The 57122-nt window shown below is 59.8% G+C and carries 56 protein-coding genes and 2 tRNA genes (1 of these 58 running past the window's edge); 43 read left to right on the top strand and 15 right to left on the bottom strand.

The window, feature by feature from the left end; genetic code table 11:
- The 17 genes from rpsH to prfA form a co-directional block, all read left to right on the top strand.
- On the top strand, nt 1-69 hold the 3' portion of the coding sequence (gene rpsH / locus FZX13_RS08510; RefSeq protein ID WP_006850769.1) for a 30S ribosomal protein S8. The gene continues 333 nt to the left of window position 1, outside the view; the window shows 69 of its 402 coding nt (coding positions 334-402); the start codon falls outside the window, past its left edge; its stop codon occupies nt 67-69.
- 14 nt (nt 70-83) lie between these two features.
- On the top strand, nt 84-623 hold the full coding sequence (rplF, locus tag FZX13_RS08505) for a 50S ribosomal protein L6 (protein ID WP_115022789.1): 540 nt from the start codon (nt 84-86) through the stop codon (nt 621-623).
- A gap of 33 nt (nt 624-656) precedes the next feature.
- Entirely contained in the window at nt 657-1025 is a 369-nt protein-coding gene (gene rplR / locus FZX13_RS08500; RefSeq protein WP_115022787.1) for a 50S ribosomal protein L18, read from the top strand.
- Between the two features lie 14 nt (nt 1026-1039).
- The gene (gene rpsE / locus FZX13_RS08495; protein WP_011363379.1) at nt 1040-1684 is read left to right on the top strand and encodes a 30S ribosomal protein S5; all 645 of its coding nucleotides are present in this window, start codon (nt 1040-1042) and stop codon (nt 1682-1684) included.
- 6 nt (nt 1685-1690) lie between these two features.
- Complete coding sequence (rplO, locus tag FZX13_RS08490) at nt 1691-2146, top strand: 50S ribosomal protein L15 (protein ID WP_226409197.1); 456 nt, start codon at nt 1691-1693, stop codon at nt 2144-2146.
- Nucleotides 2147-2250: 104 nt separating this feature from the next.
- A complete protein-coding gene (secY, locus tag FZX13_RS08485) occupies nt 2251-3570 on the top strand; it encodes a preprotein translocase subunit SecY (RefSeq protein WP_115022783.1) in 1320 nt (439 codons plus the stop codon).
- Nucleotides 3571-3622: 52 nt separating this feature from the next.
- On the top strand, nt 3623-4174 hold the full coding sequence (locus tag FZX13_RS08480) for an adenylate kinase (RefSeq protein WP_226409195.1): 552 nt from the start codon (nt 3623-3625) through the stop codon (nt 4172-4174).
- Nucleotides 4175-4220: 46 nt separating this feature from the next.
- Nucleotides 4221-4334: a 50S ribosomal protein L36 gene (gene rpmJ / locus FZX13_RS08475; RefSeq protein ID WP_006850859.1), complete on the top strand. Its 114-nt coding sequence runs from the start codon at nt 4221-4223 to the stop codon at nt 4332-4334.
- Between the two features lie 69 nt (nt 4335-4403).
- Complete coding sequence (gene rpsM, locus FZX13_RS08470; RefSeq protein ID WP_115022779.1) at nt 4404-4769, top strand: 30S ribosomal protein S13; 366 nt, start codon at nt 4404-4406, stop codon at nt 4767-4769.
- A 35-nt stretch (nt 4770-4804) separates the two neighbouring features.
- Entirely contained in the window at nt 4805-5197 is a 393-nt protein-coding gene (gene rpsK / locus FZX13_RS08465; RefSeq protein ID WP_006850182.1) for a 30S ribosomal protein S11, read from the top strand.
- Nucleotides 5198-5244: 47 nt separating this feature from the next.
- Nucleotides 5245-6183: a DNA-directed RNA polymerase subunit alpha gene (locus tag FZX13_RS08460; RefSeq protein WP_115022776.1), complete on the top strand. Its 939-nt coding sequence runs from the start codon at nt 5245-5247 to the stop codon at nt 6181-6183.
- Between the two features lie 49 nt (nt 6184-6232).
- Nucleotides 6233-6583, top strand: coding sequence for a 50S ribosomal protein L17 (rplQ, locus tag FZX13_RS08455; protein WP_006851925.1), 351 nt, complete (start codon nt 6233-6235; stop codon nt 6581-6583).
- 25 nt (nt 6584-6608) lie between these two features.
- Nucleotides 6609-7490: a tRNA pseudouridine(38-40) synthase TruA gene (gene truA, locus FZX13_RS08450; RefSeq protein WP_226409193.1), complete on the top strand. Its 882-nt coding sequence runs from the start codon at nt 6609-6611 to the stop codon at nt 7488-7490.
- 157 nt (nt 7491-7647) lie between these two features.
- On the top strand, nt 7648-8100 hold the full coding sequence (gene rplM / locus FZX13_RS08445) for a 50S ribosomal protein L13 (RefSeq protein WP_115022773.1): 453 nt from the start codon (nt 7648-7650) through the stop codon (nt 8098-8100).
- Nucleotides 8097-8498 carry a 30S ribosomal protein S9 gene (rpsI, locus tag FZX13_RS08440; protein ID WP_115022771.1) on the top strand — a complete coding sequence of 134 codons (402 nt, stop codon included), beginning with the start codon at nt 8097-8099 and terminating at the stop codon, nt 8496-8498. Before rplM ends, rpsI begins: the two co-directional genes overlap by 4 nt.
- 10 nt (nt 8499-8508) lie before the next feature.
- Entirely contained in the window at nt 8509-8760 is a 252-nt protein-coding gene (gene rpmE / locus FZX13_RS08435) for a 50S ribosomal protein L31 (RefSeq protein ID WP_115022769.1), read from the top strand.
- A 15-nt stretch (nt 8761-8775) separates the two neighbouring features.
- Nucleotides 8776-9873: a peptide chain release factor 1 gene (gene prfA, locus FZX13_RS08430; protein WP_115022767.1), complete on the top strand. Its 1098-nt coding sequence runs from the start codon at nt 8776-8778 to the stop codon at nt 9871-9873.
- 3 nt (nt 9874-9876) lie between these two features.
- On the opposite strand, the gene FZX13_RS08425 is transcribed toward prfA, so the two are convergent.
- Nucleotides 9877-10377 (bottom strand): HNH endonuclease, encoded by a 501-nt coding sequence (locus FZX13_RS08425; RefSeq protein WP_115093359.1) that lies wholly within the window; start codon nt 10375-10377, stop codon nt 9877-9879.
- A 69-nt stretch (nt 10378-10446) separates the two neighbouring features.
- Between FZX13_RS08425 and alr the strand changes: the two genes are divergently transcribed.
- Nucleotides 10447-11577 (top strand): alanine racemase, encoded by a 1131-nt coding sequence (gene alr, locus FZX13_RS08420; RefSeq protein WP_226409191.1) that lies wholly within the window; start codon nt 10447-10449, stop codon nt 11575-11577.
- A 37-nt stretch (nt 11578-11614) separates the two neighbouring features.
- Nucleotides 11615-11703 (top strand) — tRNA-Ser (locus FZX13_RS08415).
- Between the two features lie 16 nt (nt 11704-11719).
- Here FZX13_RS08415 and FZX13_RS08410 read toward each other — a convergent pair.
- Nucleotides 11720-12634: a serine hydrolase gene (locus FZX13_RS08410; protein ID WP_226409189.1), complete on the bottom strand. Its 915-nt coding sequence runs from the start codon at nt 12632-12634 to the stop codon at nt 11720-11722.
- A gap of 17 nt (nt 12635-12651) precedes the next feature.
- On the opposite strand from FZX13_RS08410, the gene FZX13_RS08405 reads away from it, so the two are divergent.
- Together FZX13_RS08405 and FZX13_RS08400 are read left to right on the top strand one after the other, a co-directional pair.
- Nucleotides 12652-13380, top strand: a complete 729-nt coding sequence (locus FZX13_RS08405) for a C40 family peptidase (protein WP_226409187.1) — start codon at nt 12652-12654, stop codon at nt 13378-13380.
- Nucleotides 13381-13440: 60 nt separating this feature from the next.
- Nucleotides 13441-14403, top strand: a complete 963-nt coding sequence (locus FZX13_RS08400; protein WP_226409185.1) for a glycosyltransferase family 2 protein — start codon at nt 13441-13443, stop codon at nt 14401-14403.
- Here FZX13_RS08400 and FZX13_RS08395 read toward each other — a convergent pair.
- A complete protein-coding gene (locus FZX13_RS08395; RefSeq protein ID WP_226409183.1) occupies nt 14361-14828 on the bottom strand; it encodes a HEAT repeat domain-containing protein in 468 nt (155 codons plus the stop codon). The two genes, FZX13_RS08400 and FZX13_RS08395, sit on opposite strands and share 43 nt — an antisense overlap.
- A 90-nt stretch (nt 14829-14918) precedes the next feature.
- On the opposite strand from FZX13_RS08395, the gene FZX13_RS08390 reads away from it, so the two are divergent.
- From FZX13_RS08390 to FZX13_RS08375, 4 genes are all read left to right on the top strand, one after another.
- On the top strand, nt 14919-15035 hold the full coding sequence (locus FZX13_RS08390; protein ID WP_006851672.1) for a photosystem I reaction center subunit VIII: 117 nt from the start codon (nt 14919-14921) through the stop codon (nt 15033-15035).
- Between the two features lie 43 nt (nt 15036-15078).
- The gene (locus FZX13_RS08385) at nt 15079-15570 is read left to right on the top strand and encodes a photosystem I reaction center protein subunit XI (protein WP_115022755.1); all 492 of its coding nucleotides are present in this window, start codon (nt 15079-15081) and stop codon (nt 15568-15570) included.
- A 110-nt stretch (nt 15571-15680) separates the two neighbouring features.
- Complete coding sequence (locus FZX13_RS08380) at nt 15681-18800, top strand: efflux RND transporter permease subunit (RefSeq protein ID WP_226409181.1); 3120 nt, start codon at nt 15681-15683, stop codon at nt 18798-18800.
- Nucleotides 18801-18857: 57 nt separating this feature from the next.
- Nucleotides 18858-19847 carry a cupin gene (locus FZX13_RS08375; RefSeq protein ID WP_226409179.1) on the top strand — a complete coding sequence of 330 codons (990 nt, stop codon included), beginning with the start codon at nt 18858-18860 and terminating at the stop codon, nt 19845-19847.
- 11 nt (nt 19848-19858) lie between these two features.
- On the opposite strand, the gene FZX13_RS08370 is transcribed toward FZX13_RS08375, so the two are convergent.
- From FZX13_RS08370 to psaA, 4 genes are all read right to left on the bottom strand, one after another.
- Complete coding sequence (locus FZX13_RS08370) at nt 19859-20623, bottom strand: DUF3598 family protein (protein ID WP_226409177.1); 765 nt, start codon at nt 20621-20623, stop codon at nt 19859-19861.
- A 38-nt stretch (nt 20624-20661) separates the two neighbouring features.
- Nucleotides 20662-21459 (bottom strand): helix-turn-helix transcriptional regulator, encoded by a 798-nt coding sequence (locus FZX13_RS08365; RefSeq protein WP_226409175.1) that lies wholly within the window; start codon nt 21457-21459, stop codon nt 20662-20664.
- A gap of 355 nt (nt 21460-21814) precedes the next feature.
- Nucleotides 21815-24028: a photosystem I core protein PsaB gene (gene psaB / locus FZX13_RS08360; protein ID WP_226409173.1), complete on the bottom strand. Its 2214-nt coding sequence runs from the start codon at nt 24026-24028 to the stop codon at nt 21815-21817.
- Nucleotides 24029-24050: 22 nt separating this feature from the next.
- The gene (psaA, locus tag FZX13_RS08355; protein WP_166017663.1) at nt 24051-26354 is read right to left on the bottom strand and encodes a photosystem I core protein PsaA; all 2304 of its coding nucleotides are present in this window, start codon (nt 26352-26354) and stop codon (nt 24051-24053) included.
- A gap of 402 nt (nt 26355-26756) precedes the next feature.
- Between psaA and FZX13_RS08350 the strand changes: the two genes are divergently transcribed.
- From FZX13_RS08350 to FZX13_RS08335, 4 genes are all read left to right on the top strand, one after another.
- Nucleotides 26757-28136, top strand: coding sequence for a hypothetical protein (locus FZX13_RS08350; protein WP_226409171.1), 1380 nt, complete (start codon nt 26757-26759; stop codon nt 28134-28136).
- Between the two features lie 69 nt (nt 28137-28205).
- On the top strand, nt 28206-29933 hold the full coding sequence (cobJ, locus tag FZX13_RS08345; RefSeq protein ID WP_226409169.1) for a precorrin-3B C(17)-methyltransferase: 1728 nt from the start codon (nt 28206-28208) through the stop codon (nt 29931-29933).
- A gap of 113 nt (nt 29934-30046) precedes the next feature.
- Nucleotides 30047-30802, top strand: coding sequence for a CsgG/HfaB family protein (locus FZX13_RS08340; RefSeq protein ID WP_226409167.1), 756 nt, complete (start codon nt 30047-30049; stop codon nt 30800-30802).
- A gap of 15 nt (nt 30803-30817) precedes the next feature.
- Complete coding sequence (locus FZX13_RS08335; protein ID WP_226409165.1) at nt 30818-31345, top strand: hypothetical protein; 528 nt, start codon at nt 30818-30820, stop codon at nt 31343-31345.
- Between the two features lie 65 nt (nt 31346-31410).
- Here the strand turns inward: FZX13_RS08335 and FZX13_RS08330 are convergent.
- Nucleotides 31411-31484 (bottom strand) — tRNA-Pro (locus FZX13_RS08330).
- Between the two features lie 89 nt (nt 31485-31573).
- On the opposite strand from FZX13_RS08330, the gene lipA reads away from it, so the two are divergent.
- Entirely contained in the window at nt 31574-32443 is an 870-nt protein-coding gene (gene lipA / locus FZX13_RS08325) for a lipoyl synthase (RefSeq protein ID WP_226409163.1), read from the top strand.
- Here lipA and FZX13_RS08320 read toward each other — a convergent pair.
- Nucleotides 32421-32729, bottom strand: a complete 309-nt coding sequence (locus FZX13_RS08320; RefSeq protein ID WP_226409161.1) for a YciI family protein — start codon at nt 32727-32729, stop codon at nt 32421-32423. The genes lipA and FZX13_RS08320 overlap by 23 nt on opposite strands.
- A 14-nt stretch (nt 32730-32743) precedes the next feature.
- Complete coding sequence (gene gltB / locus FZX13_RS08315) at nt 32744-37345, bottom strand: glutamate synthase large subunit (protein ID WP_226409159.1); 4602 nt, start codon at nt 37343-37345, stop codon at nt 32744-32746.
- 102 nt (nt 37346-37447) lie between these two features.
- On the opposite strand from gltB, the gene FZX13_RS08310 reads away from it, so the two are divergent.
- The 9 genes from FZX13_RS08310 (at nt 37448) to FZX13_RS08270 (ending at nt 45941) form a co-directional block, all read left to right on the top strand.
- A complete protein-coding gene (locus tag FZX13_RS08310; protein WP_226409157.1) occupies nt 37448-39145 on the top strand; it encodes a phosphodiester glycosidase family protein in 1698 nt (565 codons plus the stop codon).
- A 34-nt stretch (nt 39146-39179) separates the two neighbouring features.
- Nucleotides 39180-39506, top strand: coding sequence for an AIR synthase (locus FZX13_RS08305; protein ID WP_115022735.1), 327 nt, complete (start codon nt 39180-39182; stop codon nt 39504-39506).
- Between the two features lie 72 nt (nt 39507-39578).
- Nucleotides 39579-39953 carry a 30S ribosomal protein S12 gene (gene rpsL, locus FZX13_RS08300; RefSeq protein ID WP_006850614.1) on the top strand — a complete coding sequence of 125 codons (375 nt, stop codon included), beginning with the start codon at nt 39579-39581 and terminating at the stop codon, nt 39951-39953.
- 41 nt (nt 39954-39994) lie between these two features.
- Nucleotides 39995-40465, top strand: a complete 471-nt coding sequence (gene rpsG / locus FZX13_RS08295; protein ID WP_115022733.1) for a 30S ribosomal protein S7 — start codon at nt 39995-39997, stop codon at nt 40463-40465.
- Between the two features lie 90 nt (nt 40466-40555).
- Nucleotides 40556-42631 carry an elongation factor G gene (fusA, locus tag FZX13_RS08290; RefSeq protein ID WP_115022731.1) on the top strand — a complete coding sequence of 692 codons (2076 nt, stop codon included), beginning with the start codon at nt 40556-40558 and terminating at the stop codon, nt 42629-42631.
- 44 nt (nt 42632-42675) lie between these two features.
- On the top strand, nt 42676-43875 hold the full coding sequence (gene tuf, locus FZX13_RS08285) for an elongation factor Tu (RefSeq protein ID WP_115093336.1): 1200 nt from the start codon (nt 42676-42678) through the stop codon (nt 43873-43875).
- A 121-nt stretch (nt 43876-43996) separates the two neighbouring features.
- Entirely contained in the window at nt 43997-44317 is a 321-nt protein-coding gene (gene rpsJ / locus FZX13_RS08280) for a 30S ribosomal protein S10 (RefSeq protein ID WP_011363346.1), read from the top strand.
- A gap of 56 nt (nt 44318-44373) precedes the next feature.
- Entirely contained in the window at nt 44374-45009 is a 636-nt protein-coding gene (locus FZX13_RS08275; protein WP_226409156.1) for an LON peptidase substrate-binding domain-containing protein, read from the top strand.
- The gene (locus FZX13_RS08270) at nt 45009-45941 is read left to right on the top strand and encodes a methyltransferase domain-containing protein (protein ID WP_226409154.1); all 933 of its coding nucleotides are present in this window, start codon (nt 45009-45011) and stop codon (nt 45939-45941) included. Before FZX13_RS08275 ends, FZX13_RS08270 begins: the two co-directional genes overlap by 1 nt.
- 37 nt (nt 45942-45978) lie before the next feature.
- Here FZX13_RS08270 and pheA read toward each other — a convergent pair whose 3' ends face one another.
- Nucleotides 45979-46821, bottom strand: a complete 843-nt coding sequence (gene pheA / locus FZX13_RS08265; protein WP_226409152.1) for a prephenate dehydratase — start codon at nt 46819-46821, stop codon at nt 45979-45981.
- A gap of 52 nt (nt 46822-46873) precedes the next feature.
- Here pheA and FZX13_RS08260 point away from each other — a divergent pair, with 52 nt between their 5' ends.
- Nucleotides 46874-47449 (top strand): DUF1997 domain-containing protein, encoded by a 576-nt coding sequence (locus tag FZX13_RS08260; RefSeq protein WP_226409150.1) that lies wholly within the window; start codon nt 46874-46876, stop codon nt 47447-47449.
- Here FZX13_RS08260 and FZX13_RS08255 read toward each other — a convergent pair.
- From FZX13_RS08255 to FZX13_RS08245, 3 genes are all read right to left on the bottom strand, one after another.
- Complete coding sequence (locus tag FZX13_RS08255) at nt 47396-47995, bottom strand: ribonuclease HII (protein ID WP_226409149.1); 600 nt, start codon at nt 47993-47995, stop codon at nt 47396-47398. The two genes, FZX13_RS08260 and FZX13_RS08255, sit on opposite strands and share 54 nt — an antisense overlap.
- Before the next feature lie 5 nt (nt 47996-48000).
- Nucleotides 48001-49941, bottom strand: coding sequence for an Rne/Rng family ribonuclease (locus FZX13_RS08250; RefSeq protein ID WP_226409147.1), 1941 nt, complete (start codon nt 49939-49941; stop codon nt 48001-48003).
- 257 nt (nt 49942-50198) lie between these two features.
- On the bottom strand, nt 50199-52862 hold the full coding sequence (locus FZX13_RS08245; RefSeq protein ID WP_226409145.1) for a TIGR03960 family B12-binding radical SAM protein: 2664 nt from the start codon (nt 52860-52862) through the stop codon (nt 50199-50201).
- A 53-nt stretch (nt 52863-52915) separates the two neighbouring features.
- Here FZX13_RS08245 and FZX13_RS08240 point away from each other — a divergent pair, with 53 nt between their 5' ends.
- Genes FZX13_RS08240 through FZX13_RS08230 form a run of 3 tightly spaced genes read left to right on the top strand, consistent with a single transcriptional unit; the run spans nt 52916 to nt 55387 of the window.
- Nucleotides 52916-54142, top strand: coding sequence for an LL-diaminopimelate aminotransferase (locus FZX13_RS08240; protein ID WP_226409143.1), 1227 nt, complete (start codon nt 52916-52918; stop codon nt 54140-54142).
- Nucleotides 54143-54189: 47 nt separating this feature from the next.
- Nucleotides 54190-54510: an ATP-dependent Clp protease adapter ClpS gene (gene clpS / locus FZX13_RS08235; RefSeq protein WP_226409300.1), complete on the top strand. Its 321-nt coding sequence runs from the start codon at nt 54190-54192 to the stop codon at nt 54508-54510.
- Between the two features lie 4 nt (nt 54511-54514).
- Nucleotides 54515-55387, top strand: coding sequence for a CPBP family intramembrane glutamic endopeptidase (locus FZX13_RS08230; RefSeq protein WP_226409141.1), 873 nt, complete (start codon nt 54515-54517; stop codon nt 55385-55387).
- On the opposite strand, the gene FZX13_RS08225 is transcribed toward FZX13_RS08230, so the two are convergent.
- Nucleotides 55327-56916, bottom strand: coding sequence for a photosystem II high light acclimation radical SAM protein (locus FZX13_RS08225; protein ID WP_115022711.1), 1590 nt, complete (start codon nt 56914-56916; stop codon nt 55327-55329). The two genes, FZX13_RS08230 and FZX13_RS08225, sit on opposite strands and share 61 nt — an antisense overlap.
- Nucleotides 56917-57122 lie beyond the last annotated feature (206 nt).

Here is a 57122-nt window from a genome sequence, read left to right as displayed (position 1 = left end):
GGTGTGATGAGCGACCGCGACGCCCGCCGTGAGGGCGTCGGTGGCGAAGTGCTCTGTTACGTCTACTGATCCGGAGCTGAACCATGTCACGAATCGGCAAAAACCCCGTTCCCGTCCCTGAGAAGGTCACGGTTTCCCTCGACGGACTCACCGTCAAGGTGAAAGGACCCAAGGGTGAACTGGAACGCACCCTTCCTGAAGGCGTCAGCGTCAGTCAGGACAACGACTCCATCGTGGTCTCACCCACGAGCACCAAGCGCATCTCCCGAGAGCGCCACGGCCTGAGCCGAACCCTGGTCGCCAACATGATCGAAGGGGTCAGCAACGGCTACAGCAAAGCTTTGGAGATCGTCGGCGTGGGCTCCCGTGCCCAGGTCAAAGGCAAAACCCTCGTGGTAAGTGCTGGCTACAGCCACCCCGTGGAGCTGGAGGCCCCTGAAGGCATCACCTTCAAGGTGGAAAACAACACCAGGGTGATCGTCTCCGGCATCGACAAGGAGCTGGTGGGCAACGAAGCCGCAAAGGTACGCGCCGTCCGTCCCCCCGAGCCCTACAAGGGCAAGGGCATCAAGTACGAGGGCGAGCACATCCTGCGCAAGGCGGGCAAGTCCGGCAAGAAATAAGCCTTGTCCTGACGTTCCTTCCTTTCACCCACCATGTCCAAACTTTCCCGCAAACAACAGACGCAGAAACGCCACCGGCGTCTGCGCCGCCACATCACTGGCACCCCAGACCGTCCGCGGCTGGCAGTGTTCCGTTCCAACAATCACATCTACGCCCAAGTCATCGACGACGCGGCCCAGAGCACTCTCTGCTCTGCGTCCACCGTCGACAAAGAGCTGCGTACCGGTCTCAAGGCTCCTGCTGGTAGCTGCGACGCCTCCGTCGCCGTTGGCGAACTGGTGGCCAAGCGAGCCATCGCCAAAGGCATCCAGCAGGTGGTGTTCGACCGTGGCGGCAATCTGTACCACGGCCGGATTAAAGCCCTTGCCGACGCCGCCCGGGAAGCGGGCCTTCAGTTCTGATTCCTGCTTAACCCATGACAGATTCCTCCCCCCAATCCAATCCCAACGCCGTACCGGGTGCGGCCGACGTTCCAGCGGCAGCCGAAGGGCAGCAGCAACAGGAGCAACGCCGTGGTCGTGGCGACCGTGATGGTCGTCGTGGAGACCGTCGCGGCGGTCGCCGCGGCCAAGAGCGCGACTCCGAATGGCAGGAGCGTGTGGTGCAAATCCGCCGCGTCTCCAAGACCGTGAAAGGCGGCAAAAAGATGAGCTTCCGCGCCATCGTCGTCGTCGGCAACGAAAAAGGCCAAGTCGGCGTTGGTGTCGGCAAAGCTGGTGATGTGATCGGCGCCGTCCGCAAGGGTGTTGCCGACGGCAAAAAGCACCTCGTCAAAGTGCCATTGACCCGTCACAACTCCATCCCGACCCTCTCCAATGGTCGCGATGGTGCAGCAAGCGTGCTGATTCGCCCTGCAGCCCCTGGTACTGGTGTGATCGCCGGCGGATCCATCCGCACGGTGCTCGAACTCGCCGGCATCAAAAATGTCTTGGCCAAGCGCCTGGGCAGCAAGACACCCCTGAACAATGCCCGGGCTGCCATGGTGGCCCTGTCGCTTCTCCGCACCCACAAGGAGACGGCCAAGGAACGGGGAATCTCCCTCGAGCAGATCTACTCCTGATTCCCGATGACTCTCCGACTCGATTCCCTCAAATCCAATAAAGGCGCTCGTCGCCGCAAACTGCGCAAAGGTCGCGGCATTGCCGCAGGTCAGGGTGCCAGCTGCGGCTTCGGTATGCGCGGTCAAAAGTCCCGCTCTGGCCGCCCCACTCGCCCAGGCTTCGAAGGTGGCCAGATGCCTCTGTACCGCCGGGTACCGAAGCTGAAGCACTTCCCCCTGGTGAATCCAAAGAACTTCACTGTGCTCAATGTCTCGGCATTGAACAACGTGAAAGAGGGCAGCACCGTCAACCTAGATTCCCTGGTCAAGGACGGCATTGTGACCAGCCCCAAGCATCCGCTGAAGATGCTCGGTAATGGCGAACTGACAGCCAAAAAGCTGACAGTTCAGGCCTCAGCGTTCACCGCCTCCGCCCGCACCAAGATCGAAGCTGCAGGCGGCACCTGCGAAACCCTCGACTAAACGGGGGCTCGTCCCCCAGTCAGCCCTAGGGTCTGAGCCGTCCGCTGGATTTCGATCCACGGGCGGCTTCTTGGCTTTTCGCCCAACTTCACTTTCCTCCAGACATGCTCGTCAGTCGGGGTCGCAACCCCAACGCCTCCGAAGTGATCAGCCAGCTGATCACCAACCCTGGGCTACGCAGTCGCGTGCTCACCACGCTCGGGCTGCTGCTGTTGGTGCGTCTTGGGATCTACATCCCAATGCCAGGAATTGATCGAGAAGCGTTCAAGCAGTTCATCGATCAGGGCGGACAACTGATCGGCTTCCTGGACATCTTCACCGGTGGTGGCATTTCCACCTTGGGCATCTTTGCCCTGGGGATCCTGCCATTCATCAATGCTTCGATCATCCTCCAACTGCTAACCGCAGCTTTGCCTCAGTTGGAGGATCTGCAGAAGAATGAAGGTGAGGCAGGTCGGAGAAAGATCGCCCAGATCACCCGTTATGTCGCCTTGGGCTGGGGTCTCGTCCAGAGCGTGGTCTTCGCAATGATCCTGCGCCAGTACGCCGTGGAAGGCCTGAGCGAAGTGGTCTTTGTCGTGCAGACAGCGCTTGCCTTGGTCACCGGGTCAATGGTGGTGATGTGGCTTAGTGAAGTCATCACAGAGCGGGGCATTGGCCAAGGCGCTTCCCTTGTGATTTTCCTGAACATCGTCGCAACACTGCCTCGCACGCTTGGTGCGACGATCGAAGCCGCTCAGACCGGTGACCGCGACACCGTTCTTGGCATCGTTGTTCTGGTGCTGGTGTTCCTGGCCACGATCGTCGGAATCATCTTCGTGCAGGAGGGAGCGCGCCGGATCCCCATCGTGAGTGCAAAGCGCCAGGTGGGTGGAGCAGGCGTTCTCCCCACCCGTCAGAGCTACCTACCGCTCAAGCTGAACGCTGGTGGGGTTATGCCGATCATTTTCGCCTCGGCCCTGATTTTTCTTCCGGTCACCATCGCCAATCTGACCAAAAGCGAGTTGTTGATCCGCGCAGCCAGCGCCCTGAACCCTGGAGCCGCTAACCCCTGGCCCTATGCGCTTACATTTTTTGCGTTGATCCTGGGTTTCTCGTATTTCTACGCATCACTCACCGTTAATCCCGCTGACATTGCCACGAACCTGAAACGCGGGGGTGTTGCCATTCCAGGCGTTCGCCCCGGCAGCGCCACCGCCACATATCTCTCGGGCGTCCAAAACCGTCTCACCTTGCTTGGTGGTCTGTTCCTCGGCGCCGTCGCGATCATTCCAGCTGGCGTCGAACGCGCCACCAATGTGCAGACCTTCCAAGGCCTTGGAGCCACTTCGCTGTTGATCTTGGTTGGTGTGGCCATCGACACGGCCAAGCAAGTCCAGACCTATGTGATTTCGCAGCGCTACGAAGGGCTCGTTCGCCAGTGAGCGCTGCTGAGCAGTGCACCTTCTGTTCTCTCAACTTCACGATTACGTCACCATGAAAAATCGCTTGCTCTTTCTTGGTCCTCCCGGAGCCGGCAAAGGCACCCAGGCTGCTCGCCTGTGCGATGCCAACAGCATGAAGCACCTGTCGACGGGTGATCTGCTGCGCTCCGAAGTCGCAGCAGGCAGCGAACTGGGCAAAGAAGCTGAAGCGGTGATGAACCGTGGCGAACTGGTCAGTGACGCCCTGGTGCTGGCCATCGTGGAAAGCCAGATGAAGGCTTTAACCACAGACGGCTGGCTTCTCGATGGGTTTCCCCGCACGGTCCCCCAGGCTGAAGCGCTGGAACCACTTCTCGCCGAACTCAAGCAACCCATCCAAGCCGTGGTTCTGCTGGAGCTCGATGACGCTGTTTTGATTGAACGGCTGCTGTCGCGGGGTCGCGCCGACGACAACGAAGCTGTGATCCGCAACCGCTTGGAGGTGTACCGGGAGAAGACAGCACCTCTGATTCGCTACTACAGCGATAAGGAGCTACTGGTGTCCGTCCCCGCCCAGGGCTCTGTAGAGGAGATCACCAAGCGGATCGAATCAGTGCTTGGTTGACCCGCATGGTAACGTTGCCGTTTGGAAATTTGGAGAGCCACGCCTCATGAAGGTGCGCAGCTCAGTCAAGAAAATGTGTGACAAGTGCCGGGTGATCCGTCGCCACGGCAAGGTCATGGTCATTTGCGCCAACCCCAAGCACAAACAGCGTCAGGGCTGATCCCCCGCTGTTCTGAACATCCTCGCCTCCAGGACCTCGGAGGCATCTGTCCTTTTCAATTGAACAACCGTGGCACGGATCGCCGGCGTTGACATTCCCCGCGACAAGCGGGTTGAAGTGTCCCTCACCTATATCTACGGAGTTGGTCTCACCCGCTCGCAGGCCATTCTGGCCAAAGCCGGTGTGAGCCCTGACATCCGGGTCAAAGATCTCGAGGACGGAGATCTTCAGAAGCTCCGGAATGCCATGGAGGAATACACCATTGAAGGTGACCTGCGCCGGCAGGAAGGCATGGCCTTGAAGCGCCTGCAGGACATTGGTTGCCTTCGTGGCCGTCGCCATCGCATGAGCCTTCCCGTTCGCGGACAGCGCACCCGCACCAACGCTCGGACCCGCCGCGGCGCGCGGAAAACTGTGGCCGGCAAGAAGAAGTAAGCCCTCAACGTCCTTAACCCTGACTGCATTCGGCCATGGCAAAAACCGTCAAAAAATCCGGGCCCAAGAAGGCCAAGCGCAACGTCCCCAACGGTGTTGCTCATATCCAGAGCACCTTTAACAACACCATCGTTTCGATCACCGACACTGCCGGTGAAGTGATTTCCTGGTCGTCCGCAGGTGCGAGTGGCTTCAAAGGTGCCCGCAAAGGAACCCCTTTCGCTGCTCAAACGGCTGCCGAAGCAGCGGCCCGTCGTGCCCTTGATCAAGGGATGCGCCAAATCGAAGTTCTGGTGAGAGGTCCTGGATCAGGACGCGAGACCGCCATCCGCGCTCTCCAGGTTGCTGGTCTCGAAATCACGCTCATCCGTGACGTCACCCCCCTGCCTCATAACGGTTGCCGGCGGCCTAAGCGCCGCCGCGTCTGAACCGACCTGATTTCCGTCCGGTTTCTCCACTTACCCCGATTCAGACAGTGCTGCAGTACCAGATTGATCGCATTGAGCATCAGGTATCCGAGGATCGCGCCCAATCGGGTGTGTTCCTGATTGGTCCGCTTGAACGTGGCCAGGCCACGACCTTGGGCAACGCGCTGCGTCGCGTGCTGATGGGTGGGCTCGAAGGCAGTGCCGTAACCGCGATTCGTATTGCAGGAGTCAATCACGAATACGCCACGGTGCCTGGTGTTCGTGAGGACGTGCTCGACATCCTGTTGAACTGCAAGGAGCTCACTGTCAACAGCCGCTCTGGCGAGCTCGAGATCGGCCGCCTCGTTGTGGCTGGTCCTGCCGAAGTCAAGGCCGGCGACCTTCAGTTTTCCTCCCAGGTCCAGGTGGTCGACACCGATCGTCCGATCGCGACTGTGGCCGATGGACACAGCCTTGAGCTGGAAGTTCATGTGGAACGCGGCGTCGGCTATCGCCCGGTTGATCGTTACAACGAAGAAACCAGTGCGATTGATCTGCTCCAGATCGATGCTGTGTTCATGCCCGTAACCCGGGTCAACTTCACCATCGATGAAACCGCCGTTGCCGAAGGCGGTTCAGCACGGGAGCGCCTTCGGATTGAGATCGTCACCGACGGTTCCATTACCCCTGACGACGCCCTCGCTCAATCAGCCAATCAACTGATCGAGCTGTTCCAGCCGCTGGCCACGGTCACTCTTGTTGAGGAAGTCCCTGCTGAGCCGGAGCCTTCGGCAGAAGCACAGATTCCGCTGGAAGAGTTGAACCTTTCGGTTCGTGCCTACAACTGCCTCAAGCGCGCTCAGGTCAACTCCGTGTCTGATCTGATGGGCTTCAGCTATGAGGATCTGCTCGAGATCAAGAACTTCGGTTCTAAATCCGCTGATGAAGTGATCGAAGCCCTCGAGCGCATCGGCATCTCCATCCCCCAGAGCCGCACCTCTGCATAACTGCAGCACGGCCTGAACGTCCTTTTTCGTCTTCGTCACCGACAGAACCATGCGTCATCAATGCCGAGTTCCTCAGCTGGGACGCCCAGCTGACCAGCGCAAGGCAATGCTGCGCGCCCTGACCACCCAGCTGATTCGGGAAGGTCGGGTTACTACCACCAAGGCACGGGCCAAGGCGCTTCGCGACGAAGCCGAGCGCATGATCACCCTGGCAAAGGACGGCAGCCTCGCCTCCCGCCGCAGGGCCATGGGATACATCTACGACAAGCAGCTTGTCCACGCTTTGTTCGACAAGGCCCCCAACCGCTACAGCGATCGCAAAGGTGGTTACACCCGTATCACCCGGACTGTTCCCCGTCGTGGTGATAACGCCGAAATGGCCATCATTGAACTGGTCTGATCACACCTCACGTCAGTCCTGACGTTTGAACCTCGAACCCTCGTCTGCAGGTCCTGAGTCACCGTCCCTTCAGAGGATTGCGCTCAGTCTTCAGTACGAGGGCTCGTCGTTTTGTGGATGGCAGCGTCAACGCAACGGTCGCAGCGTTCAGGCCGTGCTGGAGGATGCCATTGCACAGCTTGATCCGCATCGGCCTGTGCAGAGCTTCGCTGCAGGTCGAACTGACGCCGGTGTTCATGCTGCAGGCCAGGTCGTGCATTTCGACTGCAGTGGTCCGATCCCAGCTCGCAAATGGGCCCCCGCCTTGAACGGACGCCTCCCGAGCACGATTCGTGTGCGCGAATCCGTCGCCCGTCCGCTCGATTGGCATGCCTGTTATTCGGCCACATACCGGCGATACAGGTACACGATTTACAACGGTCGACGTCCCAACTTGTTTCTCAGTCCGTGGAGCTGGCACCGCTATCAGCACAAACTGAATGCGTCCCGCATGCGGGACGCATTGAACACGATGCTTGGCATGCACGATTTCAGTGCCTTCATGAAGGCAGGCAGCCGTCGCGCCCATGCCCGAACAACGGTGCAGGAGGTTCTCGTGGAGCGTGATGGCGATCTTCTCCGGGTCGAAATTCAGGCCAGTGGTTTCCTGTACGGCATGGTGCGACTGTTGATGGCCCAGTTAGTGGCGGTCGGCGAACAGCGTCTCAGCGTTACCGCCTTTGAGGATCGTTGGCGAGAGCGAAGACGCCACGAGGTGAAGGAGTCAGCGCCCGCATCCGGCCTCTGCCTGCTTCGTGCTGGCTATGCCGAGCCCATCTTCACAAAAGCCGGCTGGTACGATTGTCAGCCGTGGTTTTTTCTGGCTGAGAGCGATCCACCTCCGGATCCACCCTCAACGCCGGGATAAACGGGCCTCTACTCGGAGTGCTGCCCAACTCGAAGGAGCTGGAGGGCTGAAGAGTAAGCTCGATCTTTGAGCCCCGTCAGGTCCAGCTCTGGACCGACCCCCTTTGCCCAGTTCCGCTGCAACAGGCGGGACATAACCGAACCGGCATGCCGGCGCGATGAACAAGACCTCTCTCCCCCCGATTGATTCGATCGACCGCCAGTGGTACGTGGTGGACGCTGAGAATCAGACCCTCGGCCGCCTGGCCACTGAGGTAGCCGCCGTGCTTCGCGGCAAGAACAACCCCAGCTTCACCCCCCATCTGGACACCGGTGATTTTGTCGTCGTTGTGAACGCCGAGAAAATCAAAGTCACCGGCAGAAAGCCTCAGCAGAAGCTGTACCGCCGTCACTCCGGACGTCCCGGGGGCATGAAGGTTGAAACCTTTGAGGCTCTGCAGGAACGGATTCCAGAGCGGATTGTGGAGAAGGCCATCAAAGGCATGCTTCCTCACAACGCTCTGGGCCGCCAGATGTTCCGCAAGCTCAAGGTCTACAAGGGCACCGAGCATCCCCATGCGGCTCAGAAGCCCCAGCCTCTCCAGCTCAACCCCTCCGCATCCGCCAAATGAGCAGCAACTCCGTCGTTTACTGGGGCACCGGTCGCCGTAAGACCTCAGTCGCCCGTGTACGCCTTGTTCCCGGCAATGGAACGATCACGATCAATGGTCGTCCCGGTGACAACTATCTGAACTACAACCCCTCGTACATCGCAGCGGTCAAAGCTCCCCTGGAGACCCTTGGCCTCACTAGCGAATACGACATTCTGGTGAATGTTCACGGCGGCGGACTTACAGGTCAGTCAGGCGCCATCAAGCAGGGTGCAGCCCGCGCCCTCTGTGAGCTTTCCGCTGACAACCGCAAGCCTCTCAAGACGGAAGGTCACCTGAGCCGCGACCCCCGTGCCAAGGAACGTCGCAAGTACGGTCTCAAGAAAGCCCGTAAGGCTCCTCAGTTCTCCAAGCGCTGATTTTTTACCAATGCCAAAGCCCGACATCCACCCCACCTGGTATCCCGACGCCAAGGTGATCTGCAACGGCGAAGTGGTCATGACCACTGGTGCCACCCAGCCAGAGATCCATGTCGACGTCTGGAGCGGCAACCACCCCTTCTTCACCGGCACCCAGAAGATCCTCGACACCGAGGGACGCGTGGACCGCTTCATGAAGAAGTACGGCATGGGCACCAAAAAGAAAGGTGCCGAACCAGCCCAGGCCGAGTCCAAGGCCTGAGGCTGAGCACGGGGCATGGACGCCTCGACGTTGTTTTCTCGGCTGGAAACGGCCACAGCCAGCTTCCGCAACCTCGAGCGGCAGCTGGCTGATCCTGATGTGGCCGCTGACCCAAAGCGGCTCGAATCGATCGCGCGGGAGCGATCAAGGCTTGAGCCGCTTGTGCTCGATTTTGAGGAACTGAAAAAGCTCGAGAACGAGCGGGATTCAGCACGTCAGCTGCTCAAAGACAGCCGCGGTGATGCCGCGATGGAGGAACTGGCCCAGGATGAACTGGTCAGCCTCCAGGAAAAGCACACAACGCTGACGGAGCGACTCACCCTGGCTCTACTACCGCGGGATCCCCGCGATGAGCGCAGTGTGATGCTCGAAATTCGAGCCGGTGCAGGAGGCGATGAGGCCTGTCTCTGGGCCGGTGATCTGGCTCGGATGTACGAGCGTTACAGCCAGAAGGTGGGCTGGGCGGTGCAGCCGATGAGCTGCACGGAGGCCGACCTGGGAGGGTTTCGAGAGCTGATCCTTTCGGTGCGCGGCGACAGCGTGTACAGCCAACTGAAATTTGAAGCGGGGGTCCATCGGGTTCAACGCGTCCCGGCTACGGAATCCCAGGGGCGGGTTCACACCTCCACCGCCACTGTGGCGGTGATGCCGGAAGCCGATGCGGTGGAAGTTCAGCTTGATCCAAAGGATCTGGAGATCAGCACCGCCCGGTCGGGTGGTGCAGGGGGACAGAACGTCAACAAGGTGGAAACCGCCGTGGACCTCCTCCACAAACCCACGGGCATCCGCGTGTTCTGCACCCAGGAACGCTCCCAGTTACAGAACCGGGAACGGGCCCTGGAAATCCTCCGGGCCAAATTGCTGGAGCGGGAACAAGCTGCTGCTGCGGAACGGGAAAGCAGCAACCGACGCGCTCAGGTCGGCAGTGGAGACCGCTCCGAAAAAATCCGCACGTACAACTACAAGGACAACCGAACCACCGATCACCGGCTGGGCCGGAACTTCACGCTGGAGCCTGTGCTGGAGGGCCAATTAGAGGACCTGATCGGTGCCTGCATCGCCGAAGAACAACGTCAGAAACTCGAAGCCCTGAGCGAACAGACCGACGCCTGACGTTCAAGAACCGATGACGTATTTCGCCCATTCCTGGTGATGGCCTGAATGGATCTGACGCCGGGCCTCGAAACTGAGGCTGCTGGCCGGACGGCGCGGCACATGGCTCAGAGGCATGGCAGCCTCCTTTGGCGTTCGGTTGCCCTTGCGCACATTGCAGCTGAGGCAGGCTGTTGTCACGTTTTCCCAGGTGTCGCCGCCTCCACGACTTCGTGGCATCACATGGTCGATCGACAACTGATCGTCACGACTGCCGCAGTACTGGCAGGTGTGGTTGTCCCGCTGAAACACATTGCGACGCGTCAGGGGCAGCTGGCGGAAGGGCACCCGTACGTATTGGCGCAATCGGATCACGGTCGGCAGGTGGGTGCCCTGACGAAGTTGCCGACAGGGGTCATGTTCCAGACCTTCGGCCTTTCCCTTCAGCATCATCACCACCGCCCGCCTCCAGGTGGTGATATTGAGCGGCTCATAGGACGCATTGAGAACGAGAACCTGGCCCATGCCAGCTCACTCAATAAGCGTCATGCTATCGGCCACATGAAGCCGTCTCGGTAGCGCCGAGCACCGCCTGTGATTCCGGAGCTGAATCCACGTCAGCGCGCCTGGGTGGAAGTCTCACCTGCAGCGATTCGGGCCAATGCCAGGGCTCTCTGCCATCACCTTGGCCCTCGCACCCAGTTGATGGCGGTTGTGAAGGCCGATGGCTATGGCCATGGCGCCGAGACCGTGGCACGAGCAGCACTCCAGGGGGGAGCCACCAGCCTTGGAGTAGCGACACTCCAGGAAGGCCTCGAGCTGCGCCGGGCTGGTCTGGAGGCACCGGTGCTGTTGCTGAGCAACCTCCACGAACCGGACGACCTACACACCTGCCTGCACTGGCGATTGATGCCCACCCTGAGCAGCCTCAGCGATGCCCAGCTGTGCAACGCGCTCGCAGCCGACAGTGGTCGACGTTTCGACGTGCAGCTGAAGATCGACACCGGTATGGCACGGCTGGGCTGCTCCCTCAGCGACAGTCATCAGACCGCAGCGGGGCTTCAAAGCCTGGAACATCTGAATCTGGTGGGTATCTACAGCCATCTGGCCTGTGCAGACGAACCCGACGATTCCCTGACAAGCATCCAGCAGGATCGCTTCGTCAGCATGCTGTCGGCCGTGCCACAAGAGGGCGACAGCATCACCCGCCATCTAGCCAACTCCGCTGGGACCTTGCTCAATCGTGAGCTGCACCACGACCTCGTCCGCGTCGGCCTGGCCTTGTACGGCCATGCCCCTGCTCCACACCTGAGCGACGTCATTCCCCTGCAACCCGCCCTGGCCGTACGTGCCCGGGTCAGCCTCATCCGTGCAGTCCCTGCCGGAACAGGCGTCAGCTACGGCCATCGCTTCGTCACGCAGCGCCCCTCCCGACTAGCGGTGGTGGGCCTGGGCTATGCGGATGGCGTTCTGCGGTCTCTCAGCGGGCTCATTCATGCCATACATCGGAATCACCTGCTCCCGCAGGTGGGGGCCATCACCATGGACCAGCTTCTGATTGATGCCACCGATGCACCCGAACTGAAAGAAGGCGACATCGTCACCTTGCTTGGTCGAGACGGCGAGCTTGAATTGAGCCCTCAACGTTGGAGCGATCACTGCGGTTCGATTCCCTGGGAAATCCTCTGCGGTTTCAAACGACGCTTGCCCCGCGTGGAAGTCTGACCAACTGCCCAGCACTTGGTATTCTGGGTGCGCCGCTGGAGAGGTGGCTGAGTGGTTGAAAGCGGCTCCCTGCTAAGGAGTTACAGGAGGCAACTTCTGTCGAGGGTTCGAATCCCTCCCTCTCCGTTCCAAGCTCATGTGCTTAATTCACCCGCTCCTCGGAGCTGGTGAACTGGCTGAGTTGCCGTGCCAACTCCGGCAAAAGGGATGCATCCCTGGCGCGATCAGGACCCGTTGTGAACACCACCAGCAAGGTCGGCGACTGCTGATCGGGAGCCTGAAACCAAGCCGCATCATGACGGGCCTGACTCATCCAACCGGCCTTGCTCCACAGTTGCGTTTCCTCGGGTAAGCCCTCGCCGAGAAACCCATCCACCTGGTTCTCAGGATCGGCACGCCGCTGCTGCTGATCCAGCGAGCGCTGCAACAGACCTTGCAGCCGACGACATGCCGGCGGCGACACCACCGCACCGGTCATAACGGCCTCCAACATCCGGGCTGTCGCGACGGTGGACAAGCCATTGCGGTTGCTGTTGTCGGCTCCATAGAAGATTTTCTCCCGGCCATAGGGACCATCTCCCCAGGTCTTCTGACAGCAATTCACCGCCTCCAGCTCTGGCCAGGCCAAGCTCTGCAGCCAGGTATTGATCAAGCGACGCTGCTGGGTCCAGAGCTCCCAGCGCTCGCCATGGAGTGCAGGGCCGCTGGTGGTGCCCGTAAGCAGATCAACCACGAGCCCAGTGGCATCGTTGCTGGAGTCGGCGATCATGTCGCGCACGGCGCGCTGCAGTTCATCACCGTCTGGGATCAGGTCGCGCTGCAACCACTGCTCAACGGCGACGGCATAAAACAGTTTGACCACGCTGGCCGGATAGAGGATCCGGTCTTGATTCCAGGAGGCGCCGCACCCCTGACCAGCCTCCGGTGCAGCATCGGTGTACCGCACCCAGGTGATCGCCAAACTGTTGCGCAGCCCCGGACGGCCGTCTGCATCGAGCGCATCGAGTGCCGTCTCAAGCCGAGCCGCCATGACGGGATCGGGACGGTAGAACGCCATAGCGATTCGATTGGGCCATGGCGACGTTAGGCACCCTGCTGGCCCCAGACCTGATTCAGACAGGTTCCAGCTGGCAGCTGTGTGAGGACGTCAATGGTTATGCGCGACCTAATGGCGAGAATCTGACCACGCAGGCCTGTCGTGGACGCCGCTTTCGCATCTTGGAGAAGCAGCGCAACAGGATCGCCGTGCAGCTGCTGGAGGATGGTTACCGCTGCTGGTTGGACCTTGAGGCTGTCCTGGGGCGAGCTGAGCAATGCTCACCCTGGAGACCGTCGCCGCTGAGCGAGTCGGAAGTTGAACGGAGGATGCCTGGCGTGCTCGCCTGGAGCGAAACCGCCCAGCAACAGCCCAATACCTATCTGTGGGGCGGAACCACCGAGCCGGACATGGATTGTTCCGGCCTGATGCAAATGGCCTTCGCCAGCCAAGGCATTTGGATTCCGCGAGACGCCTACCAACAAGAACGGTTCTGCCAACCGATTGCTGCTCTCCCCGACGATTACAGCCTGCTGAAACCGGGAGATCTGCTGTTTTTCGGCACACGCCGGCGTTGCACCCATGTGGGGCTTCATCTGGGCGATGGCCGCTATCGCCACAGCTCAGGCCAGGCCCATGGGCGCAATGGAATCGGCATCGACAGTCTCCACAGCCGCGACCGACACCCGGTCGCTTGCCATTACCGAGCTGAATTTCGCAGCGCAGGTCGTGTGGTTCGTTGCCATGACGGATCCCATCTCTCCTGACGCTGTCAGCAAGATCGGCAGGGACCCTGCTTAAGTTGAGCGACTCGCAGCGCGACCGGCATGAGTGCACCTCTGAATCTCTCGGTGGTGGTGCCGCTTTACAACGAAGAGGAAAGCCTTCCCCATCTGGTTAACCAGCTCATCTCGGCACTGCGTCCAGCCGGTGAGACATTTGAACTGGTCCTTGTCGACGATGGATCCAACGACCGCACCGCAGAGGTGCTGGCACAAGTCAGCAGCGACGTACCTGAAGTAGTGGCCGTGCTGCTGCGCAAAAACTATGGGCAGACCGCAGCCATGGCAGCAGGGTTTGACGTTGCTGGTGGAGAGGTCATCGTCAGCCTGGATGGCGATCTTCAGAACGATCCAGCCGACATCCCAATGCTGTTGGCCAAATTGCGAGAGGGATATGACCTCGTGAGTGGCTGGCGCCATCAGCGCCAGGACGCCGCGCTTCAACGCAAATTGCCCTCCCGGATGGCCAACCGTTTGATCGGACGGGTGACCGGCGTGCGACTTCATGACTACGGCTGCTCACTGAAGGCCTATCGACGGGAGGTGCTGGCAGATATGCGGCTGTATGGAGAGCTGCATCGCTTTCTTCCCGCCCTGGCCTTCATCGAGGGCGCACGGATCACCGAAGTCAAGGTGAACCACCGTGCCCGTCAGTTCGGCAGCAGCAAGTACGGGATCGACCGCACCTTCCGGGTGTTGATGGATCTACTCACCGTCTGGTTCATGAAGCGGTTCCTGACCCGACCGATGTACGTGTTCGGCTTCGGGGGCTTGCTCGCGATTGCCGCCAGCTTGATTGCCAGCACCTACTTACTGGCGATCAAAGTGATGGGTGGCGACATCGCCAACCGCCCTCTGCTCACGCTGGCCGTTGTCCTTGGAATCGCTGGAATTCAACTCTTCTGTTTCGGACTCCTTGGCGAACTGCTGATCCGCACGTATCACGAAAGCCAGGGCAGGCCGATCTACCGCATCCGTGAAACGTTGCGAGGTGGCCGAGCCGGCTGACGGATCGAAACAGCAGCTGGACCAGAGCGAAAAGGTGCGATCGCTGCTGCTGCCTCTTCCACCACACGTGAATCACTGTCCCGCAGCGCTTGGCGCAGCATGGGGAGCGCCGAACGATGCCCCCATCGAGCCGCCAAACGGACGGCACGCAACCGTTCCTCTGGCCCAGCCTCCATATCAGCTTTCAAGCGACGCTGCAAAGCAAGACGCTCCAGCTCGCTTGTTGGTGCCGTCCAAGACTCCAAAGAATCATCAGCGACATCCCCCACAGATGCAGGCTCAATCACCAGTTCCAGCTGGGCACGGTTGAGCTGCGCAACACCACTGGCATCGGTGCTGGAGAGCATCGGCTTCAGCGGTTTCCTGCGCAACCAGAGCACCACCGTGAGCAGGACGACGGCACCAGGGAGGAGAACGTTCTGCATGCGGATTGAACTTTTATGTCGCCGGTGCGACCTAAAGCAGGCCGTCAGATCGGACCTCCTTACAGTAGCTGCGAAGCTTTTGGCCTCGACATGACTGGAGATTTCGCTGCTGCCTGGCTGCCTGCGATTTTTGTGCCCATCACCGGAATCGTTTTTCCCGCAGTGTTCATCGTCCTTGTTGGTCGAGTGATCACCGCTGCCGAGTGACCGCGAACTGCGGATCGTTTCAACCCCTCAGCACTCGTAACTCATGACTGTCACTCCTGCTGCTGATCCCTGCGTCGGCAATCTTGCGACCCCCGTCAACAGCGGTTATTTCATCAAGGGACTGATCAACAACCTGCCCCTCTACCGCCCTGGGATTTCCCCGAACTTCCGTGGCCTGGAAACGGGCGCAGCGTTCGGTTATCTGCTCTTCGGCCCGTTCACCATCTGTGGCCCTTTGCGTGCCACCGAGTATCAGCAAACCGCCGGTCTGCTGGCCGCCATTGGTGCTGTTCACATCCTCAGCCTGCTGTTCCTGCTGTACAACCAGCCCGGCAAGCAACCCAACATCCCCCCGGCAGACGTCACGGTTGAGAATCCTCCCGCCGACCTCTTCACCCGCACAGGTTGGTCTGACTTCACCAGTGGGTTCTGGCTTGGTGGCTGCGGCGGCGCCGTTTTTGCCTGGTTCCTCTGCAACACCGTTCACGTTCAGGATCTGTTCAAGATCGCTGCTGGTGTCTGGAGCGTCGGCTGAATTCATTCACCCGAAGCCCCTCACCCAAACCATTCATCCCCCGGTTGCTTGCCCCGCAGGCAACCGGGGGATTTTTCCTGCCAAGATCCACACACTTTTGAGACGTCCAGGTGCGGTCGATCTCCCAGCCGTTTCTCCGACGGCCGGTCCTTACGGTCGTCTGCAGCCTGCTGATCCTTCTGGCGGGCTGCACAGCGCTGTTCGGCCTGGGGCTAGAGGATCTTCCGCCACTCGCGCCCACCCGCGTCAGCGTTAACGCCAGCTTCCCTGCGGCTTCGCCAGAGGTGGTGGAGCAGAGCGTGACACGGGTGTTGGAACAACAGCTGAATGGCCTTGAAGGGATCGAAAGCATCAGCTCAACCAGCAGGCAAGGCGGCGCCAGCATCTCGTTGCGATTCAACGCGGGAGATCCCGAGCTGAATGCCATCAAGGTGCAGAACGAAGTCAACCTCGCCAGCCGCCGGTTGCCTCAAGTGGTGACGCGCCAGGGACTCCAAGTACGTCGCTCCTCGGAAGACCTATTGATGATCTTGGGGTTCAGCCACCCACCCGATCAATACGTCCCGACTTTTCTCACAGGTTGGCTGGACCAGACCCTGCGCGACGCACTGCTCACCACACCAGGTATCGGCAATGTGCAGATCTTCGGCAGCAGTGAACTCTCCCTTCGCCTGTGGCTGGATCCGCAACGCCTCGAACAAACCAACCTGACCCTTGGCGATGTCAGCCGAGCCCTGGCTGAACAGAATGTTTTGGCTGCCGTTGGCAGCATTGGCGCGGCCCCTGTTCCATCGGGCCAGCTGCTGAGCCTTCCAGTGGAAGCGGAGGGGCGCCTCCGCAGCAGGTCGGATTTCGAGAATCTCGTGTTGCGCCGGCTGGACAACGGCGGGCTGCTGCGACTGAAAGATGTGGGACGGGTTGCCCTCGGACAGCGCAACTACGGACGAGAGGCCATGAATTTGGACGGGGAGCGCTCCGTCGCCGTGGGGATCTACCAGCGTGACGGGGCCAATGCCCTGGAGGTGAGCAGGGCGATCAAGCGCAAGTTGCAGCAGTTGGGACCGAGCTTCCCGCCGGGCATCGAGCTTTCGATGATCGTTGATGTGGCCGACACGGTTGAGGCCAACCTCGATCGCACCTTCATCACTTTGCGCGATGCCGTGCTGCTGGTGCTGGTCGTGCTGGTGCTGTTTTTGGGCCGATGGCGCCTCGCCCTGATCCCGGGCCTTGCCGTGCCGGTGGCGCTGGTGGGAAGCCTCAGCCTGGTGAAACTGAGCGGTTCCAACCTCAACAGCCTGATCCTGTTTGGGCTGGTGCTGGCCACCGGGATCGTTGTGGATGACGCCATCGTCGTAAGCGAAGACATCGCCGGACGCATCGAACAGGGCACCCCCCCCGAACAGGCGGCGGAAGACGCAATGGCTGAGCTGGCGAATGCTGTTGTGGCCACCTCATTGGTGTTGGCAGCCGTGTTCCTTCCCGTGCTGCTCATTCCTGGATCGATTGGACGCCTTTATCAACCCATCGCCCTGGCCATCAGCGGAGCGATTCTGTTCTCCACCTTGAATGCGCTCAGCTTCACCCCGATGGCCTGCGCCCGTGTGTTGGGTCCAGGTGGTGGCCGTCTTCCTGGGGCCATCGGCAAGCTCAGCCGCTGGCTTCGGGAGGGAATGCAAACACTGCAATGCCAATACGCGAAGCACCTCGAGCACTGGCTGCAGCGAAAGCGGCTCATCGCCTTTGTGCTGCTGAGCGGCCTTGTCATCACAGCCTCTGGGTTGGCGGTGATGCCGACAGCTTTCATTCCCGATGACGACCAAGGTCAGATCCGCGGCTACTTCACCCTTCCCGACGGCGCCAGCCTCGAGCGCAGCGTGGCCGTGATGGACGACATCCGGCGCGTCGTCAGCGAAGAACCGCTGGTGCGCACCGGCAACTTCTATGCCGGCAGTTCGTTCGGACAGAGCGGAGAAGACCGAGGGTCCTTTTACCTGCGACTGCAAGCCCTGAAGGATCGGCCCGGCGTTGAGCAGAGCAGTGGCGCCATCAAACGCCGACTCAACCGCGAGATTCAGCAACGGGTCGGCGATGCCAGGGTCGTGCTGATTACCCCTCCGGCAGTGCGGGGCTTTAGCAGTGAATCAGGACTCTCTCTTGAACTGCTGGACCGCAGCGGCGGCCAATTAAGCCTGGAGCAATTCGGCCGAGTCGCCCAAGAGTTCATCCAAACAGCTCAAGCGACAGACAGCTTTGAACGGGTGAGCACCCGCTTTGATGCCAGTTTCCCCCGCTGGCGCCTGGAGCTCGATCGCGACCAACTGGCCGCTCTCGACCTCGACTACGGCGCAACACTGCGGGAAATCGGCACAGCCTTCGGTGGCCGCTACATCGACGACACCTTCGACGGCGGTCGGATCCGCTCGATTGTTCTGCAGCTGGATGGCCGCGAGCGACGTCGCCCCGAAGATCTCACCGGCCTAATGGTGCGGAATCGCAGCGGTGAGCTGGTGTCTGTGGCAACAGTGGCCAGCTTGAGCCGGGAGGAGGGCGTCAACAACATTCGCCATTTCGGACTCAACAGAGCGATCCGCATCACCGCCATCCCCGCTCCAAGGGTCAGCAGCGGTGAAGCCATCGACGCTCTAACCCAGGCAGGAGACCGGATTGGAGGCAGCAACATAGGGTTGGCCTTCACAGGCCTGGCGTTGGAAGAACAAAGGGCTGCACAGGTGACCTGGGTGCTGTTCGCCCTTGGTGTGACTGTGGTGTATCTACTTCTGGCCGCGCTCTACGAGAGTTTCGTCGACCCGTTGATCATTCTGCTGACGGTGCCGATGGCTCTGCTCGGAGCTCTGATTGGCTTGAAATTGCGGGGCCTTCCGCTGGATGTCTACGGCCAGATGGGACTCCTGGTGCTGGTGAGCCTGGCGGCCAAGAACGGAATTCTGATCGTGGAATTCGCCAACCAACGGCTTGCAGCAGGCCTGGAACTGCGCCAAGCAGTGATCGACGCTGCCGTGAACCGGATGCGCCCAATCCTGCTGACAGCGGTCACATCCTTGGCGGGTTTCCTGCCTCTTCTGCTCGCCCAGGGCACGGGAGCCGCCAGCCGGATCAGCATCGGCACCGTGGTCTTCAGTGGACTGCTCGTGGCCACCTTGCTGTCACTGTTTGCAGTCCCTGCCGTCTACCTGCTGTTGAAGCGCGATCGGACACCAGCCCAGATCTAACGGTGCGCTCTGAACGGCTGCACCATCGCCCACCGCGTAGGGTGCTGCCTCGAACCAATGGTTCTGCTGCTGGAAGGAACGATGACCATCACCCCACGGGCGACGACGGCAACAAGTTCTCAGGCGCAGTTCTTTGACTACGCCTCAGCGGCCAACCCCCTGCAGAAGGGTCTGATCAGCACGATCCCCTACCGAAGCTTTTCGGCAAGTTTCTTCGATGAGCCTGGGACGGCCTTGCAATCTCTTGATTTGAGTGCCGAGTTGCACTGCGAGGGGCCGGCCACCGGTCCATCGCTCTGCGGCAATTTCATTCGCCTGGATCAAGGAGCACTGCGCACCAATGCGGATGCAACCAGTCAGCTGTTCTTTGTTGCCCGAGGCGATGGGCAAACCGAAGCCTGTGGTCAGGTTTTTCAGTGGAGCGAAGGAGATACTTTCGTCCTTCCGGCCGGCGGGGAAGCGATCCACAGCAGCCAGGGTCATGCCGGCCTCTACTGGGTGCACGATGCCCCCCTGCTTCGTTATCTGGGCGTCAGCACAGTGAAGCCTGTATTTGAGCCCTGCTTTTACAGCCATCAAGATGCTCGCGCTGAGCTGGATGCCATCGCCAGAAATCCTCGAGGAGCCAACGCCAATCGGGTGAGTGTGCTTTTAGGCAACGACGCATTTCCTCAGACACGCACCGTTACCCATACCCTGTGGGCCATGTTGGGAATTCTCCCCGCAGGTCAGATCCAACGCCCGCATCGACACCAGTCGATCGCTCTTGATTTTGCGGTGGCCTGCCAACCGGGGTGCTACACGATGATTGGCACCGAACTGGACGCGAACGGAATGATCCGCAATGGTCACCGGGAAGACTGGGTGACCGGTGCAGCCTTCGTGACACCCCCGGGTTACTGGCACTCACACCACAATGAGTCCGGCGCAGACGCCTATGTGCTGCCGATCCAGGATGCAGGACTGCACACCTATCTGCGCACGCTCGACATTGCTTTCAGCAATCAAGGACGGGGTGAACGAGAGTCATTGAGCAACACCCCATAAGGGGAAAGAGGTCAACGGGTAAGCAGCTGATGATCCACCGACGTCAGCGCACCGTTGATTGCATAACGACGCGCAATTCGCTCGAGACGCGTCGGACTCGACAACCAAAGCGCTTCGATGCTGAACGTCTGGTTGGGATCAATCTGCAGCGGCGCCAGAAACGCACCTCCGTCGGGCAAGAAGACCCACTGCTCAAGATCGTCCGCTTCAAGCCGCAAGCCATCCCCTGGGGAGTTGATATCGCAACGCCAGTCCCCCATAAGTTGATTGGCCTCCAAGGGTGGACACTCGACCGCTGAACTCCCGACAAGGAACTCCCGGATCAAAACGATCCGATCCAACTGCCCTGCACTGTCCCAAAGCAGAACCAGGCGATGGCGCCGTTCGTTGTGCAGAAAACCGAATTCGGCATAGAGCGTGCTCCAGTTGGAACGCTGCAGCGTGCCTCTGGAAAAGCTGCCCGTAGCGAAGACACCCATATCGGGATCCACGCGCATGAAGCTTTGAACAATCCGTTTTTCAGGCTCGCCGGCGGGAGTTTGCAGGAGAGATCCCGACCCCTCCGGCCAGAACAGCAACGTCAGATGAAGAGCGATTCCAGAAACCGCCGGTTGCAGCGTGAGCAGAGATGGCTGACGTTTGGTTCGTTGCAATGATCGGTCCATGGTGTCGAACCAGCCGCGCCACTCACCAACGTTCCGCAACAGAAGCTCCCATTCATCCACGATCAGCCTGGTCTTGATCCGGCTGCAAAGGCTAGGCAGAGCCAGGGCCAAGAGGACAGAAAAAGTTCAATGCAAGTTCCCTTGACCTTTCAGCGGGATGCCAACAAGGTTGTGCGCGGAGTCTCCGCGAAGAGATCTCGATAGGCACTTGCGAAGTGATTCCGACTGGCAAAGCCAAAATGCTCGGCCGTCTGCTGGACGGTGTAACAGCTCAGCCGTTGACGTAGCTCTGGATTACACAGCACTTCGTGCACTTGCTGCAACCGAATACGACGTATCAATGCCATCGGTCCATAGCCGAACATTTCACGACAACTCACGGTAAGGGTTGTCTTGGTGGTAAACAGCGCCTCACACACCGAACTGAGTGAGATGGGCGTCATGCTCGATCGAAAGGCAAAGCGAACCAACTCCTGCACAAGATCACTGTGATGATTTTTTTGCACAGGCTGCAGAAGAGCTGAAGTCTCTGGCGATAGAGACTCGATCAGCTGAGCTTCCAGGAAGTCAGCCTCGAAAGGCCGTGGCACGTCAGCACCCTGCCAGGCGGGAAGCACCATCAACTGACGCAACTTGCGATGAACCATTGGGGGAAGAATGGCTGTGTTGTTGTGCTCCATTCGATGAGCAATCTCGGATGCACCCATCAGTTCGACCCAGGTATCAACGCGACGTCGATCGACAAGAGCAGCACCAATCCGATTGCCACCTGGAGACGTTCTCATCAACGTCTCCTTCATCTTGGTGTTGAATCCGGCCAGGGCATTCGGAGCCAACGACTCACCAAAATGACGGTGATCGCTGTAGTTGTCTGTATGTTCAATCGTGAATGGCAACCAGCGCGGATGACGCGTGCCCTCCACTAACAACGCCTGATCTGCTTGCATCGAAACAAGCAAGATTCCATCCTGATGATCGACCCTTAGACGTCCACGAAGGGGGCCTGACGACACCTGCACGACGTTGTAATCACAGCCAAGCTGCTTCCACAACCGTGCACACTCCTCAGCACTGTTGAATAAACGGTCACAACAGGGCAACAGAACCGATGATGACTCGTTTTGACGGATCAGATGCGGATCAGGCCAAGCTCAAACAAGTTAGCTAACAACAACTGATCGATCATGATCAGTTGCCAAATTCCTATGGAATGAAATTCCCACAAAAAAATCCCCACCCGGAAGAGCGGATGGGGAGAAGTGAAACGAGGAACGACTCGTAGCAGGTTGAATCAGGAAAGAATCAACCGAACTTTCCTGAAGTCGAAGCTATCAGGAAGGCTGCGTACGTCAGTACATAGCCGACCGTGAAGTGGGCGAGACCAACAACACGGGCCTGAACGATGGAGAGTGCCACAGGCTTGTCGCGGTAACCCATCATGTTGGCGATGGGGCTGCGCTGATGTGCCCAGACAATGGTCTCGATCAGTTCCTGCCAGTAACCCCGCCAGGAGATCAGGAACATGAAACCGGTAGCCCATACCAGGTGACCGAAGAGGAACATCCAGGCCCAGACGGCCAGGTTGTTGCTTCCAAACGGGTTGTAACCGTTAATCAGCTGGGAGGAGTTGAGCCACAGGTAGTCACGGAACCAACCCATCAGGTAGGTGCTGGATTCGTTGAACTGAGCCACGTTGCCTGACCAGATCGCCAGGTGCTTCCAGTGCCAGTAGAAGGTCAGCCACCCCACGGTGTTCAGAGCCCAGAAGACTGCCAGATAGAAGGCGTCCCAGGCAGAGATGTCGCAGGTACCGCCACGGCCGGGGCCGTCGCAGGGGAAGGAGTAGCCGAAATCCTTCTTATCGGGCATCAGCTTGGAGCCGCGAGCATCCAGGGCACCCTTCACGAGGATGAGGGTGGTGGTGTGCAGACCCAAAGCGATGGCATGGTGAACAAGGAAGTCACCAGGGCCGATCGGCAGGAACACATCGGTATTGCCGTTGATGGCATCAAGCCAGTAGTGGTCGCCAGGAATGTTCTGGGACGCAAGGCTGGCGGAGCTGGAGGCATTGGAGAGCAGCACGTCCATTCCATACATGGCCTTGCCAGAGGCGGCCTGTACGAACTGGGCGAAAACGGGCTCAACCAGAATCTGCTTCTCGGGGGTACCGAAGGCAACGACCACATCGTTGTGGACGTAGAGACCCAGGGTGTGGAATCCGAGGAACAGGGAGACCCAGCTCAGGTGACTGATGATCGCTTCTTTGTGCTCGAGCATCCGAGCCAGGACGTTGCCCTTATTGGCTTCGGGGTCGTAGTCACGGATGAAGAAGATCGCACCGTGAGCAAAGGCACCACACATCAGCGCAATGGCGATGTACTGGTGATGGGTGTACAGGGCTGCCTGGGTTGTGTAGTCCTTCGCGATGAAGGCATACGACGGCATCGAGTACATGTGCTGCGCAACGAGGCTGGTGATCACGCCAAGGGAGGCGAGAGCCAAACCAAGCTGGAAGTGCAGGCTGTTGTTGATGGTGTCGTAGAGACCTTTGTGGCCCGCACCCAGATCACCAGGAGTGCCCTGGGGAGGGTTGTGGGTTTCAAGGATCTCCTTGATGGAGTGACCGATACCGAAGTTGGTCCGGTACATGTGGCCGGCGATCACGAAGATGCAACCGATGGCCAGGTGGTGGTGGGCGATGTCCGTCAGCCAGAGAGCTTCTGTCTGAGGGTGGAAGCCACCAAGGAAGGTGAGGATGGCGGTGCCGGCACCTTCGGAACTACCAAAGACCTGATTCAGAGAATCGGGATTTTCGGCATACACACCCCAGTTACCGGTGAAGAAGGGTCCAAGACCGGCGGGATGAGGCAGAACGTTGAGGAAGTTGTCCCATCCAACGTGCTGACCGCGGGCTTCGGGGATCGCAACGTGAACCAGGTGACCGGTCCAGGCGATGGAACTGAAGCCGAACAGAACAGCCAGATGGTGGTTCAGACGCGATTCAGCGTTTTTGAACCAGGCCAGGGAAGGACGGAACTTGGGCTGCAGATGCAGCCAACCGGCGAAGAGGGCCCAAGCCGACAGGATCATCATGAAGATGGAACCCTGATACAGCTCGGCATTCGTCGTCATGCCGATTGTGTAGAACCAGTGATACAGGCCTGAGTAGGCGATGTTCACCGGGGAGGAAGCACCCGCCTGGGTGAAGGCGTCAATGGCGCCTTGACCGAAGTGGGGATCCCAGATTGCGTGAGCGATGGGGCGCACGTGCAGGGGGTCGGCGACCCACTGCTCGAAGTTGCCCTGCCAGGCGATGTGGAACAGGTTTCCCGAAACCCACAGGCCGATGATCGCGAGGTGACCGAAATGGGTGGAGAAGAGCTTCTGATAGAGGCGCTCCTCCGTCATTCCGTCATGGCTCTCGAAGTCGTGAGCCGTGGCGATCCCGTACCAAATACGGCGGGTTGTCGGGTCCTGGGCCAGACCCTGGCTGAACGAAGGAAATTTCGTTGCCATTAGAGGGAGAGGTCAGGTGAGGTCAGCCGACCACAAGAATGTGGGCGTGGAAGAAGGCCCACGTGGTCGCAATTCCGCCCAAGAGGTAATGGGCAACACCCACGGCACGGCCTTGGATGATGGAAAGAGCACGGGGCTGGATGGCGGGAGCCACCTTCAGCTTGTTGTGAGCCCAAACGATGGACTCGATCAGCTCCTGCCAGTAGCCGCGGCCACTGAACAAGAACATCAGGCTGAAGGCGAACACGAAGTGAGCGCCGAGGAACATGATTCCGTAGGCAGCCGTGTTCGAGCCATAGCTGTTGATCACCTGAACGGCCTGAGCCCACAGATAGTCACGCAGCCAGCCATTGATGGTGATGGCACTTTGAGCAAAGTTGCCATTGGTGATGTGCGCGACGGAGCCGTCGGCATTCACCGTTCCCCAGATATCGCTCTGCATCTTCCAGGAGAAGTGGAAGATCACGATTGACAGGGAGTTGTACATCCAGAACAGGCCCAGGAACACGTGGTCCCAAGCGGAGACCTGGCAAGTACCACCACGACCAGGACCATCGCAGGAGAAGCGGAAGCCCAGGTTGGCCTTATCAGGGATGAGACGGGAGCTGCGGGCGTACAAGACACCCTTCAGCAGGATCAGCACCGTCACGTGAATCGTGAAGGCGTGAATGTGGTGGACCATGAAGTCGGCAGTGCCGAGCGGCATGGGAGCCGCGGCGACTTTGCCGCCGACGGCGACCACCGAGCCGTTGAACACTTCACTCACACCCGCAAGGGCATTAGGAGCGGTGCTACCAGCAGCTGCGGCGTGCACGTTCTGAATCCACTGAGCAAAGATCGGCTGAATCGAGATGGCCGAATCGCTGAACATGTCCTGGGGACGACCCAAGGCACGCATGGTGTCGTTGTGGACATACAGGCCGAAGCTGTGGGCTCCGAGCCAGATGCAGACCCAGTTGAGGTGACTAATGATCGCGTCGCGAGCCTTGAGAACCCGATCGAGCACGTTGTCGATGTGCTTCGCGGGGTCGTAGTCGCGCACCATGGCAATGGCAGCGTGAGCGCCGGCGCCAACGATCAGGAAACCGCCGATCCAAATGTGGTGCGTGAAGAGACCAATCTGGGTCGGATAGTCGATCGCTTGGTACGGATACGGAGGCATCGCGTACATGTGCTGAGCAACGATGATGCTCACTGAGCCGCCGATGGCCAGGTTGACCGCCAGCTGGGCATGCCAGGAAGTGGTCATGAACTCATAAAGTCCATCGTGACCATTGGTGGCAGGGAAGAGCAGGGGATCGCCCTTCTGGCCTTCGTGGATCTCCTTGATGGAGTGACCGATGCCCCAGTTGGTCCGGTACATGTGACCGGCAACGATGAACATCACGGCGATCGCCACATGGTGATGGGCGATATCCGTCATCCAAAGGCTTCCCGTCACAGGATTTAGACCACCTTTGAAGGTGAGGAAATCGCTGTAGGCAGCCCAGTTACCGGAGAAGAAGGCACCGACACCGGCGCTGAAGCCGGGGTACAGCTGAGCCAGCAGATCCTGGTTGAAGAATTCGTGCGGCAGCGGAATGTCTGCAGCCGAAGCGATGGTCTTGCCATTGAGAACCAGCGGCTGGCCGGCATCAATCGCATCCATCAACTTGGTGACAGGAGCCGAGACGTGGATCAGGTGGCCTGCCCATGACAGTGAACCGAGACCCAGCAGACCTGCCAGGTGGTGGTTCAGCATCGACTCAACGTTCTGGAACCACTCCAGCTTGGGCGCTGCCTTGTGGTAGTGGAAAACACCAGCGTTGAGCATCAGGCCGGCCATCACCAGAGCACCGATGGCCAAAGCCATGAGCTGGGTTTCACTGGTGATGCCCCAGGCCCGCCACATCTGGAAGAGGCCTGAGGTGATTTGGATGCCTTGGAACCCGGCACCCATGTCTCCATTGAGGATGTCTTGGCCAAAGACGGCCCAGACTTGCTGGGCACTTGGCTTCACATGGGTGGGGTCGGCAAGCCAACCGGAATAGTTGGAGAAGCGTGCGCCGTGGAAGAAGGCACCGCTGAGCCAGATGAAGATGACGGCCAGGTGGCCGAAATGCGCGGAGAAAATCCGCCGAGAGACCTCTTGTAGGTCGCTCGTGTGAGCGTCGAAGTCGTGAGCGTTGGCGTGAAGGTTCCAAACCCAGGTGGTGGTTTTGGGACCTTTCGCGAGGGCGCGGTCGAAATGTCCGGGCTTACCGAACAATTCAAAGGTTGCAGGATTGTCAACCTTCTCGACCTGGCTCTTCGCGTCACTCCCACGCTCTGGTGGGCTGATGGTCATCGAGTCGTTCCTCGAGGGACGGGATTCGAGGTGGTGGGCCACCCCTCCGGCGAATGGGAATCCACCGGGGCCCCGGACACCAATCCACAAGGAATCAGCGTCAGGGCGTCAGTGAGACAGGAAGCCGAAACCCCTTGACTGCACTGAAGCTGGGGCCCCACAGAGGGGACCGCTGGCGGAAGCATAGGTGCGGAGGTGGGGTTAAAGGGCACTGAGTTACAAAGGTTCAATCCCATGGCGGGCCAGTCAGCGACAGGCGTCTGCAGAAGGCCGAGAATCAGTCAAACAATGAAGATCTCAACCAGTAAGCAATACAATTTCCCGCAAATATTCTCCCTAAGTAACTAAAACTGTGACATTGAAGGGCTGATTGTTCAGAATGATCAGATCTGTTCATGCCCAATGCTTCGCCCTGGCCTGAAGTCGATATGGGCTGTTCTGCTGACAGCTGTGGTGCTGCTGAGCGCCGGATTGCCAGTTCATGCACGACCTGGATTCTTCAACCGAGATGTCGGCACCGGCGCGAAGCCCCTACCGAGCTCCACCCCCAGCGGCAAGCTCCAGGAAGTGGCCCCACCAGGGGCGGTGCAACAGCTGCGGCAGGAGCTGCAACGGCACCGTCCATCCCTGCGGTTGGTGGATCCAAGCAACGACACCATCGTGGCGACGCAAGAGCTTGAGCTGAGTTTCGAGATCAATGACTGGCCCCTGAACAACGACCCCGAACTGGGTCTGGGCCCCCACGTCGCCATCCAGATCGATGACCGTTCTCCCCTACGGCTGAGCGATAGCGATGGCAACCGCCTGACGGTCCGCATTGACGATCTGGAAGCGGGCAGTCATCGGTTCAGCGCATGGGCTGCTTATCCCTGGGGGGAGGCCGTTCAGTCACCAGGGGCCTCCATCCAGGGCCGCGTCCACCTCTGGCAAAAACTTCAGGGCACGCAACCCGACCGGGATGCACCCTGGCTGGTTCCTGTTCCACCCGCTGGAGAACAAGGCCTGCAACCACTTCTGGTGGACTGGCTCCTTTGGAATGCTCCGCTCCAAAACCTGCGTGAGGGGGATGGACGCTGGCGTCTACGCATCAGCATTGATGGGGACAGCTTTCTGGTTGATCACCAGGAGGCCCTGTGGCTCAAAGGATCGAATGGCGCAAGCAGTCACGACATTCAGATGGAACTTCTGAATGGGCTGGGCGAGCCGATCACACCCGTGTTCAACAATCAGCTGGTGCACCTGAAGGCTCCATCAGGTTCCAAGCCGGGCTGGATGCGATCGCGCCTCAATGAGAGCCAGCTCGCCCGCTTGAGCGGATCACCTGAGCCAGAGATGCCGGAAACGGTCGAACAACCGAAAGAGGCTCTACAGAAAGCAGAACAGCCGCCACAACAGGCACCAGTCGAGATCGAGGCCGAGACAGAGACAGAGACAGAGACAGAGACAGAGACAGAGACAGAGACAGAGACAGAGACAGAGGCAGAGGCAGAGGCAAAGACCGATCCCATCGCCCCCGAGAACAGCGATCACGAGACGCCACAGTCGCCCCAGGCTCAGGACCAAGCCACGACAGAGGCCAGCCAACCAACACCAGCCCAGGAGGAGCCCACTGACAACGATCTGCCAATGAACACCAGCGAAAACAATCCACCGATGACGGACAAGCCAACTGAATCGTTCGAACCGCAGGCCCAGGCAGAAGCCAAGCTGATGCCGAGCAGCAGCCTGGGAGGATCAGCGCGTGAGCTGCTCAACAGTGATGGGCGCTTGCGCAAGCCCTGACCCGGATTCCCTGCCCTGAACCCAACACCCGACGTACCCGCTCTGGGCCTAGGACTCTCCCCCAGTGCCATGCCGCTCTTGGAGCGTCTGCTGCTGCGCGGCCAGATTGACCGGATCAAGGCGTCCGATCAAGACATCAATACTGCTCTTGATGAGCACTGGACGGCGCAGAAGGTCGTGCTGATTGTGGGTGCCGTGGGAGCGGTGACACGCCTTATCGCACCGCGGATCCAAAGCAAGGAGCAGGATCCGGCCGTTCTGGTTCTCGACCCAAAAGGGGATTTCATCATCCCGCTACTGGGAGGCCATTCCGCAGGTGCTGAACAACGCGCGCGGGAGATCGCCATGGATCTGGGAGGGCAGGCCGTGATCACTGGCGCCTGCGCCCATGAAGGACGTCTCCCCCTGGATGCCTTTGGTGAAGGCTGGGGCTGGAGACGCAGGGGGTCGGTGGCGGGTTGGCGCACTCTGATGGTGCGGCAAGCCCAGGGATTCAGAATCAACATTCACCAGAGCAGTGGATGTTCCGCCTGGCTCGGCCCTGAAAGCGAGCACTTGCTCGAAACCGTGGCCTCAGAGGCCGCTGACCTTGTGATCGGAGCGCGCCTTCAGGGTGATTGCCAATGGCATCCAGCAACGCTCTGGATCGGCATCGGCTGCGAGCGCAACACAAGTTTGTCCCTGGTCGACAAGGCCATTACCGAGGCTTTAGCAACAGCCGGGCTGGCAAAGGAGGCTGTCGCTGGCATCGCCAGCGCAGAGCGGAAATCCGATGAACCAGCCCTGCAAAAGCTGAGCCAGACCAGGGCATGGCCGTTCCGAACCTTTGCAGAGCAGACGCTGGCCTCCATTGACGTACCGAACCCCTCCGAGGTCGTGCGCAGGGAAATGGGAACAGCTTCAGTTTCAGAAGCAGCGGCGTTGCTGGCTGCAGGCGACAAAGGTGTTCTGATCCAGCCAAAGCAAATCAGCCATCCCGCTCCGGGGGAACAGGGCGCGGTCACGGTGGCTATTGCCGAAGCTCCCCTGCCCCACGCACCGGGTCGGGGCGAACTGCACCTGGTCGGCAGTGGCCCCGGAGATCTATCCCTGCTCAGCGGAGACGCCAAATCGGCCCTGTCGCGATGCTGCGCCTGGGTCGGCTACAGCCTCTACCTCGATCTGCTGGAGCCCATGAGACGTCCAGATCAAATGCGGTTCGATGGTCAGCTCACCCGGGAATGGGACCGCTGTGCCGAAGCACTGCGCTTGGCACAACAGGGCGCCAAGGTTGCTCTCATCTCCTCTGGAGATAGCGGGATCTATGGAATGGCGGGGTTAGCTCTGGAGCTGCTGCTTCAGCAACCCGAGCAGGACCGACCCAGCTTCACGGTGCATCCCGGAATTTCAGCATTCCAGCTGGCCGCCGCCAGAGCGGGAGCGCCACTGATGCATGACTTCTGCAGCGTGAGCCTCAGCGATCGCCTTACGCCCTGGAACGTGATCGAGAAGCGACTAGAGGCCGCTGCATCAGGAGATTTTGTTGTTGCGCTCTACAACCCACGCTCTAAAGGACGGGATTGGCAACTCGGGAAAGCCAGAGAGATCCTGCTGAGACACCGCCCCCCAACAACCCCGGTGATGCTGGCTCGGCAGCTGGGCCGCGCAGAAGAATCTCGTCAGCTGACGTGCCTTGAACGCTTAGAGCCCGAATTAGTGGACATGCTCACCTTGGTTCTGATCGGGAACAGCAGCAGCCGAGCAGAGGATGGCTGGATGGTGACGCCGAGGGGGTACCCCGGGGCGAGCATCCAATAGAAATAGAAGAGGTGCAGGTCCAGTACCCATTGGCTTGAACCTATGAATATTTTTGCCTGCAGGTTGTGAGGTTGTGACTACGTTTCTCGTAAGAAAGTCACTCCCTGAGGTTTATGAAACTCTCCTGGATCGCCGCCACAGCCTTGATGGTTTCAGGAGCCACAGTGCAGCCCGGCTTGGCTCAGATTTCAGGAATGTCGTCAGGTCCTGTCACCGTTGCGGTGAAGGAGATCACCAACACGGCCACAGGAACCTGGTGGTGGAGCCCTGCGGTCTCCAGCAAACTCACAGGGATGCTCGCCAATGAGCTGAAAAGCACCGGGCATTTCACTGTTGTCGAACGCCAAGGGCTGAAAAAAGTGCTCGGCGAGCAGGAACTAGCTGAGCTGGGCATAACCCGACAAGCCACCGCTCCCAAGAAGGGAATCATGACCGGTGCGAAGTACTACATCCTGGGCAGTGTCAGCGATTACCGCGAGAACACCGAAACCAAACGTGGTGGCGGTGGGTTCAACGTCATGGGCTTCGGCCAGCGCAAGTCGTCATCCTCCAGCTCGGCCTATGTCGCTGTGGATGTGCGCGTCGTGGACACCACCACCGGTGAAATCGCTTACGTCCGAACCATTGAAGGCAAAGCGACCTCCACATCGGAATCAAAGTCAACTTCTGGGGGCTTGTATGGGGTCGGCTTCAGTGACAGCCAGTCCTCGAGCAAGAAAGTACCCGCCTCCAAAGCGGTGCGGGCGGCGATGATCGAAATCAGCGAATATCTGAACTGTGTTCTGTATCTGAAGAACAGCTGCATCGCTGAATACGACGCGAAGGAGCAGCGGCGTCGGGAAGCGACAAAAGATGTGCTGGATTTCTGAACAGGGCAACTCACCATGCGTCTTCCCGTACTGATTGCAGGGTTGCTTCTTTGCTCAGCTAACCCTGCTATCGCGGTTGAGCAATCCAGCTCAGCGCTGGTTGCCCAGCTCACTCCCAAGGATTCTGCCAGCCAGATGGAGTTCTTCAGCAGGGAACTGGACCGGGCCGAACAGCTCTACGACAACCTGATGTTCGAAGAAGCGGATCGGATTGCTGACCTGACGATCGCGAGGATCAATGCCTTCCTCAGCAAAAACCGCGGCATTGAAGGCGTGGATGAAATCGAGGCTGTCTACAGCGCAAGAGTGAATCAGCTCAGACAGCTCAAAGCCTTCAAAGCTGTTGCCAGAGAACAAATGGAGCGTGAAGGAGCCGCCAACTACGACCAAAAAAGAGACACCCGGGAACGAAAACTGCGGGAGCAACGGAAACATCAGTACCGAATGGCCGTGGAGGCACGTCGGATCGCTGAGGCCCATGCGACCCGTTGGTGGTCACTCTGGGCCGGTCGGTCTTATTCGCCGATCCTGATCTTCAACTAAGCAGGCGCCAGAGACATTGCCTCACCCACCGGACAGGATCCTTTTGGGCAAAGGGAATGCATCAATCGGGATGACAGGATTCGAACCTGCGGCCCCTTCGTCCCGAACGAAGTGCGCTACCAAACTGCGCCACATCCCGGCATGTCAATCTTAGGAGATTGGTGTTTAGGAGAGGCCAGCAGCGCCATCGGCGCAAGGTCTAAGGTCATGGATTGAAGAGACTTCGCCGTGCTTAAGCCGGAGTGGTTGCGCGTTAAGGCTCCGCAGCGCGAACGGATCGGCGCCGTAGCCGACCTGCTGCTGGACTTGAACCTGAACACGGTCTGCCAGGAAGCCAGCTGCCCCAACATCGGGGAATGCTTCGCAGGCGGCACAGCCACGTTTCTGATCATGGGGCCTGGTTGCACCCGCGCATGCCCTTACTGCGACATCGACTTCGACAAGAGCGTGCGCGAGCTGGATCCGACGGAACCGCAACGGCTCGGCGAAGCGGTAGCCCGTCTGGGTTTGAAACACGTGGTGATCACCTCCGTGAACCGTGATGACCTCGCTGATGGCGGCGCCTCCCAGTTCGTGGCCTGCATTGAACAGGTCAAAAAGCGCTCACCGCTCACAACAATCGAGCTGCTGATTCCTGACTTCTGCGGTAACTGGGACGCTCTGGCAAGCGTGATGGGAGCTGCACCCCATGTGCTGAACCACAACATCGAGACGGTTCCGCGGATGTACCGCCGGGCTCGGCCCCAGGGCATCTACCAACGCTCCCTGGAGCTACTGCAGCGGGTGCGTGACCAATGGCCCAAGGCCTACAGCAAGTCAGGCCTGATGGTCGGGCTCGGTGAAACCGATGAGGAAGTGATCCAAACGCTCCGGGATCTGCGCCAGCACAAGGTCGATATCGTCACCATCGGCCAATACCTCTCTCCAGGTCCGAAACATTTGGCCGTCGACCGCTTTGTGACTCCTGCTCAATTCGACACCTACAGAACAGTCGGCGAAGAGGAACTGGGCTTCCTCCAGGTCGTCAGCACACCACTCACCCGCAGCAGCTACCACGCCGGTGAGGTGCAGCGGCTTATGACCAGCCATCCCCGCTGACGGGGATCCATTCGTGCAACTGCCAGTCCACCAGACCGGCTCGAATCATCGGGTCGTTCTGCACCCACGCCCGAGCTTCGGCGTAGGACGAAGCTTCAAACATCAGCAATCCCCCGCCACCAGGCCGCCGGTTGTCATCAACCAGATAACCGCTATGAAGACGTCGTCCTGCAGCGGCTTCCTGCACAACCCAGTGGCGGTGAGCCTCCAAGGTGGGCCGCCGCTGCTCGACGGGCAGAGCGGCGGCGGCGGCCGTGAAGGTTTCGGTCTTGACGAACCAGGCCACGAGAGATGACGGCGCTAGGCGGCCACAGCCTGCTTAACGGCCAATCCCATCGGTTCCCGCTCGCTTGGTGGGACCAACACCTTGAAGCGATGCTTCGCCGCAGACCAGTTGGCCAAGAGATCGGCCGCCTTTTCGCTGCCCGTTAGATCCACATGCTGTTGCAGCAGGCCCTTCAGCAGCGTCTCCTGCTCATGGGTGGTGATGGTGCAGACCTCAACAATCTCCGGGTTCACCCGAGGCGCGACACGGCCCTCCTCATCCAGCAAGAAGGCCACACCACCGGTCATGCCAGCACCGATATTGCGGCCGGTGCTTCCGAGGACAACCACCACACCACCGGTCATGTACTCACAGCAGTGGTCACCAGCGCCTTCCACCACGGTGCGGGCTCCACTGTTGCGAACGCCGAAGCGCTCGCCAGCCCGGCCATGAGCAAACAACTCACCACCGGTGGCCCCATAGAGACAGGTGTTGCCGAGGATCACCTGATCCCCTGGAGAGGCAGAACCGTCAGAAGGCACCAGGGTGATTCGACCACTGTTCATGCCCTTGCCCACGTAGTCGTTGGCCTCACCCTCAAGACGAACCTGCATGCCCTGCACCAGGAAAGCCCCAAAGCTCTGGCCCGCGGCACCACGGAACGTCAGATCGAGCTGTCCATTGAATCCGCGGTTGCCATGACGCTGGGCAATTTCACCAGCCAGACGTGCACAGACACTGCGATCGGTATTGATGATCTCGATGGTGCGGCTGACGGCACCGTGGTGCTCCAGCGCTGCCATGAGGTCAACATCGGCGAGCAGCTGATCCTCAAGAATCAGACCATTGCCGTGAGCCTGATCACTGTGACGAAGCCAGGAGCGATCCGCAGCGCCACTGATCGGAGCGATCAGGCCAGATAGATCCACACACTTTGTCTTGGCCAGATCGACAGAACGAGCCTTGAGCAGATCCGTACGGCCAATCAGCTCTTCCAGGCGGGTAACGCCGAGCAGACTCATCAGCTGCCGCACTTCCTCGGCGACATACCAGAAGAAGTTGACGACGTGCTCAGGTACACCGGTGAAACGCTTGCGCAGGTTCTCCTTCTGCGTGGCGACCCCGACAGGGCAATTGTTGGTGTGGCAGACACGAGCCATGACGCAGCCCTCAGCGATCATGGCGATCGACCCGAACCCATACTCTTCCGCGCCGAGCAGGGCAGCGATCATGACGTCCCAGCCGGTTTTCAGACCTCCATCAGCACGCAGCAGGACCCGATCGCGCAGACCGTTTTCCACCAGAGAGCGATGCACCTCGGTCAGGCCCAGTTCCCATGGACTGCCGGCGTGCTTAATCGAACTGAGGGGAGATGCGCCCGTGCCCCCGTCGTGACCCGAGATCTGGATCACATCCGCGTTGGCCTTCGCCACGCCCGCAGCGATGGTGCCAATGCCAATCTCGGCCACCAGCTTCACGCTCACAGGAGCAGCAGGATGCACCTGGTGCAGGTCATGAATCAACTGCGCCAGGTCCTCAATGGAATAGATGTCGTGGTGAGGCGGCGGCGAAATCAAGGCCACTCCTGGCTTGCTGTTACGCAGCCAGGCGATGTACTTGTCGACCTTCGGCCCAGGCAGTTGGCCCCCTTCACCGGGCTTGGCCCCCTGGGCCACCTTGATCTCCAGTTGTTTGCCACTGCGCAGGTATTCAGCCGTCACACCGAAACGCCCTGAAGCAACCTGCTTGATCGCCGAACAAGCGGTATCGCCATTGCGAAGCCCGCCGATGCTGGGGAATGCGGCGGACCGTCCTTCCCCATCCACATCCTTGAGGATCTGGAAACGTGCAGGGTCTTCACCACCTTCACCGCTGTTGCTCTTGCCACCGATGCGATTCATCGCCACGGCCAGCACTTCATGGGCTTCCCGGGACAGCGCACCGAGGCTCATCCCCCCCGTACAGAAGCGGGTGCAGATGCTCTCCACACTCTCCACCTGGTCGAGGGGCACCGGGGTGGGCGCCAGCTTGAACTCCAAAAGGTCCCGCAGGGCCATCACCGGGCGGTTCTCCAAGAGCGCCTGGTAAGTGGAGAAGTGGTCATAACCAGGGCCCTGGGCCACTGCCTTGTGCAGCGCCTTGGAAAGCTCGGGGTTATTGCGGTGGTATTCAGCACCACTGCGGTACTGAACAAAGCCCATGAACTCGAGCTTGCTGCGGTTGAGCTCGGGGAAGGCCTTGGCATGCATCGAGAGCGTTTCATTCGCCAACTCGGAGAGCGTCATGCCTGCAACACGGCTCGTTGTCCCGGTGAAGGCGGTCTCCACCACATCCGCACCGAGTCCAATCGCTTCAAAGATCTGGGCGCCGTGATAGCTGGCCAGCAAGGAGATTCCAATTTTGGAGAGGATCTTCCGGAGACCGTTCTCCAGCGACAAACGCACATTGGCCTGCGCCTGATCGGCATCCAGGGCTGGCAACTTGCCCTGTTCGATCCGCTTCTTGGTCTTGGGATGCTCCAGCCAGTGGCGCGTTGTCTCCCAGGTGAGCCAGGGGCAGACGGCACTGGCGCCATAGCCGATCAGACACGCCATGTGATGGGTGCTCCAGCACTGGGCGGTATCGACCACAAGAGAGCACTGCAGACGCAACTTCTGGCGCAACAGATGGTGGTGAACAGCACCCACGGCCAGCAAGGCCGGCATTGCCACCGTCGTGGGCGTCAGCTGTGCCGCCGCCCCCGTGCTGCCAACCCGATCGGAGAGCACCAGCACCTGTGCACCGTCGCGCACCGCCTGTTCCGCAAGGCTGCAAAGCGCATCAATGGCCTTCTGAAGGCCTCCCACGCAGGACTCCACTGCCACCTGGGTGGACACGGTCTGGACGGGCAAACCTTGCTGACTGATGGCCGCTAGTTCCGCCTCATTCAGAACAGGAGTCTCGAGGTGGATCACTGAAGCCGCTTCCGGCTGGGGCTTCAGGGCCGGCCGGCGTTCACCCAGATGCATCTCCAGGCTCATCACCAGCTTTTCCCTCAAGGGATCAATCGGTGGGTTCGTGACCTGGGCGAAGCGCTGCTTGAAATAGTCGTAGAGCAGGTGCGGCTTATCGGAAAGCACCGCCAGGGGAATGTCATCCCCCATGCAGTAAGTCGGCTCCTTGCCGAGCGCCGCCATGTCTTCGATGATCAAATCGAAGTCTTCAGCGGTGAAGCCCATGGCGGTCTGCAACCGCAGCAGGTCGAGTTCACCCACCTGTCGGTTTTGAGTCCAAGGCTGGGGTTCCACACCGCGGCGATGCTGCTGCAACCAATCGGCATAGGGAAATCGACATGCCGCGTCTTCCTTAACCGACCAGTTGTCGAGCAACTCACCGCGTTCCAGATCAACGGCAACCATCTGGCCGGGGCCAAGACGTCCTTTCTGAACAATCGTCTTGCCGCTGAGGTCGACCACGCCGGTCTCAGACCCCATGATCACGAAGCCGTCTTCGGTGGTGCACCAACGCGCCGGGCGCAACCCATTGCGGTCGAGCGTGGCACCCACCCGCTTGCCGTCAGCAAAGACCAGCAGGGCTGGGCCATCCCATGGCTCCTGAATTCCCGCGTTGAATTCATACATCGCCGTCACATCGGGACGGCTGTCGAGGTCGGGCTGATTGCGGAAGGCTTCCGGAACGAGCGTGATCAGGCTGTCGGTGATCGACCGCCCACTGCGCACCATCAGCTCCAGGGTGGCGTCAAGGTTGGCGGAATCACTGAACGCAGGGTTTACCACTGGGATCAGGTCGTCTGCAGCCTCTCCCCAAACGTTCTCGAGGCTGGCTTCTGACGCCTTGGCCCAGTTGAGATTTCCCAGCAGCGTGTTGATCTCACCGTTATGACCCAAAAGCCGCATCGGCTGCGCCAGAGGCCAACGGGGCAAGGTGTTCGTGCTGAAGCGACGGTGATAGACCGCAAAACTCACCGCAAAACGTGGATCCTGCAGATCGGCGTAGTACTGCGCCAGAACCTCGGACCGGACCATGCCCTTGTAGACAACCGTCCGGCTGCTCAGGGAAGCGACATAAACGTCCTGGGCCACCTCGGCGCCAAGGGCAGCCCGCACACGGGCGCCAATCCGCCGCCGCAAGCGGAGAAGCTGCCCATCAAACCCTGCGTCGTCCGCATCACCGTTGAGCACCCACTGCTCAATAACGGGAGCGGTGGCGCGGGCCAGGGGGCCGAGCACCGCAGAGTCCACAGGAACAATTCGCCAACCAAGCGGTTGCAAGCCGAGCGCCTTGGCCTCGTCATCACAGAGGCCTCGGACCTCGGCACGACGGGTGGCATCGGTCGGCATGAACATCATCCCGAGGCCCCGCGCTGCACCCGCCTCAGGCCAGACGGCTTTTAGGTACGTCCAGGGGATTTGACACAACACCCCTGCGCCATCGCCGGAGTCTCCATCTCCCCCACAACCGCCTCGGTGCTCCATGCATCCCAAACCACGCAGGGCCTGCTCCAACACCCAATGGCTGGCCTGTCCCTGGAGCTGGGCCAAAAAGCCAACTCCACAAGCATCCTTCTCACCCGCAACAACCTCGGGCGCAGGGCTGTCGCAGTAAGGCCAGACAGCGGAACGGATGGATTCAGTCATAGGGAACTCAACCGGACGGTCGCATGGGCCTGCAGCTTCGAGCTCTGCAGAAACCATCTCGAGGGACGATCCTAGGCAGGCGCCTCTCCGCCAAGGCATTTCATGCTGGCCTTTGCCCCACTTTCCGCGCCACCGCCCGCGCCACCTCCAGAGCTGCGCTTTGTGCCGAAGCAAAGTGGTGATGAAGTCCTCATCGGCCGAGAGCGCAGCAAAGCGGTTTGGCTTTGGAGGGGCAGCAACACAGCAACAGAGGAACTCTGGCTGCCCTTGGAGCTCCTGGAATCCCGGCTGGGTTTCAGGCGCGTTGCTCGCATCGACGGAGAGGCACTGGAATGGTTCGGTCGAACCGTCCCCCTGGCTTCGCTAGAGACCCGTTCGCTCGGGGATGAAGTGGGTCTCGAAGTGAGCGACTGGCTCACCGAGATCGGTGTTACCACCCAAGTGAACGGAAGCAGCCTGACGCTTCGGCTGCCCACCCCAACCGTGAACAACCTGCGCCGCGGCAAGGGTTCAACAGCCGATCGTTTGGTGCTTGATCTGAACGGACCCGCCTTGGTGCAGCAGCTGAACGGTGACCTGTTGCTGGAGCTCAAGGTCTCGCCGTCACAGAAACGTCAGCTCAAAGCGTGGGGGCTCGCTCCTCAGCAGCGTCGTGACGGCGGCCTTGTGCTGCAGGGACAAGCCACAAAGCTACGGAGCTTGAGCTTGTCGTCTCCCTGGCGATTGGTGCTGGACGGTGTGCGGGTCGGCGGCCGCCGCCAACCCCCAAGCGCACGCCTACCCCTAAGCAATCCAACTGTTGCTGCTTTGCTCAGGCGGGGCTTTGTGCTGGAGAAACGCACGATCAAGGTGGGGGTGAAACCCATCCAGGTGTTTCGTGCGGGCGGTGACCTGAGCGGCCTCGGGATCACCCTGCAGCCCCTGGCCAAGACCGAACAGCAACAGGGTCTGCAGTTTCTTCCGCAGCTCTCCCAACCCGCAGGGGCGCTGGTCGCCGTGAACGGAGGGTTTTTCAACCGGATCAATCAACTCCCCCTTGGAGCCCTGCGGCGCGAGGGGGTCTGGCTATCGGGACCGATTTTGAACCGCGGCGTCATCGCTTGGGGATCGTCAGGAGATCTGCAGTTCGGCCGACTTCGCCTGGACCAAACGTTGCAGGTGAACAACGGTCAGCACTGGGGCATCAAAGCGATCAACAGCGGCTACATCCAAAAAGGACTGAGCCTTTACACACCGGCCTGGGGCCCCCGATACCGGGCCTTGAGCGGTGAAGAGGAAGCACTCTTGATTCGCGGTGGCCGCGTCGAGGCAACGTTCGAGCAGACCAACCTGCAGCGCGGGATTTCCATCCCCCAGGACGCTGAGTTGGTGGTGGCTCGCGGGCGCACCCCACTACCAGCGCGACCTGGCGATCGGATCCTGGTGAGATCACAGGCGAGCTCATCCCTCGCCCAACAGCCGAATGTGCTGGGCGGCGGTCCACTCCTGATGCAGAACGGGCGTGTGGTTCTGAATGGACGCCAAGAAGGCTTTAGTCCCGGCTTCATGAGCTTGGCGGCACCGCGGACCGTGGTGGCCCAAGGGCAGAGCGGTCAATGGCTAATGACCCTGCGTGGTGCCTCTGGCAGTGATCCCACGCTTGTGGAAACAGCCCTGGCAGCCCAACAACTGGGCCTGCGTGATGCGTTGAATATGGATGGCGGCAGTTCGACAACCCTCGTCGTGGCAGGCCAAACCGTGATGAACGGTCGTGGCAGCACCCCGAGAGTTCATAACGGACTGGGGCTTATCCCTCTCTGAGACCTGCAACAGTGGGGAACCCAAGAAACTGAGCATGGCTGCCAATTTGCGGCTGACCGCTGCCGCTGCTGCCGAGCTAGGGCGTCAGGCTGCCGTGGCGGGAACACCCGGGCAGATGCATCTCGACGTCACTCCAGGGGAATGCGCACAGCATGTGCTGCGCATTCGAGCAGGACATTTGGCCGGTATTGCCATTGCAAGGGCCGATGGCGTGACGCTGCACGCCCCTGCAGAGCAGCTCAAATTGCTCGAGGGTCTTTGTCTGGACTACCGCGGCGACCTCAGTGGTGGCGGATTTCTGATCCGCAGCAGCGACGGTGTTGAACCCTGTGCCTGTGGCAGTGCCTTCAGCCGCGTCTGAAAGGGGACCGTCACCCGGTATCGTGGTCGATTGTCGAATCAGGTCGGGAGTCCGACCGCTCACCGACCATCGATGCCAACCATCCAACAGCTGATCCGCACTGAGCGCTCACGCCTCAAGGCCAAGACAAAGTCCCCGGCCCTGAAATCGTGTCCGGAACGACGCGGTGTTTGCACCCGCGTTTACACCTCAACGCCGAAAAAGCCCAATTCGGCTTTGCGCAAGGTGGCTCGTGTGCGCCTTACTTCCGGCTTTGAAGTCACGGCTTATATCGGTGGCGTCGGTCACAACCTGCAGGAGCACTCGGTCGTTTTGATCCGTGGTGGTCGTGTCAAGGACCTCCCTGGCGTCCGCTATCACATCATTCGCGGAACCCTGGATACAGCTGGTGTGAAAGACCGGCGTCAGTCCCGCTCCAAGTACGGCGCCAAGGCTCCCAAGGAGTGATCACCGGTTTCTTCCTCATTCCCACAACGTTCTGATCCCTAATGTCCCGCCGCAACGCCGCTGAAAAGCGCCCGATTCTTCCCGATCCGCAGTTCAACAGTCGCCTCGCCACGATGATGGTGGTGCGCCTGATGCAGCACGGCAAGAAGTCCACAGCGCAACGGATCCTGTCCGACGCGTTCGGGCTGATCAATGAGCGCACCGGCGGAGATCCGCTCGAGCTGTTCGAAACTGCCGTCAAGAACGCCACTCCATTGGTGGAAGTGCGCGCTCGCCGGGTTGGTGGCGCCACCTATCAGGTGCCCATGGAAGTGCGCCAGGAGCGCGGAACGGCCATGGCCCTGCGCTGGCTGGTGAGCTTTTCCCGTGCCCGTAATGGTCGGAGCATGGCCCAGAAGTTGGCTGGCGAATTGATGGATGCCGCCAATGAGGCTGGCAGCGCCGTTCGCAAGCGCGAAGAGACCCACAAAATGGCCGAAGCCAACAAAGCCTTCGCCCACTACCGCTACTGAGCCTTTCAGGCCAGCCCGTCAACACAGATGTTCATGGCTGGCCTGTAGAGTCTCCCCGCCTTTTCACGCCCCACCCCCGGAGAATTTCCTGTGGCCCGCGACTTCCCCCTGGAACGCGTCAGAAATATTGGTATCGCTGCTCACATCGATGCCGGAAAAACCACCACTACCGAACGGATCCTGTTCTATTCCGGTGTGGTGCACAAAATCGGCGAGGTGCATGACGGCGCTGCAGTCACCGACTGGATGGCCCAGGAGCGGGAACGTGGCATCACGATCACGGCAGCTGCCATTTCGACGTCTTGGCAGGACCATCGGATCAACATCATTGACACGCCTGGCCACGTGGACTTCACCATCGAGGTGGAGCGTTCCATGCGTGTGCTGGATGGTGTGATCGCCGTCTTCTGCGCCGTTGGTGGTGTTCAGCCCCAATCCGAGACCGTATGGCGTCAGGCGGATCGCTACTCCGTCCCCCGGATGGTGTTCGTCAACAAGATGGACCGCACCGGTGCGGACTTCCTCAAGGTTCACGGCCAGATCAAGGATCGCCTCAAAGCCAATGCTGTCCCGATCCAGCTTCCGATCGGGGCTGAAGGTGAACTGAGCGGCATCATCGATCTCGTTGCCAACAAGGCGTACATCTATAAGAACGATCTCGGCACCGATATCGAAGAGGCCGAGGTGCCGGCTGCTATGGCCGACGAGGTGGCCGAATGGCGAAACACCTTGATGGAAACCGTCGCCGAAACCGACGAGTCTCTGATCGAGAAGTTCCTCGAGAGCGGCGAACTCAGCGTTGATGAGCTCAAGCAAGGCATTCGCGAAGGCGTGCTGAAGCACGGTCTTGTGCCAATGCTCTGCGGCTCTGCCTTCAAGAACAAAGGCGTGCAGCTGGTGCTCGACGCCGTGATCGACTACCTGCCAGCTCCTGTCGATGTCCCCCCCATCCAGGGTGTGCTTCCCGACGGCAGCGAAGCCGTGCGTCCTTCCGACGACAGCGCTCCTTTCAGTGCCCTCGCCTTCAAGGTGATGGCCGATCCCTACGGCAAACTCACCTTCGTCCGGATGTACTCCGGCGTGCTGGAGAAAGGCAGTTATGTGCTCAACTCCACCAAGGGAGAGAAGGAGCGCATCTCTCGTCTTGTGGTGCTGAAGGCGGATGACCGCGAAGAAGTCGATGCCCTGCGAGCCGGAGACCTCGGCGCGGTGCTGGGTCTGAAGAACACCACCACCGGTGACACCCTCTGCACCCAGGACGATCCCATCGTTCTTGAGACCCTGTTCATCCCCGAACCGGTGATCTCAGTGGCCGTGGAGCCCAAGACCAAGGGCGACATGGAAAAACTCTCCAAGGCACTTGTGTCTTTGGCAGAGGAAGACCCCACGTTCCGCGTCAATACTGACTCTGAAACCGGTCAGACCGTGATCGCCGGCATGGGCGAGCTCCACCTGGAAATCCTGGTGGACCGCATGCTGCGCGAATTCAAGGTGGAAGCCAACATCGGCGCACCTCAGGTGTCCTATCGCGAAACCATCCGTGGTTCCGCAGGTGGCGAAGGCAAGTTCTCTCGTCAGACCGGTGGTAAGGGTCAATACGGCCACGTCGTGATCGAAATGGAACCGGGTGAGCCCGGCTCCGGCTTCGAATTCGTCAACAAGATCGTGGGCGGTGTCGTTCCGAAGGAATACATCAAGCCCGCCGAGCAGGGCATGAAAGAGACCTGCGAATCCGGTGTGATCGCCGGATATCCGCTGATCGATGTGAAATGCACGATGGTGCATGGCTCATATCACGACGTCGACTCTTCGGAGATGGCGTTCAAGATCGCCGGATCCATGGCCTTCAAGGACGGCGTCAAGAAGTGCAATCCTGTGCTGCTTGAACCGATGATGAAGGTCGAGGTCGAAGTCCCCGAGGATTTCCTCGGTTCGATCATCGGCGACCTGTCCTCCCGTCGAGGTCAGGTTGAAGGCCAGTCCGTCGATGACGGCACGTCCAAAATCTCGGCCAAGGTGCCCCTTGCCGAGATGTTCGGTTACGCCACCGAGCTCCGCTCCATGACCCAGGGCCGGGGCATTTTCTCGATGGAATTCGACAATTACGCCGAAGTTCCTCGCAATGTGGCCGAGGCCATCATCTCCAAGAATCAGGGCAATTCCTGATCTCTAAACTCCTCCAAACCCAACCCTCGATTCTTTAAACACCCATGGCACGCGAGAAGTTCGAAAGGAACAAGCCCCACGTCAACATCGGCACCATCGGCCACGTTGACCACGGCAAGACCACCCTCACCGCCGCGATCACCAACGTGCTCGCCAAGAAGGGTCAGGCTGAAGTTCAGAACTATGCCGACATCGACGGCGCCCCCGAAGAGCGTGAGCGCGGCATCACCATCAACACCGCTCACGTTGAGTACGAGACCGAGACTCGTCACTACGCTCACGTGGACTGCCCTGGCCACGCGGACTATGTGAAGAACATGATCACCGGTGCCGCTCAGATGGACGGCGCCATCCTGGTGTGTGCTGCCACCGACGGCCCCATGGCCCAGACCAAGGAGCACATCCTTCTGGCCAAGCAGGTGGGCGTTCCCGCTCTGGTTGTTGCACTGAACAAGTGCGACATGGTCGATGACGAAGAGATCATCGAACTGGTGGAAATGGAGATCCGTGAACTGCTCTCCAGCTACGACTTCCCCGGCGATGACATCCCCGTCGTTCAGGTGTCTGGCCTGAAGGCCATCGAAGGCGAGGCTGCCTGGGAAGCCAAGATCGAGGAACTGATGGCGGCTGTTGACGCCAGCATTCCTGAGCCTGAGCGGGAAGTGGACAAGCCCTTCCTGATGGCTGTGGAAGACGTCTTCTCCATCACCGGTCGTGGCACCGTGGCCACCGGCCGTATTGAGCGCGGCATCGTCAAAGTCGGCGAAGAAATCGAAATCGTCGGTATTCGCGAGCCTCGGAAGACAACCGTCACCGGTGTGGAAATGTTCCGCAAGCTGCTCGACGAGGGCATGGCTGGCGACAACGTTGGTCTGCTGCTGCGCGGCATCCAGAAGGAAGACATCGAACGCGGCATGGTGCTGGTGAAGCCTGGCTCCATCACCCCTCACACCAAATTCGAAGGTCAGGTGTATGTGCTGAAGAAAGAAGAAGGCGGCCGCCACACTCCTTTCTTCGCTGGCTACCGCCCGCAGTTCTACATCCGTACAACTGACGTGACCGGCCAGATCACCGCTTTCACAGCTGAAGACGGCAGCAATGTCGAAATGGTGATGCCTGGTGACAACATCCAGATGACCGGTGAGCTGATCTGTCCTGTTGCGATGGAAACCGGCATGCGTTTCGCTATCCGCGAAGGCGGCCGCACCATCGGTGCTGGCGTGGTCTCCAAGATCATCGAGTGATCAGCGCAAGCTGAACCACAAAGCAGGAGATGGAGGGGCTCCGCCCCCCATCTCCTACATTTCTAAGAACCTCGACAACTGAAGTCCTGCTTCGTCTTCGGAGCTCTTTCGCCTCTCTCCTATGTCCACTGCCATCGCTCAGCAGAAGATCCGCATCCGCCTTAAGGCGTTTGACCGCCGCATGCTGGATCTGTCTTGCGAGAAAATCATTGAAACGGCCGATAACACCGCTGCAACTGCAATCGGTCCGATCCCCCTGCCCACGAAACGCAAGATCTACTGCGTTCTGCGCTCCCCCCACGTGGACAAGGACTCCCGCGAGCACTTCGAGACCCGCACGCACCGTCGGATCATCGACATCTACAGCCCTTCAGCCAAAACCATCGATGCGCTGATGAAGCTTGATCTCCCCAGTGGTGTGGACATCGAAGTGAAGCTCTGATCCAGTCGATCAGGACTTCACTTTCCTAGGATTCAGTTGCCTACAACACGGCGTTCGTGTCCGATTTTTCCGTGAGGGAGCTTCCCCTGTTCCCCCTGCCGGACGTCGTGTTGTTCCCTCAGCAGCTCCTGCCGCTGCACATTTTTGAATCGCGTTATCGGATGCTTCTCCAGACGGTTCTGGAGACCGACAAACGATTCGGCATCGTTCGCATCAATCCTGAGAACGGCCAGATGGCCGAAATCGGGTGCTGCGCAGAGGTGCTCCAGCACCAAACCACTGAAGACGGTCGCAGCTACATCGTTTCGCTGGGGCAACAGCGGTTCCGCCTGTTGAACATCACCCGTGAAACGCCCTACCGAACAGCCATGGTGAGCTGGTTGGAAGATGAGCCCGTGGCCGATGCCGAGGCACTCAACAGCTTGCGGGACAAGGTCAGCGAAGCCTTGAACGACGTCGTTCAACTGACAAGCAAGCTGCAGAACCGAGAGGTGGAACTTCCTGATGATCTCCCTGATCTACCGCGGGAGCTGTCGTTCTGGATCAGTGCCCATCTCGACCAGGCCGCATCAGAGCAACAGAGTCTTCTGGAACTGACCGACACCCAAGAGCGTTTGAGTCAGCAGTTTGAAATGTTGGACCACACCCGACGCCAGTTGGCGGCCCGCACCGTACTGATGGATCTGAAGTGATGTTGGGATCTCTGCTTGTGGTGGCCGGAGCGGCTGGAGCAACCGGGCTTGCCCTATGGCTTCGTCGCGACCGGCGCTACGAATCGTCGGAGAGTGTTGCCTCCGCCTACGACGCCTGGACGGAAGACCGTTTGTTGGAGCAACTCTGGGGGGAACATGTCCATCTCGGCCATTACGGGACCCCGCCAGGCTCCTGCGACTTCCGCGAAGCCAAGGAAGCCTTCGTTCACGAGCTTGTGCGATGGAGCGGTCTGGACCTACTTCCCGCCGGCAGCCGGGTGCTGGATGTGGGATGCGGCATCGGTGGCAGTGCCCGAATCCTGGCGCGGGATTACGGGTTGGACGTTCTCGGCATCAGCATCAGCCCAGCCCAGGTGAAGCGGGCCACGCAACTCACCCCATCAGACCTGACCTGCCGCTTCCAGGTGATGGACGCCTTGGATCTTCAACTGCCCGATCAAAGCTTTGATGCGGTCTGGAGTGTGGAGGCAGGCCCGCACATGCCGGACAAACAGCGCTATGCCGATGAACTGCTACGGGTGATGCGCCCGGAAGGTCTGCTTGCTGTTGCCGACTGGAACCGCCGCGACCCATCCGACGGCGGCATGACACGACCTGAACGCTGGGTGATGCGTCAGTTGCTCAACCAGTGGGCCCATCCCGAATTCGCCAGCATCAAGGGGTTCCGCCAAAACCTCGACAACAGCGCCCACCATCGTGGTCAGATCGTCACCGATGACTGGACCCAGGCCACGCTGCCCTCATGGATTGACTCCATCGTCGAGGGCATCCGACGTCCCTGGTCTGTGCTCAGCCTGGGACCCAAAGCAGTGCTTCAAGGCCTGAGAGAAACCCCGACGTTGTTGCTCATGCACTGGGCCTTCGCCACCGGCCTGATGCAATTTGGCGTTTTTCGGATCCGTCGAGACTGATCGTCAACAACCACTGATTTTCAACAGCCACTGATTTTCAACAGCCACTGAGGTCGCTGCTGGGGTAGGCGCCGAAATGGGCGAGATGCTCACAGAGAGGCTGCAATTGAGCGATGAGTTCAGCCAGCGCAGTTGAAGGCGCTGAAGGAAGGTCCACATCCACAAAAAACACGTATTCCCCCAACTCCCGTTTGGACGGACGAGATTCAATTCGGCTCATGTTCAACCCCCGCTGAGCCAAACAAGCCAGCGCCTCCAGCAGGGCCCCAGGTGCATTGCGATGCAGCGAGAAAGCAAGACTGGCCACATCTCCATGTTCACTGCGTTCACCACGGCGCAACAAGAGAAAACGGGTGCGATTTCCCGCCACATCATTCACGGGAAAAGCCAACTCATCCAACCCGTGTTCGCTTGCAGCCGTCTTGGAGGCAATCGCAGCACGAAAGGGACTGCCGGCCACCATGCGAGCAGCCTCAGCGGTAGACGAGGTAGGAAGCTGCAGGGCATCAGGCAAATGCTGCGCCAACCAGCCACTGCACTGGGCAAGGGCCTGCGGATGAGAGAGCACTTCCGTGACTCTGCTGAGTGGACCACTCCCCAGCAGCGCATGCTGAATCGGGAGCACCAACGCCCTTCGAATACAAAGCTCAGGATGCGACCAGAGCGCATCGAGGGTCGCTGTCACTCCCCCTTCAACCGAGTTCTCAATCGGAACAACGGCTGCATCACACTGCCCCTGAGCCAGCTGTTCCACAACCGATCGAAGACCGGTGCACGGCATCAACTGGACATCATTTAGGGCGTCCTGGTCGATCAACACCCGAGCGGCCTGCTCGCCATAGGTCCCAGCTGGACCAAGGAATGCGAGACGTGTAGGCATCGAAGCCGCACTGCATGGACTCGATAAGATCATGCCGCGTCAGGTGAAGTCCATGCCCCTGGCCTTCGAAGCCAGTCAAAAGCTTGATCTGCCTGTCAGAACCGGAGCAGAGCGGCTGCCCACCTATTTGCTTGAGGAGGAACGGGTTCTCGGAGCCCTACTAGACGCACGCCAGCTCACCCCCTTACAGCCGGGTCTCTACCGCTACGTCGTGACCAGCCTGAAGGTCTTTCAGCTCCATGTGAAGCCCGTGGTGTCGCTTCAGATCCATAGGGAAGGGGACACTCTGGTGATGCGCGCCCTGGATTGCGAACTGGAAGGCCTAGGGATCGTTGATGACTTTGCGCTGAATCTGGAAGCACGACTCGCCTGCACACCCGAGGGGCTTCAGGGGAACGCGCATCTGTCGGTCAGCGTGAGTCAACCCTCCCTGCTGAAGCTGATTCCAAAACGAGTGTTGGAGTCAACAGGGGAATCCATCCTGAGCGGCATCCTCATTGGCATCAAAACCCGTGTCGGCCAGCAGCTCATTGACGACTATCGGAGCTGGTGCGGTGCAACAGAGGCGCAACTCTCATCCCAGCAGCCGCTTCAGGAACGTCTGCCGATGCAAGGGCGTGGGGCCTGAAGCCATCAAGCTCTGACGATGCTGTGCCGTGCCATAGCCCGCATGGCGCTCGAGTCCATACCCGGGGAAGCGATCGGACAAACGCCGAATGAGTGAATCCCGGGCCTCCTTGGCCAGAACGCTGGCAGCAGCGATGGCAGGTGATCGGCTGTCGCCGGAAACAACAGTGCGCTGCGGGCCCAGCCACAGCCTGAGGGGAAGGTTGCCATCCACAAGCACCAAGCCAGGGGATTGCGGCAGTCGCTGAAGAGCACGCAACATGGCGCGTTCAGTGGCGACGCGAATACCACTGGCGTCAATTTCTCGCGCTGAAGCCTGGCCCATGCCGGAGGCAACACACAGCGAATGAATCAAGGGAACCAAGGCAGCCCGACGTTTGGCGGAGAGTTTCTTGCTGTCGGTCAGTCCCGCCTTCAACAGGCGTTCTGCAGCTGCGCCATCCAGCACTACAGCTGCCGCAAAAACAGGTCCGAACAAGCAACCACGACCAACTTCATCCACTCCAGCCACATCCCTCCCGATGGGGAGCGACTCCTGCGGAGTCATCCGGTTCAGACCGTGGCGACAGCAGAGGAGCGGCGACGACGACGGCGGGGCTCCTCTGATTCAGCCGGTTCCGCCACCGGAGCAGGCTCCGACTCAACCGGTTCCGTAACGATCGTTGGCTCTGGTTCGCTGATCGTCAGATTGGTCACGGCCTCCAAGGGGGTGATCTCCACCATCAGGGGTGCAGTCTCATCCGGGACGGAAGACGTCACGACAACTGGAGTTTCCGTAGCAGGGGTCACGGCGGGCTGACTGACGCCATTACGTGCACCTGAACGGCCACCACGCCCGCCGCGACGACGACGCCGTCCCGCAGTTGCCGCCAGTTGCTGCCGAGCAGCCTCCAGCACCTCCTGCTCATCCTCGCCAGGGCTAACAACCCTCACAACAACATTGTCGGATTCAGGAGTCTCTTCCAGCAACAGGGCAGGATTCAAACCAAGCCAGCCAAACAACTGCTGCTGTTCGTCGGTCATGGGAACGGCAACCAATTCAGGGTCCTGACGACGGGCTATCGCAGGCTCATGCGCCTCTTGCGTCGACACCTCAGGAGCGGTCGTATCGGAGGTATCGACCGGAAGGACAGCATCCTGAGTGCCGCGCCCTCGGCCACCACGCCGCCTCCGGCCATTCCCGCCGTTCTCTCCGGGAGAAACCACTTCAGCGCGCGCAGAAGCAGCGGAACGAACCAATCCCGTGGCGGTCGCCAAGGGCTGGAGAAGATCTTTGCCTGGGAGCACAGCCACGTGGCCCAGGCCCCCACAGCTGGGGCAGGCCCGTCCGAAGAGTTCGTAAATGTTCTGCCCTTGACGCTTGCGTGTGAGCTCCACCAGGCCAAGTTCACTGAGCTGTGCGATCTGCGGTCGAGCTGAATCGTCACGAACGGCTGTCGTGAAATGCTCCAGCAACTGGAGCTGATCACGACGGGAATCCATATCGATGAAATCGATGATGATCACCCCGCCGATGTTGCGAAGCTTGAGCTGACGAGCGATCTCAATCGCAGCCTCGCAGTTGGTCCACAGAACGGTTTCTCGAGCATTGGCCGAGCGCGTGAACGATCCGGAGTTCACGTCAATCACCGTGAGCGCTTCGGTGGGCTCGATGATCACGTATCCACCGGAAGGCAGGTCAACCCGAGGCTTGAGCGCATCGCGGATGGCGGCATTGACCTTGTAGTGCTCCAGCAACTCGCTGGGTTCACCGTGGGCTTCTACAAGAACATTGTTGGCATCAGCACCAAGGAAGCTGCTGACACGGCCCACGGCAGCGGCATCGTCCACCACAACCCGGGCCAAATCCGGCCCCATGTGATCCCGCAGAATCCGGTGGATGAAATCTTCATCGCGATTGAGAAGAACAGGGGGGGCTGCTGTCTCAGCTGCTTGCTGAATTGCCTCCCACTGGCGAAACAACGACTCCAAATCTTCAATCAGGAGATCTTCACTGATGCCGTCGGCTTCCGTTCGAATCAGCAGGCCAGCCCCGGGCGGCTTGATCAGAACACCGAGGGCACGGAGTCTGTTCCTCTCTGCATCGGAACTGATGCGTCGGGAAATGTTCACCCCCTGACCATGGGGCTGGAGCACCAGGTAGCGCCCAGGCAGGGCAAGGTTTCCAGTCAGCCGTGGGCCCTTGGTACCGGTCGGTTCTTTCATCACCTGAACCAGAACCTTTTGACGAGGCTCGAGGAGTTCAGTGATCCCAGCGGAACCTTTCTTCAGACGCAGCGGCCCGAGATCGGTGACGTGAATGAAACCATTTTTCTCACTTTCACCGATATTGACGAAAGCGGCATCAATGCCGGGCAAAACATTTTCAACCGTTCCGAGATAAACATCTCCGATCTGATAACGACCCTGCGCGACGATCAATTCGTCAACACGTTCATCGGTTAGCACTGCTGCGATGCGCAGCTGCTCCGCGATGACAATTTGCTGGGGCATAGGAAGACTGGTTGAGCCCAATTCAGGGCCATATCCGTTGTGGAACCTGCCGGTCCGCACTCACGGGTTGATGGAAAGATCTGAGCTGGTCAATGTGACCAAAAGGATGCGGAGCTTGCACTCCTATGAATCAAGCTTGGGGGTTCCGAAATAGACCGCCACGCAAGCCGTGATATGGACCTCGATATCCGTGTGGGATCAGACAAGACCGGAACAAGGGTGGTCCCGACGGACAAAACACTTGCTCTGTATTCAAACTAGCACTGAGCACTAAGGATCAGAGCTTCACGAGTCAACCGTTGCACTTGCAAGGGCTGCCCGACGGTCTCGGCAAGCCAGTGCTGAATCTGAGCAGGGCGCAAGCTTCGGCCCATATCATCCACCGCTGCTTCCAAGCGAAGGCGAGCGGCCCCACTGGAGTTCTGATTCGTCACTTGAAGCGCTTTCAACGCTGGACGGCAATCCCTTTCTCTAGGGCGCCCCTTCTTGTCGGTGTCATGCCATACCAAGGTCTTGGCCTGCAGCAGTTGATCGACAGCCGCACTCCAGTCCACAGGGATCTGCGTCTGCTCGTCCTGAACGAGATCAAAACACCAAACAGCGCCCGTCAGTTCTTGAGAGAGGCTTTTCCCACGAACGGGAACCTCTGCTGCCGCTAACAGCTGAATCCCATCCGGCAACAAGGGCTGGAGCGTGCTGCAGAAGTGATTTGGGTCCTGTACCTCGGTGAATTCCAGATCCATCCACTCGCTCTGGGCCTCGGCGCCGAGGGGAAGGGCCAGAGCGATTTGAACGCGAGGCAGGGGATGAAACCCTCCGGTGAAGCTGATCGGGAGAGCACTGCGGCGCAGGGCTCTCTCCAGCATTCGCATCAGATCGAGATGACTGAGCAGCGCCATCGATCCCGTTTTGGCGAATCGCACCCGGATGCGACACACCCGTTCGCTTGGAGGCGCCTGCGTGGGCACTTGGATCGGCACCTCGGGAGCAGGGACAACCACGTTGTGCCCCAAATCCGGGCCACACACACCACAGCTGCTGCATCCGTCAAAGGAGCAGTCCGGCACAACCGCCGCGTCAAGAGCCCGTTGCAGATCATCTGTCAGCCAGGCCTTCTCGATGCCTGTATCGATGTGGTCCCAGGGGAGCGGCTGGGCACAGAAGGCTTCTAGGTCCTCCCGATCCAGCGCGGCCACGGCACTCCAGCCCCCGACCTCCATCTCCCGATAACGCCCTTCCAAACCAGCGTCAGCAATAGCTCCGGTCCAGGCGGCATAGGCACGATCCAGCGACTCAAACCACGCATCCATTCCGGCACCGGCCCTCCAGGCCGCCTCGATCACCGGTGCCAGGCGCCGATCACTGCGACCAACAAAATCCTCCATGGCGGACAGCCGCACATCGGTGAAGTTCACCTTCACGCCGCGCAAACGCCTGAAGGCCTCCCTGAGCAGGGTCTGCCGCCGCTCAAACTCAGCTGTTGAGACGCTGTGCCACTGAAAAGGCGTGTGGGGCTTGGGCGTGAAATTGCTGATCGTGATATTGAGGTTCAGCCGACCCAGGTCACGACAGCGCTGCTGCAGCATCACGCAGGTCTCTGCAATGCCGAGGACATCGGGATCCGTCTCCCCAGGAAGGCCGATCATGAAATACAGCTTCACCTTGCGGTAGCCGTTCTGCATGGCGGTGCGGATGCCATGCAGCAGGTCGTCATCGGTCAGGCCCTTATTGACGATGTCGCGGAGTCGCTGCGTACCGGCCTCAGGAGCGAAGGTCAGGCCCGCTTTCCGCGTACCACCCAAAATGTGCGCGATGTCTTCATCAAAGCGATCCACCCGCTGACTGGGCAGCTGAAGCGTGACGTTCTGATCCGCGAGGCGGTTCCGCAACTCAACCCCTACCGCCGGCAGCGCTAGGTAGTCGCTGCAACTAAGTGACAACAACGAGAAATCGCTGTAGCCGGTTTGTTTCATCCCGGTTTCAACAGCTTCGATCACCGCCTCTGGTTCAACATCCCGGGCTGGACGCGTCAGCATCCCTGGCTGACAAAAGCGACATCCCCTGGTGCAACCGCGTCGAATCTCCACCGTGAGACGGTCATGCACCGTTTCCACATGGGGGACAAGGCCCATGGCGTAGTGGGGCATCGGCGTCGCCACACGCCGGAGAACCCTCTGCGGAACATCAGGATGGAGCGGCTGAAGGGTGACTCCGTCCGCGCCCAGCTCGTAGAGAGAGGGCACATAAACACCAGGGACCTGGGCCAGATCGCGGAGCAGTTGCGATCGGGTCAATCCATCGGCTTTGGCCTGAGCCACCACTAGACCGATCTCGGGCAGCAGTTCCTCCCCGTCCCCCAGTGCAACGAAATCGAAGAAAGGGGCGTAGGGCTCTGGATTACTGGTGGCTGTAGGACCGCCCGCGAAGATCAGCGGAGGAGCTGCAGGATCACTCAGCGGCAAGTCACCACGATCGGCGGCTCGAATCGGCACCTGGGCAAGGTCCAGCATCTCGAGGATGTTGGTGGCGCCGAGTTCGTAACTCAGGCTGAAGCCCAGAATGTCGAAGGCGGGCAAGGGCCGACGGCTTTCCACCGCAAACAGCGCCTGACTCCGCTCCCGCAAGCGGCCGGCCAGATCGGCGGCCGGGAGATAAGCGCGATCGCACAATTGCCCAGGCACGGCATTGAGGATCGAATAGAGGATGATGTGGCCGAGATTGCTGGAGCCGACCTCGTAAATCTCGGGGTAAGTGAGCGCCCAGCGCACCGATGCGGCTTGCCAATCCCTTGGTTCGACCCCTAACTCATGCCCCATGTACCGGGCGGGTTTGTTGATGCCGCTGTCCACCAGGGCATGGAAATCAACCGGGTGATCCGGGGTTGAGACGACCACGTCGGATGTCCTTACTCCTGAAGTCATCGTATGGAGCTGCCGACACGGCAAGATGCCTCGCAGACATAGCTTCCGGTTCCGTGGTTCAGGTCAACGGCAATTACCTCAAGCTCAAGGCGGGCTACCTGTTCCCTGAGATCGGTCGGCGCGTGAAGGCGTTCAGCACCGACCACCCCGATGCAGCGCTGATTCGCCTGGGCATCGGTGATGTCACGGAGCCCTTGCCACTCGCCTGCCGTGAGGCGATGAAGACAGCTATCGATGCGATGGGCACAGCCGAAGGCTTTCACGGCTACGGCCCCGAACAGGGCTACGGCTGGCTGCGGGACGCCATCGCCAAAAACGACTTCCAATCCCGAGGCTGCGACATCAGTGCCGATGAGATTTTTGTCTCCGACGGCTCCAAATGCGACAGCAGCAACATCCTCGACATTCTCGGCGAGGGCAACAAGGTGGCTGTCACCGACCCCGTCTACCCGGTGTATGTCGACAGCAACGTCATGGCCGGCCGCACCGGTGAAGCCGGTGAGATCGGTCGCTATGCGGGCCTGAGCTACCTCCCGATCAGTGCGGACAACGGCTTTGCAGCGCAGATTCCCAGTGAACCTGTCGATCTGATTTATCTCTGCTTCCCCAACAACCCCACTGGTGCAGTCGCCACCCGGGAGCAACTCCAGGCCTGGGTGGACTACGCCCGTTCCAATGGCGCCCTAATCCTGTTCGATGCGGCCTATGAGGCCTTCATCCAGGACCCAGCCCTCCCCCACTCCATTTTTGAGATCGACGGCGCCCGGGACTGCGCCATCGAATTCCGCTCCTTCTCCAAAAACGCTGGCTTCACTGGCACGCGCTGTGCTTTCACCGTGGTGCCGAAAGGGCTGAAAGGCAAGGCAGCCAGCGGTGAGGACGTTGAACTCTGGGGGCTATGGAACCGGCGCCAGAGCACCAAATTCAACGGTGTGAGCTACATCATTCAGCGCGGAGCTGAAGCTGTTTACTCCGAAGCCGGTCAGGCCGAGGTGAAGGCCCTGGTGAGCTTCTACATGGAGAACGCCGCGATCATTCGCCGTGAACTCAGTGAGGCAGGCCTCACTGTTTATGGCGGCGAACACGCTCCCTATGTCTGGATCAAGACCCCTGAAGGCATGGACTCCTGGGGATTCTTCGACCATCTCCTCAACAAAGCCAATGTGGTCGGCACACCCGGAAGCGGTTTCGGCGCCGCCGGAGAGGGGTATTTCCGCCTGTCAGCTTTCAACAGTCGCGCCAATGTGGAGGAGGCCATGGCCCGCATCAAGGCTCTATGAGCCGCCCCTCCTTCGCATTCCCCTTAGATTTCAAAAATCTCGGATCAATGGTCATGGCCGTGGATGCTCCCAGCCAAAACCCAGGAGGTGCGGCTGTTCTGGACAAAGCTCCGGAACGGGTTCGCAAGTACTCACCTCGCTACAAGGTGCTTCTGCACAACGACCCGGTGAACTCCATGGAATATGTGGTGTCCACCCTTCAACAGGTTGTGCCCCAACTCAGCGAGCAGGACTGCATGGCCGTGATGCTGGAAGCCCACAACACAGGTGTTGGCTTGGTGATCGTGTGTGACATCGAGCCAGCTGAGTTCTATTGCGAAACACTGAAGGGCAAAGGGCTGACCAGCTCCATCGAGCCCGAGAGTTAGTGAGATGAAGCAACTGCTGGACAGGTTTCTCCTGCTTCAGCCGGTCTGGCTGCCCACACTTCTGTTCGTTCCGCTGCTCTACGCGTTGGGGTGGCTGGCAGCCGTCCCGCTCACACTTCTTGGGCTGCCAGGGGATCAGGTCTCCTTCACAGGGACGCTGATGAGTTTCGTGCTGTTTCTGCTGGTGATGCCCAGATGGGCTGCCGTGAGGTGGTCAGCATCACAACCCTGGGCCGCCTTGGGCATAAGCAAGAAAGGCTCCATCAATCGGTCCATTCACGCGGCTGGATTGCTGAGAGGCCTCTTCATCGCCGCAGGGCTACTGACGTTGATCACGAGCATTGTTCTGATCGGAGGTTGGGGTCGATGGCTGGGCCATATCGATGGCATTCACGTCCTCAATGCTGTGCTGCTCTGCCTTGGGGTGGGCTTTGCTGAAGAATTGATTTTCCGCGGTTGGCTGTGGACCGAACTGAACCGAATCATCGGCTCACGTGGTGGAGCTGTCGCTCAAGCTGTCATTTTCAGCCTTGTCCACACACGCTTCAACCTCGGGCTGGCTGGCATGGGTGGACTCCTTGTCGGTCTTTTTATGTTGGGAATAATTCTCGCCAGACAACGTCAAGCTGACCAGGGCTCGCTTTGGGGCTGTATAGGCCTGCATGGAGGGCTTGTAGCTGGATGGTTTCTGCTGCTGAACGACTGGCTTCAGCTATCGCCTCAAACTCCCTCCTGGCTTGTGGGTCCTGGAGGAGATGCCCCCAATCCACTTGGGGGAGTGATCGGACTGACTTGTTTGATGACGCTGTTTCTGATTCAGCGCACAGCCGTTGCCAAGGCCGATCGGCCTGCAACAGGAGCACGCAACGCTTCCTGAAGTGGAGCCACTCCGTAATCCCTTTCGAGGAGCGACATCACCGTGCGACCGAAATCGGCAGGATTGCGATCAAAGGCCTCGAGACACACCCGGCCGAAGGTGCTTCCCATCGGCTCCGGGTTCCAGAGAAGCTTGCGCGCTGTCCACGGCATCATGCTCATCGGGTTGTAACCCGGCTTGATTAAGCCCTGATCGAAACCGTACTGCTCGAGATGGGTATGCGGTTGCAATCCGATGAAGAAGATCGCAGGCTCAACCAGATCAGCACCAAAAATCGCCTCAAGCTCCCGGTGATAAGCCACGGTCTGTCGAATGGTCTCCGGCCGCTCATCGATCACGTTGAAGGAGTAGTTGACCGAGACGTGATCGCGAAAGCCAGCATCCGCAAGCATGCGGCAACTTTCCAACACCGTCCGCAGGTTGTATCCCATGCGCATCTTTCGCACGAGCTCTTGGGAGCCTGAAGTTATTCCGATCTCGAAATAGCTCATGCCCGTCTCCACCATGAGCTGAGCAAGCTCTGGATCGAGATTGTCGGCTCTGATGTAGGCCGCCCAGCGAATTCCCGTAAGACCTTCGGCCTTGATCGCGCGTAAAAGCTCCTTGGCGTCTTCGATATAGCGCCGAGCGGGAATGAACTGAGCATCGGTGAACCAGAAACCACGCACCCCGCGGTCGTAGAGCTGGCGCATCTCTTTCACGACCTCGGCAACAGGATTGAGGCGCACCTGCTTGCCTTCCACCACTGTGTAGACGCAGTAGCAGCAGTTATGAGGGCAGCCGCGCTTGGTCTGAACACCGACGTAGAAGTCACCGCCTTCGAGATACCAGTCGAGCTGGGGCCAAACCGAGGCGATGTAGTCGTAATTGCAGGCTGTCTTGGGACGACTCTCCGGTTGCTCATGGATCAAGCCTGACCGGGGCGGTTCACCAACAACGAAGCAGCGCTCTTGCTCGAGAGACTGACCCTGTATCAACTTTTCTAGAAGTGGCTCCCCCTCGCCGACGGACACAATCGTGCCCTTGGGAAGCGACTTGCCGAGCTGTTCATAGAACACACTGACGGCTCCACCTCCAAGAACGGCCCGAGCGCTTGGCTGGTGACGGCGTGCGCGCTTCAAGCCCTGACGCACCAAACGCTGGTTTCTGCTCAGCTCGCCGTAATGACTCCGCATCAACTGAAGCCCGCCTAAGGCGCCATGGAGTCGCTTCAGTGGGTTGCGGGCATAAAAGACTTCAAACGAATTCTGGAGAGGGTTTCCCCCTCGCCCGTCGACCGGGGCATAGATCTGAATATCTCTCCAGGAGAACACCAGAAGCGTGGGCTGAAATTGGTCAACGGTCGCGTCCAGCACGCGATGCACGTCGAGCACTGGTAGAGCCGCAAGATCCAGGATGCGCTGAGGCATCTCCGGGAAGCACTTGTGCAGATGGTCGGCGAGATAGATCGGCCCGATCGGAAAGATCGGATTGCAGGGCAGCCGCACCAGTAACACCCGTTCTTGCTGTGGTGCCAAGTCAGCTGCCATGGAGCTTTCGGGACGCTAACAAGCGCGACAGCCAAAGGCGCTGAGGCCCTCTTCACAAGAGCTTCATAAAGTTTGCGATACACAGCGCAAACTTCCGTTACACTCGGAACCAGGCAGGGCTCTCCTGCCCTTCCTTAAACCGTTCCTTCGGGAACATTTCTTTCCGTTCTCATGACCACCACCCTCCAGCAGCGCTCCGGCGCTTC

Source organism: Synechococcus sp. MU1625, assembly GCF_020514205.1.
Taxonomy (GTDB): domain Bacteria; phylum Cyanobacteriota; class Cyanobacteriia; order PCC-6307; family Cyanobiaceae; genus Parasynechococcus.
This window is presented reverse-complemented; position numbering and strand designations above follow the sequence as displayed.

Coding starts and splice junctions, on each gene's coding strand:
- rplF (WP_115022789.1), top strand. CDS start 84: ATGTCACGAATCGGCAAAAACCCCGTTCCCGTCCCTGAGAAGGTCACG.
- rplR (WP_115022787.1), top strand. CDS start 657: ATGTCCAAACTTTCCCGCAAACAACAGACGCAGAAACGCCACCGGCGT.
- rpsE (WP_011363379.1), top strand. CDS start 1,040: ATGACAGATTCCTCCCCCCAATCCAATCCCAACGCCGTACCGGGTGCG.
- rplO (WP_226409197.1), top strand. CDS start 1,691: ATGACTCTCCGACTCGATTCCCTCAAATCCAATAAAGGCGCTCGTCGC.
- secY (WP_115022783.1), top strand. CDS start 2,251: ATGCTCGTCAGTCGGGGTCGCAACCCCAACGCCTCCGAAGTGATCAGC.
- FZX13_RS08480 (WP_226409195.1), top strand. CDS start 3,623: ATGAAAAATCGCTTGCTCTTTCTTGGTCCTCCCGGAGCCGGCAAAGGC.
- rpmJ (WP_006850859.1), top strand. CDS start 4,221: ATGAAGGTGCGCAGCTCAGTCAAGAAAATGTGTGACAAGTGCCGGGTG.
- rpsK (WP_006850182.1), top strand. CDS start 4,805: ATGGCAAAAACCGTCAAAAAATCCGGGCCCAAGAAGGCCAAGCGCAAC.
- rplQ (WP_006851925.1), top strand. CDS start 6,233: ATGCGTCATCAATGCCGAGTTCCTCAGCTGGGACGCCCAGCTGACCAG.
- rplM (WP_115022773.1), top strand. CDS start 7,648: ATGAACAAGACCTCTCTCCCCCCGATTGATTCGATCGACCGCCAGTGG.
- rpsI (WP_115022771.1), top strand. CDS start 8,097: ATGAGCAGCAACTCCGTCGTTTACTGGGGCACCGGTCGCCGTAAGACC.
- rpmE (WP_115022769.1), top strand. CDS start 8,509: ATGCCAAAGCCCGACATCCACCCCACCTGGTATCCCGACGCCAAGGTG.
- prfA (WP_115022767.1), top strand. CDS start 8,776: ATGGACGCCTCGACGTTGTTTTCTCGGCTGGAAACGGCCACAGCCAGC.
- FZX13_RS08425 (WP_115093359.1), bottom strand. CDS start 10,377: ATGGGCCAGGTTCTCGTTCTCAATGCGTCCTATGAGCCGCTCAATATC.
- FZX13_RS08410 (WP_226409189.1), bottom strand. CDS start 12,634: ATGGCGTTCTACCGTCCCGATCCCGTCATGGCGGCTCGGCTTGAGACG.
- FZX13_RS08405 (WP_226409187.1), top strand. CDS start 12,652: ATGGCGACGTTAGGCACCCTGCTGGCCCCAGACCTGATTCAGACAGGT.
- FZX13_RS08400 (WP_226409185.1), top strand. CDS start 13,441: ATGAGTGCACCTCTGAATCTCTCGGTGGTGGTGCCGCTTTACAACGAA.
- FZX13_RS08395 (WP_226409183.1), bottom strand. CDS start 14,828: ATGCAGAACGTTCTCCTCCCTGGTGCCGTCGTCCTGCTCACGGTGGTG.
- FZX13_RS08390 (WP_006851672.1), top strand. CDS start 14,919: ATGACTGGAGATTTCGCTGCTGCCTGGCTGCCTGCGATTTTTGTGCCC.
- FZX13_RS08385 (WP_115022755.1), top strand. CDS start 15,079: ATGACTGTCACTCCTGCTGCTGATCCCTGCGTCGGCAATCTTGCGACC.
- FZX13_RS08375 (WP_226409179.1), top strand. CDS start 18,858: ATGGTTCTGCTGCTGGAAGGAACGATGACCATCACCCCACGGGCGACG.
- FZX13_RS08365 (WP_226409175.1), bottom strand. CDS start 21,459: ATGCAAGCAGATCAGGCGTTGTTAGTGGAGGGCACGCGTCATCCGCGC.
- psaB (WP_226409173.1), bottom strand. CDS start 24,028: ATGGCAACGAAATTTCCTTCGTTCAGCCAGGGTCTGGCCCAGGACCCG.
- psaA (WP_166017663.1), bottom strand. CDS start 26,354: ATGACCATCAGCCCACCAGAGCGTGGGAGTGACGCGAAGAGCCAGGTC.
- FZX13_RS08350 (WP_226409171.1), top strand. CDS start 26,757: ATGCTTCGCCCTGGCCTGAAGTCGATATGGGCTGTTCTGCTGACAGCT.
- cobJ (WP_226409169.1), top strand. CDS start 28,206: ATGCCGCTCTTGGAGCGTCTGCTGCTGCGCGGCCAGATTGACCGGATC.
- FZX13_RS08340 (WP_226409167.1), top strand. CDS start 30,047: ATGAAACTCTCCTGGATCGCCGCCACAGCCTTGATGGTTTCAGGAGCC.
- FZX13_RS08335 (WP_226409165.1), top strand. CDS start 30,818: ATGCGTCTTCCCGTACTGATTGCAGGGTTGCTTCTTTGCTCAGCTAAC.
- gltB (WP_226409159.1), bottom strand. CDS start 37,345: ATGACTGAATCCATCCGTTCCGCTGTCTGGCCTTACTGCGACAGCCCT.
- FZX13_RS08310 (WP_226409157.1), top strand. CDS start 37,448: ATGCTGGCCTTTGCCCCACTTTCCGCGCCACCGCCCGCGCCACCTCCA.
- FZX13_RS08305 (WP_115022735.1), top strand. CDS start 39,180: ATGGCTGCCAATTTGCGGCTGACCGCTGCCGCTGCTGCCGAGCTAGGG.
- rpsL (WP_006850614.1), top strand. CDS start 39,579: ATGCCAACCATCCAACAGCTGATCCGCACTGAGCGCTCACGCCTCAAG.
- rpsG (WP_115022733.1), top strand. CDS start 39,995: ATGTCCCGCCGCAACGCCGCTGAAAAGCGCCCGATTCTTCCCGATCCG.
- tuf (WP_115093336.1), top strand. CDS start 42,676: ATGGCACGCGAGAAGTTCGAAAGGAACAAGCCCCACGTCAACATCGGC.
- rpsJ (WP_011363346.1), top strand. CDS start 43,997: ATGTCCACTGCCATCGCTCAGCAGAAGATCCGCATCCGCCTTAAGGCG.
- FZX13_RS08270 (WP_226409154.1), top strand. CDS start 45,009: ATGTTGGGATCTCTGCTTGTGGTGGCCGGAGCGGCTGGAGCAACCGGG.
- pheA (WP_226409152.1), bottom strand. CDS start 46,821: ATGCCTACACGTCTCGCATTCCTTGGTCCAGCTGGGACCTATGGCGAG.
- FZX13_RS08260 (WP_226409150.1), top strand. CDS start 46,874: ATGCCCCTGGCCTTCGAAGCCAGTCAAAAGCTTGATCTGCCTGTCAGA.
- FZX13_RS08255 (WP_226409149.1), bottom strand. CDS start 47,995: ATGACTCCGCAGGAGTCGCTCCCCATCGGGAGGGATGTGGCTGGAGTG.
- FZX13_RS08250 (WP_226409147.1), bottom strand. CDS start 49,941: ATGCCCCAGCAAATTGTCATCGCGGAGCAGCTGCGCATCGCAGCAGTG.
- FZX13_RS08245 (WP_226409145.1), bottom strand. CDS start 52,862: ATGACTTCAGGAGTAAGGACATCCGACGTGGTCGTCTCAACCCCGGAT.
- clpS (WP_226409300.1), top strand. CDS start 54,190: ATGGTCATGGCCGTGGATGCTCCCAGCCAAAACCCAGGAGGTGCGGCT.
- FZX13_RS08230 (WP_226409141.1), top strand. CDS start 54,515: ATGAAGCAACTGCTGGACAGGTTTCTCCTGCTTCAGCCGGTCTGGCTG.
- FZX13_RS08225 (WP_115022711.1), bottom strand. CDS start 56,916: ATGGCAGCTGACTTGGCACCACAGCAAGAACGGGTGTTACTGGTGCGG.